Consider the following 55,848-nt stretch of genomic DNA (forward strand, 5'->3'; position numbering starts at 1 on the left):
GGGGGTCGGCGCCGCCGGGCTTAGGCCGGCGCTGGGAGCCGGGGTAGGCGCAGCGCTTTCGGCTGCGGCAGGGGAGGGTGAAACGGCAGGCGATGCCGGAACTTCAGGACTACTGGTGCCGGCCGCAGAGGCAGAGGCAGAAGCGGCCGTAGCAGGGGAAGGAACCGCCTCCGGTGAGGCGGCCACGGTAGCGGCCGGGGCAGGTGACGCCGCGACAGCTGAGGCCGCGGCGGCGGGAGGCGCCGCTTCCGCCGGCGAGGCGGAAGCATTGGCGACCGGAGCCGCCCCGGCCGGGGCCTTCACAGCGGAAGCCGCCGGCGAGGCGGTCACGGCCGCGCCGGCTCCCGCCGGTGCGCTCGCGCTCGGAACCGGCTTGGCCGTACGCGCTTCGCTCTCGAGCAGTCCTTCACGCCGGGCGGTACCCTGGCGGGCGGTCAGGATCGTCAGCAAAAGGGTGATGGCAAAAAGGGTTCCCCCCAGGTACGACGTCGCCTTGGTCAGCACCGAGGTGGTTTGCGCGCCGAAGATGTTTTCGGTCATGCCGGATCCGAACGCCGCTCCCAGGCCTTCGCTCTTCGGCCGCTGCATCAGGACGACCAGCATCAGGAGCAGACAGACAATCACGAGAATCGTCAGGAGAATCGGGATCAGGATCGACAGCCACATAGCAAGGGGCGGAATATGTGCCGCCGGTCGGGAGTTGTAAAGCGCGGGCGTGATTTGGGGTTTGCCACACCCCGGGTGTACTGAGCATAAGCGAGGCAGCTATGTTTTGGCGTCTCTTGCTGGCTTGTGCGGTCGGGTCAACCTTTGCCGCCGAACCGTTGCGCTACCCGGTAACCCGCAAGGATGATGTCATCGATGATTATCACGGGACGAAAGTGCCTGATCCTTACCGGTGGCTCGAGGACGCCGATTGCAGCGAGGTTAAAACCTGGATTGAAGACCAGAATGAACTGACGTTTGCTTACCTGGGCCGGTTGCCCGCGCGAGACCGGTTCAACGCACGCCTGACCCGGCTGCTGGACTTTGAACGGTTCTCGGCGCCGGTGCATGAAGGGGACCGCTATTTCTTCCTGCGCAACACCGGGCTGCAAAACCAAAGCGTCCTGCTTACGACCACGAGCCTGCAGGAAGAACCCCGGCCGCTGCTCGATCCGAACACGCTGTCGGCCGACGGCACGGTGGCGTTGACGGAAATCGCCCCCAGCCGTGACGGCCGCCTGCTGGCGTACATGCTCTCGACCAGCGGCTCCGACTGGGCCGAGATGCGCGTGCGCGAGGTGGAAACCGGGCGGGACCGGCCCGATGCGCTGCACGGGCTCAAGTTTACCGAAGCCAGCTGGACCAACGATCACCGGGGCTTTTTCTATGCGCGGTTTCCGGCGCCGGAGCCGGGTAAAGGAGAAATGCCGGTACGAAACCAGAAGTTTTATTACCATCGCCTGGGAGATCCGCAGGAGAAAGACCGGTTGATCCTGGATGCGCCGGAACATCCCGACTGGCTGTTCGAGGCGAGCACGACTGAAGACGGCCGTTACCTTATCGTTCAGATCCAGCACGGGGCCGACAACTATAATCTGTTGTACGTCAAAGACCTGGGAGATCCGCTGAACCCTGACCTTGACCGGCCGTTCCAACCCGTGATTGACCAATTTACGGCCGAATACCGTCCGCTCGGGGTAGTTGATCAACGGCTCCTGCTCCTCACCAATCAGGATGCGCCCAGGTCCAAAATCGTCTCCGTCGCGCTGGGGACGCCAACGCCGAGCCCGGCGGACGCGACCGGCACGACGGGCGTGACCGGCGTCATGACGGACCTGGTGCCGGAAATGGGCGACAGACTGGAGCGAGCGCTGCTGGCCGGCGGCAAGCTGGTTTTGGTTTACCTGGTGGATGCCAAACACCAGCTCCGGATCGCGGGCCTCGATGGTAAACCGGAAGGCGACATTCCGCTGCCATCGCTCGGCACGATAAGGGAATTGGCCGGCAAACCGGGCCGGACGGAACTCTTTTATTCGTTTACCTCTTTCCTTTACCCGACCACCGTCTATCGATACGACCTCGCCACGGGCAAAAACGAAGTCTTTCACCGGCCCGGCATCGATTTTGATCCGGGCAGGTTCGAGACCAGGCAGATTTTTTACCATTCGAAAGACGGGACCCGGGTGCCGATGTTCATCGTCCACTCCAAGGGTATAAAACTCGACGGCAGTAATCCCGTTTACCTCACGGGCTACGGCGGGTTTAACATTTCGCGAACGCCCGAGTTTTCGACCGTCTTGCTCGCGTGGGTGGAGAAGGGAGGCATTTTCGCCCAGCCTAACCTGAGGGGTGGGGGCGAATACGGCCAGGCATGGCACCTGGCCGGGACCCGCGACCGCAAGCAAAATGTCTTTGATGACTTTTATGCCGCTGCGGAAACGCTGATCGCCGAGGGCTACACAAACCCGGCGAAGCTGGCCATTATAGGGGGATCAAATGGGGGCTTGCTGGTCGGCGCCGCGGTGGTCCAACGCCCCGAATTGTTCGGTGCCGCCGTGGCGCAAGTGGGGGTGATGGACATGTTGCGCTACCAGAAATTCACGATCGGCTGGGCCTGGGAACCGGATTACGGCGTCTCGGACGATCCGGGCGGGTTCACCTACCTGTTCAGGTATTCCCCGTTGCACAATATCAAACCGGGCGCCTGCTACCCGTCGACCTTGATCACAACGGCTGATCATGATGACCGGGTCGTGCCGGCGCATTCGTTTAAGTTTGCGGCGGCGCTGCAGGCCGCCCAGGGATGCGCAAACCCGGTGTTGATCCGGGTCGAAACCAGGGCGGGGCACGGCGGCGGTCGACCCCTCACAAAGTTTATCGACGAACAGAGCGATGTCCTGGCGTTTATGTGGGAACGGGTAACGGGGAGCGAGTGACGGGTAACGGGTGGCGGGGGTCGGTCACACGGCGGGCACAGCGGGTTTGGCGGGCACAACGTAAGAGTTCACACGGCGAACACGGCGGGCCACGGCGACCACGGCGGGAAGAGGAGAGAGTTCGGGGTAACCTTAAGCGCGGAGGGGCGTCACATAATATCCATAATCACACACTTGATTATAATCATGCGACGGCTCTGTGCTTTTCCAGACAGTTGCGCCGGGTTACAACAATCATCGAAGACGTACACCGTCGTGCATTATGAATTCGCCGCTTATCGACAACGCTTTCGACCCCAACGGTCAACTCTCGCCTGAGGAGGATCTTCGGACCAGTGACGCGCCCGTCATGGCGCAGACCGCATTCGAGCGCTGGGTTCTGGTGGACGGAAAACGAGCCAGCGTGATCGCGGGTTCCAGGGTGGTAAGCTATCACGAACTTAACCGCCAGGCTGAGGGCATCGCCCACGCCCTGGTCGAGGCCGGGGTTTGTCCCGGACACTTCGTGGGGATTTGCCTGCCGCGTTCGGTCGCACAGATTGCAGCGGTGCTGGGCGTATTGAAAGCCGGGGCCGCCTGTCTGCCCATTGATGCCACCGATACGGCCAAACACATTCAGCTCGTTTGCCGGGATGCGCTGACCTCGTTCATCCTGACTTCCGCGACGGCCAGCCACATGTTGGCCGCCGTATCCGGCCGGAAAATGCTGGCGGACGTGCTCGTGCATGGCCCCACGGGAGGAGGTACGTCGTCCTGTCCGGCCCAAGAGGATGCGCCTGCTTACCTGATGTATACCCCCAGTCCGAACGGACTCCCGAAAGGGGTGGTCATGCCGCATCGCGCTCTGGTCAATCTGCTGCGTTGGCATGAACGCGCCTTGCCGAGGCCGGCGCGTACCCTGCAGCTCGCCCCGCTCAGCTCGGATCTCGCGTTCCAGGAAATCTTCAGCACCTTAAGCGCGGGCGGCACGCTCGTGCTGATGGACGAGGCGCAGCGCCGTGATCCTAAAGGGGTGTGGAATCTGATCAAGGCAAAGCAGGTCGAGCGCCTGTTCGTTCCCGCTGCGGGTCTGCTGCAATTAGCCGCGGTGGTGGATGGACCGTGCCGCTTGCGCGAGGTGATAACCTTCGGTGAGCAACTGCGCATCACCCCCCAGATCCGGCGGATGTTTGTCCTGCTGGCGCCCTGCACGCTGCGTAATCAGTACGGCCCGAGCGAGACGAACGCGGTAACCGATTACGAGATGGGCGGTTCGCCGGTGGACTGGCCGGCCCTGCCGCCGGCCGGCAAGCCGATTGATCGCACCTACGTCACGCTCGAGCCCATTCCCGGCGGCCGGCCTGATCAGGGTCAGATTCTCATCGCCGGTCGATCCCTGTGCGACGGTTACCTGTACCGGCCCGATCTCAACGCGGAAAAATTCGTGGTGCTGGAGGATGGACGCCGCTATTTCCGGACCGGAGACCTGGGGGGCTTCGTTGAGGACGGCAACCTGCAGGTTCTCGGGCGCATGGCGGCGAAGTGAAGGCACCACCACCCGCCACCCGCTACGCGTTACCCGTTACTAATAAAACCTCCTGATTTCCGAGAGCATGCGCCGGACGTGGGCGTGGCGCTCACGGGGTTTGAGAATGTGGTAGCAACGCCAGGGATCACCCCAGCGCAGGATCTCGATGGTGACGTGCCGGACGCCCCAACTGTTCATTTCGCCGCGTGACGGGCAGTAGAGGTCGATGGTGTTGCGTCCCGACAACGCCCATCCGTAATCGTCGATTTCGTAGACCTGGCCGGTTGCAAGGAGCAGGAACCGGGTACCGGCCGGCCAGCGCGCCCAATCGGCGGCGGCACTGCGGACCGGGCCGCGGGTCAGGATATTGCCGACCGCGCTGTGGTTTGTGTAGCGCAGGTGATCGCTTTCGGTATGCGTGTAGGCCGTGGTCCGGACCTTCATGAACTGGCTCCGTTTCAGGGGCGGCTCGTAGGCGGGCAGCCGGCGCGTCGTGGTGCAGCCGGCCAGGATGAGGAGCAGCAGCGCCAAAGGTAAGCCGAGCCGGACCAGACGGGGCGTCATGGCCCGCATGATAGTGATCCGGCCTTGATTTGGGTAGATTTTAGCGTTTGGCCGGGAGGATTTGCGTAGCGCGGATTTGTAGTCTAAAACTTGGCCGTGCAGTGCAACCAGCGCTTACGTCTCGTTCTGTTTGCCGGGAACTTTTTCTTGCTTTTGCTGGCCGGACCGAGCGGCCTGCCGGCGCAGTCGGTTGACCGGCCGGCGCCGCGCGCAGAGTTGGTGGTGTCGCCGCCGGCCGCGGTCGCCTCCCAGGTTCAGGAACCCGGGTTGGCGGCCGCGCCACCCATCCGGTTGCTGCCGTTCAATACGGTCGCGGTCGATCCGCCGGGTATCGAGGGATTGAGGCATTACCCGGTGGAGGCCCCGGATACCGTGGCTGCTTCAGCGATGATGATCGATGCGCACACGGGCCAGGTGCTTTATTCTAAAGATCCCGATGTGCGGCGGCCGGTGGCCAGCACCCAGAAGCTGCTTACGGCGTTGCTGGTGGCGGAGCACGGGAGTCTGGACCGCTACGTGCGGGTGGCGCCGGAAGATTGCCGGGTGGAACCGACCAAACTGGGCTTTGCGCCGGGAGAAGCTTATACGCGCCGCCAGTTGCTTGCTGCGATGCTGGTCCACAGCTGCAACGATGCCGCCGTTTGCCTGGCCCGAAACGACGCGGGCAGCATCGCCCAGTTCGCCGAACGGATGAACGCCAAAGCCAATGCGCTGGGTGCGACCGAGAGCCGTTTTGTTAATCCAAACGGGTTGCCGGTCCCGGGCCAGTTCTCGACCGCCCGCAACATGGCGCGGATCGCTTACTCGGCTTATCGCAATTCGACCCTGCGCCAGTTTATGCGCATGCCCGGCTTAAGATTCACCTACCCCTCGGGCCGCCAACGTTATTTTGACGCCACGAATAAGCTCTTGCTGCGTTCAACCATGTTTACCGGGATGAAAACCGGTTACACGGGCGTGAGCGGCCGCTGCCTGATCTCAAGCGCTTCCGATGGGAACAAAGACGTTATCCTGGTGCAGTTGGGCGGAACGCACCGCATGTTGTTCGATGATGCCGAACGCTTGTTGATGTGGGGGCTCGGGCAGCGTTCCGGCTTCTTTAACGTCGGTCCCTGAGGCGCTTAAACATCAACATCAATATCAACCGGAACCGGCCGGTCTTTAAGCTCGGCTTCGATCGCCATAAAGCCGCGCGGGGCGCCGTCCGGTCCCAGAAGCGGACTGATCGCGATTGCCGCCCAATACGGGTGACCGTCCTTGTGGTAGTTAATCAGTTCCTCGCGGCACGGCGTTCCGGCCAGGATGGCTTGCCGGAGCCGGGAAACGCCGCCCGGATCAGTTAATTTACCTTGCAGCATGGAGCCGGGTTTACGGCCGCGCAATTCGTCCAGGGTAAAGCCGCACATGCAGGTAAAGGCAGGATTAACCCACCGCACGAACCCGGCGGCATCGGTGAGGACGGCGGCTTCCGACGGGTCCTGCAAATAGGCGCTTACAAATCGTTCGATCTCAAGTTTCGCCTCAATCGACTGCAAGATCCGCCCTTTCAGCTCCGGGGGCGGGCTTTGCACGGGAGGAAGTGACGCCAACTGGACGGCGGCAGCTACTTCCTGCAGTTCAGTGGTATAGGCTAACAAGGCCGGCTGCCGCTCGAGCAAAGCTTCGTACTCAGCCCGTTCCTCTGCCGTCATCGCACCTGCAACGTATAGGCAGGCCTGGGTTTGCAGCTCCTCTGAAATCCCTTCAGCCTCAGTCTGAGACAACTTCTCTCCATCCATCGTATTCGGAAATTGCGGCATGCGGCACACCGGCTATCGAGGTACCGGTTTCGAAACCAACTCCTTTTCGATCGAAATGAAGCCGCGCGCCTTACCTTCGGTATCCACGATCGGGCAAATGGTCAAGCGCACCCAGTAAGGATGCCCGTCTTTATGATAATTTATCACTTCTTCGGTTCGGATTTTTCGCGACCGGATGGCTTTCCGCAAACGGCGCAGCACACGGGCGCCGGTCCGCGAACCGTGAAGGAGCTGGCCGGGCCTTTTGCCCTGGAGTTCGCCCAGGGTATAACCGCACATCCTTGAAAACGCGGCATTCGCCCAGGTGATATGGCTATCCGTGTCGGTGATGACAATGCAATCATCCGAGGCCGCCGCAAACCGGGCCATAAAGGTCTCCAAGCCGCTGAGTGCATCAATCGACCTGAACAATCGTGCTTTAACGCCGGGGCTCGGGGCCGGCGCGTCCTCGTCCGGTTCGAAAAGGAAACTGTCTGCGGCCGTTTCCAGGCGACGGACAGTTTCCCGTTGCAAGCGAACGTCACGTTCCATCTCCACTTCAACCTTCAAACGTTCGGATTCCGAGAAGCCACCCAAGGCGTAACAGATGGCCTTGGCCAGAGTCAGCTCCGATTCCTGCGGGCTAACTGGGACAGAAGCAGCAGTCTGGTGATGTTTCACGTTTGGAACGATTCCGGCTCAGCGCCGCGTTGCCGGAGCAACACCACACCTGGCCTATGCCGGGGATACGAAGCGTCTGCCCGGTGCAGACGCAAAAAATGTTACGCCGAAGGTTCGATCAGGGGCGGCCCACGAGAACGTGGTCCATTCCGGCGGCTTCGGCGGCTTTGATTCCCGCCGTACTATCTTCTATTACCAGGCAAGTCTTCGGCTCTACCTGCATGCGCCGGGCCGCCTCCAGAAACATGTCCGGGAACGGTTTTCCGCGCTCGACCTGTTCGCTGGTGAGGATCACAGGGAAAAAGTCCTTGAAGCCGATTGCCGCCAGGGTGCGCTCGACGACCGGCAGGGTGCCGCCCGAGGCAATCGCCACTTTTGCGCGCGCCACCACCCGGCGGGCAAACTCGGCGACCTCTTCGATGGCCTGCATCGTCGTGATGGCCTCCACGTAAAACGCCTCTTTCTGGTCGGCCACCAGGTCCGGGTCCATGCTGGTGCCGCAACGTTCATTCAGGATTTCGATGATCCGCCGGGTGGGATAACCGCCCAGGCTGTAGAAAAGATCCTCCGACATCGTGGCACCGAAAGGTGTGATCGCCTGCAGCCAGGCCCGGTAATGCACGGGCATGGAGTGGGCCAGGGTTCCATCCAGGTCAAAAATGTAACCGGCGTATTCCTTGATTGGAGCATTGAAGATCGCCATGGAGAGGAGTGTCGAGCGTCGGGTGGCGAGTGTCGAGTCACGCGGCGGGCACAGCGGGAAGAAGTTCGGGGCTCGGCGTTCGGCGTTCGGCGTTCGGAGCGGCAGAGAATGCCACAAATGAAGAGGCGCCGGGTCTGGTAATCTTTTTCTGCGTGTTCTGCGTGTTCTGCGGATGATTCCTGTCTTTCCGCCGTGTTCGCCGTGGCCCGCCGTGTGAACTCTGTCGCCGTGCCCGCCAAATCGCCGTGCCCGCCGTGTGACCTTAATCTGTGTCAATCTGTGTAATCTGTGGATGTTTTTTCTTTTCTGCGTTCTTCTGCGTGTTCTGCGGATGATTGCTGCCTCCGAACGCCGAACCCCGAACGCCGAACCCCGAACTTCTTTTTTATTGATTTTGCGCTTGATCGCCGGATGGTTGCAGCCCTGCTTATGCGCCATACCATATCCGTCCTGGTCGAAAACCGCTTTGGGGTCTTAGCCCGAGTCGCGGGAATGTTCAGCGGACGCGGATTTAACATCGATAGTTTAAATGTCGCGCCGACCACTGATGCTTCTACCTCGCGTATGACGATCGTGGTACGGGGAGACGATACGGTGCTTGAGCAGGTGACCAAGCAGCTCAACAAGCTCGTCGACGTGATCCAGATCCAGGATTTTCGGGATGGTGAATACGTCGACCGCGAGCTGGTGATGTTGCGGGTCAACACCGACTCGAACACCCGGGCCGAGGTCATGCAGATCTGCGACATTTTCCGAGCGAAGATCGTTGATGTCCAGCCTCGCGGGCTGGCCATTGAGGTTACGGGTAACGAGAGTAAGATCAGCAAATTTCTGAAGCTGATGGAGAACTTCGGCATCAGCGATTTAACGCGGACTGGCAAGGTGGCCCTGGCCCGCGTCGAATGAATGAAGCGAACCATTTTCCCCTTTGATTTTTAAACTGTTTATATGGCAGCAAAAGTTTACACCGATAAAGACGCGGACCTGGCGCACCTGCAGAAGAAGCGTTGTGCGGTCCTCGGGTTCGGGTCACAAGGACACGCCCACGCGCTTAATCTGAAGGATAGCGGCGTCGAGGTTCTCGTCGGCCTCTATCCTGAGAGTAAATCTATCCCGGCCGCGAAGGAGAAGGGGTTTGAGGTGCGGCCGGTTTCGGAGGTAGTTGAAGCGGCCGATGTGATTCTCTTTGCCACGCCGGACCTTAAGATCCGGACGATTTATGAGAAGGAGGTTGCGCCCAAGCTGGCGGACGGCAAGACGCTCCTGTTCAGTCACGGGTTCGCAGTTCACTTCAACACGATCAGCATACCGGCCGGCACCGACGTGGCGATGGTTGCTCCAAAAGGGCCGGGTCACATCGTGCGGCGGCAGTACGTCGAGAACAAAGGGGTCCCGGCCCTGATCGCGGTTCATCAAAACCCGAGCAAACAGGCCAAGAAAACGGCGCTGGCCTGGGCGAAAGGAATCGGCGCGACCCGGGCGGGCGTGCTGGAGACCACGTTCAAAGAGGAAACGGAAACCGACCTCTTCGGGGAGCAAACGGTGCTTTGCGGCGGGCTGACCTCGCTGGTCAAGAACGGTTTTGAGGTGCTGGTGGAAGCCGGTTACCAGCCGGAGATGGCCTATTTCGAGTGCCTGCACGAATTGAAGCTGATCGTGGACCTGATGTACGAGTCGGGCATCGCCGGGATGCGCTTCTCGATTTCAGAGACGGCCAAATGGGGAGACGTTTCGGTCGGACCGAAAATCGTGGATGCGTCGGTGAAGAAAAAAATGGCAAAGGCGCTCAAGGACATCCAGTCAGGCAAGTTCGCCAAAGGCTGGATCGGGGAGTATGACGCGGGGCTGCCTGAGTACAAGCGGCTGCTCAAGGAAGGAGAAGTTCATCCGATCGAAAAAGTCGGCCAGCGTCTCCGTTCGCTGATGCCCTGGATCGCGAAGAAAAATCTTAAGGGCGCTCAAGCCAACTATTGACGGGCGCGGCGGCCGCGGCCGCGGGTGCCTTACTGCCTTACTCGATGTATCGCGACCGCGATCGCAACCGGCCTAGGGTGACCAGCTCCTTCTGAGCCGAACGGGCGAGACGATCCTCAATCTGAGACGCAAGCCGGAAGAGGAATTCCGGGCTAAGGTCTACGGGTGTATTGACGTGGGAAGGTTCGTCTGGGAACCTCCGTGGCACCTGTTTCCAGCGCCTGTTGTCCATAACAGCGTTACTACTGCTTACGTTGGTGTGGGTAAATCTCTGTTCCCCCGGCCCTGAACGCCATCCTGAGTGCCGAATGTACTTGAGTTCTCAAACCGGTCCACGGGAAATGCCCGATCCGCAACGCGCCCGGACCCTGGGATTTGGGTCAGGGCAGGGGGTCACACGGTGGGCACAGCGGGTTGGGCGGGCACAACGTAAGAGTTCACACGGTCACACGGTGGGCACAGCGGGTTGGGCGGGCACAACGTAAGAGTTCACACGGCGAACACGGAGAGCCACGGCGACCACGGCGGAAAGAAGAATTACAGGGTTGACATGGGCGGTTCTCCCCCATGATCGCCCCGGCACCCTAACTGAGCAGCAATTGGCGAAGTTCCTGGACGCGCCGGCCGAACAGGTCAACGACTTGCTCGATTGGTTCGGGTGTTTCCATGTCAACGCCGGCAGCCCGCAAGGTGTCCAGCGGGTAGCGCAGCCCTCCGGACTTGAGAAACCCGAGGTAAGCTTCGACGGCAGACGGGCCGTCCTGGCGTACGCGGTGGGCCAGGCTGATCGCGGCGGCAATGCCCGTGGCATATTTATACACGTAGAAGGCCGAGTAGAAATGGGGAATGCGCAGGCATTCCAGGTCAAGCTGCGGGTCCAATGTGAACCGGGGACCGAAATAGTCGGCCAACAGTTCATGGTAAACCGAGGTAAAAGTCTCGAGGGTCAGCGGGCCCCCTTCCTCTTCGATCTGATGGATTCTTTTCTCAAACTCGGCAAACATGGTCTGCCGGAAGAAGGTGCCCCGGATGTCCTCGACCTGGCGGTCGAGCAGGTAGGCGCGCAGGGGTGGGTCTTCGGCCCGTTCGAGCATGTAATGGGTGAGCAGTTCCTCGTTGAAGGTCGAAGCCACCTCGGCCAGGAAGATGGGATAACCGTAGTCCTGGAACCGCTGATGTTTTTGCGCCAGCCACGTGTGCATCGAATGCCCGGCCTCGTGCGCCAGGGTAAAAACATCCGAGAACACCTCGGGCTTGTAGTTCATCAGGATGTAAGGCGGGTTGCCGTAGCTGGAGGAAGAAAACGCGCCGCTGCGTTTGCCTTTGCTCTCATACCGGTCCACCCAACGGCTTTTCAGGCCGTTCCGGAGCACCTCGACGTATTCCGGTCCCAAAGGGGTAAGCGCACCGCACACGAGGTCAATGGCTTCGTCGAACGTGTGCCGCCCTTTCACGGCGGGAACCAGGGGGACGAAGGTGTCGTACTGATGGACTTCGTTGAGCTTCAGCAGCTGCTTGCGCAGATCATAGTACTCGTGCAGGACCGTCAGGTGTTTGCGTACCGTCTCGATGAGATTGTCATAGACGCCGCCGGGAATATTGTCGGCGAAAAGTGAGGCGGCGCGGGCCGACGGGTAGCGCCGAACCCGGGCATAGAACACGTCCGCCCGCACGGAAGAAGCCAGGGCGGATGCCAGGGTGTACTGGTGATCCTGAAACTCCTGGTAAAACTGTTCGAAGGCATTGCGGCGCAAGGAACGGTCGGGCTGGTGCAGCAGGGCGATGTAGTTGCTTTGCGACAGGGCAATCGTCCGGCCCTCCGCATCGGTGAGCACGCCGAACTTCATGTCGACGTTCGTCAGCTGCGAAAACGTTTCCGCATGACCGCGGATCGCCGTCGAGCCTGAGGCCAGGATGCGTTCCTCCGCCTCGGAAAGGGTGTGCGGGCGGAACCGGCGGATCTTTTCCAGGGCGGCTCGCCATTCGTCCAGGACCGGATCCTGCAGAAAGGCCGTGAATGTCTCATCGGGAATCTGCTGGATCTCCGGAGTGATAAACGCCGTCGCTTCACGGATTCGGGTGAACAAGTTGGAGAGTTCAGCCTTTCGCGCGAGGTTCGCCGTGTTGGAGCTGTCCTCAGCATTCTTGAGCGAAACGTAATGTCCCAACCGTTCCGAGAGAAGATCGATTTCCTTTTCGAGCTCCAGGACAGTCCGCAGGTCCTGCGCCGAGCGGCCGAGCGTGCCCTTCTTTTCTACCAGTTGCGGGTAGATGGCCTTTAACGTCTCCAGCCTTTGGCGGTACTCGGCCTCATCCGCGAATAATCGGGAAAGGTCCCAGGTGTCTTCGGCGGGGATGTCGGCTCGGGTGGGGATCTGGGCAATGTTGGTCGTCGTCGTCATACAAAAAAAAGCAAGGCGAGCCCGCCGCGATACCCGGGCGGGTCCCGGCCGGTGCCAACGTGGAGCGATGAATGCCTCGGTTCAAGCCCTTGGGTGCGCCTGATCGTAGGCCGCCTTCAACCGGGCCGCCGTGACGTGGGTGTAAATCTGGGTGGTCGAAAGGTTAGCGTGCCCGAGTAAAGACTGGACGCTGCGAAGGTCTGCGCCGTTGTCGAGCAGGTGCGTCGCAAAACTGTGACGCAACTTGTGGGGAGAAATTTTCAACGGGATGCCCGTTTCCGCCAGGTATTTCTTCAGCAACAACCAGACCGAACGCGCCGAGATCCGTTTGCGAAGCTTACTGATGAACAGCGGCCCGGTGTGAACGCTGGCCGCCTGACGGTATTTCTGGATGGCGGTGAGGGCGGCCTGGCCGACCGGCACGATGCGTTCCTTCCTGCCTTTACCAAAAACCCGGACCGATTCGGTGTAGAGGTCAACGTCCGCCACGTCGAGCGCCACCAGTTCGCTCAGACGCAGCCCGCTGCTGTAGAACAGTTCAAGAATCGCCGCGTCGCGGGTTGCCGCCCAGGGCGGCGCCTGGTTTTTCCGTTCGGCGGCCGTAGGTTTGGCCAGCAGGTTGTCCACCTGTTTGACGGAAAGGATCACCGGCAATTTCTTCTCCATCTTCGGCAGTTGCACCTGGTTGAGCGGGTTCTCAGTAAACCCTGCCCGTTCACGCAGGTACCGGTAAAAGCTGCGGAGCGCCGCAAACGTCAGCCGGACGTAGGAGCGCGCCATGTCTTCCTGCATGCAATTCAGCAGGAAAGCACGAAAATGGGCCGGGGTGGCCGTGTGCCAGGAGACTTCATCGCCGGCGAACTGCTTAAAGCGGTTCAAGGCATGGCGGTAGGCCGTGATGGTACGGGGGGAGGCATTCTTTTCGACCTCAAGGTGCTGCAGGTAGCGGTCAAGCAAGCGATCCTTTTTTTGGTGAGCCATGCACGCCGGAAACGCGGCGACCCTCCCAGTGGGGGTCGCCTGCTGATTTTTTTTACATCCTGGATTTAAGTAAGTCAGAACGACGCTTACTTCGCGCCCATCGGGTTGGTCAGGTGCGCCGGCTGCACGGTTGCGCCCACGTCGCCCTGGCGCTGGGTCGTGCGGCGAAACGAGAGGATCGCCGTCCGGGCTTCAACGTTGTCCGGTGAAATCGCGATGATCGGGATCTCGAATTCCTGGTCCGGAAACTTGAAGTGGTACCGGAAGGTGCCGTCAGGGTTAAGCTGGACGGGTTGGCCGGCAATGAAGACCTTGGCGCGCGGATCCGTGCCGCCGTAAAAGATGACTTCGGCGTTCACGTGCATGAAGAAACCGCGCTCGCCGTACGGCTGTTCGCCCCAGCTGGCGCCTATGCCGCTGAACAAGCTCGACTCAGACCAGAGTTCCGACCAGCTCGAGAAACTGGATTCCAGGCCGCTCCAGAGGGCCTGGCTTTCCGAACCGAACGCACCCGAACTCAGGGTTTCGGAGCTCAACGACAAGAATTCCGAACCGCCGCCCAGCAGGAGGGCCTTTTCCCAGGACAGCAAAGATTCTGAACCCAGCGAACTCAACAGCTCCAGGCTGGAAAAGATTTCGCCGAAACTCGCCAGCGCGCCGCTGCTCTCGACGCCGCCGAGGCTTTGAAGCACTTCCTGTTGCCAACTCGAGAGCGACTCGCTGCTCACGCCGAGAGAAGACAAGATTTCACTGCTCAGACCCAGCGAGGACAAAGTCTCGCTGGTGAGGCCAAACGAGGATAACACCTCACGGCTCAACCCCAGCGAGGATAGTGATTCACTGCTCAGGCCGAGAGAAGAGAGCGATTCACTCGCCAAGCCGAAGGAAGAAAGCTGGGCGCTCGAAGTCTCCAGGCCGAAGCTGCTGACCCCCGCGCTCGAGGTTTCCAGGCCGAAGCTGCTCACTTCCGCACTGGAGGTCTCCGCGCCGAAACTGCTCACTTCCGCGCTGGAGGTCTCCGCGCCGAAACTGGTTACTCCCGCGCTGGAGGTTTGTGCGCCGAAGCTGGTCACCTCGGCACCGGAGGTTTGTGCGCCGAAGCTGGTCACCTCGGCACTGGAGGTTTGTGCGCCGAAACTGGTCACCTCGGCACTGGAGGTCTGTGCGCCGAAACTGCTTACCCCAGCGCTGGAGAGCTCGGTGGCAACGGCGGCTTTCAGGAAATGGCTGAACAGGCTGGTCTCACCGGGCGCGAGCATCTCGGCCAGCCGCCCGCGCGCCAGCAATTCGCTGGCCGCCCCCGAGTCGAGCTTGTTTTCAAGTTCGCGCCGGATGTACGCGGTGATTTCGCTTGAGCTTAGGACGCCTGAACTCAAAGAGAAAAGCCGCTCGAGCAGGTCTTTACCCAAGAGCGCTTCGAGGATTTTGACCTGACCGGTATGCCGTTCGGAAGAACCGCCGCCGGCCTTCAAGGCGGCGCGCTCGAGATCTCCCAACGCCTTGATCAACGGTTCGCCGGAAACGCGGGCGGCCTCGATCACGTCCAGCAGCAAATTGAAGCTGAGGTGAAAGGGGACCGTGGCGAATTCAGAGTTCCAATCCGAGCTGAGCGATTCAGGAGGCGTTCTCGCCGGCCCGGCTCCGGCCACCTCATGCCACGTACCCGCCTGGTCGCGATAGCCGAAAACGACCCGGTACGACGCATCGGCCCGCTGCACGGGGATGTACCAGTTGCGTGCCAACTCGTTGATATCGATCGTCGTCTCAAGGTTGCCGTCGCAAAAAACCTGCAACACCAGGTGACGGTTAGCCGGAAACTGCGCGTAATCGAAATCCCAATAAGTAAACAGCCAATGCGGATCCCGGGCGATCAAATACATCTGGTCATACCGCGCGGGAAGTTCGCCGAGGTTCTCGAACTCCGGACGGGTAGCAGGGTCAGTCGCCGGAACGTATTGGCTCGGCTCCTCGGACCTGGCGTATGCCAACACCGGGTCTGAAGCTACTCGGAAGTCTTTCGGGGTGTTGGTTGTTTGTTCGCTCATAGTCATTATTATAAAGCGCGCCGGGGGCCTCGCACCCGCAAGAGTGCGGGCATTCCGGATTTTTGCAAAAGAAAATTTTCTCAACCCTAGACGGCTCTAAGGGCTCTCGCCGGGCAGGCGGTAAATCCCGCACTGGCCCAACGCCTCCATCAACGATGAGTCCTTGCGGATGAGACCGGCCAAATACGCGTTCCGAAGGGGGAGGGCCGGCGCGCGTCCGATGTTTTCCGGATTTTCAAGTCGCGAGAAGATGGCCGAGGCGATGCGTGCGCGGGGCACAACCTTCTCGCCGAACCCGAGCGGTTGGTTGCTGGACCAGAAACGAACCATTTCCACCCCCTGGCTGGTCTCTCGCCCGAGGTAAATGACCGAATGGCCGTGTTCGGCGCGTCCGACGGCGGCCGTCCAGAAGATCTTCATGAAATCACCGGGACGGGCAAGGTCGAACGAGCTAAAATTTCTGCCCAGCCTGAGTTCCTGGAACAGGCAGGCCGTACCGGGCCCGTTGGCATTCCAACGTCCCCAGACGCCGACCCCGTCCGGTTGGCCGCGGATCAGGAGGGCGTCGATCAACGCCGGGTTTGAGTCCAGCGCTCGACGGTTAAGAAATTGGAGCGCTTTAAGGAAAACGAGGTAAGTCGCGCCGGAACAATAACTGGGCCTCGCCAGCTCGGGCAGCACCATCAACCCGTTCCGGGGCTGAACGGCCGACTGCAAGCGCCGGGTCGTCTCGGAGGAAGCGGAGTAGCCGCCGGCATGCGGCATCGTGCCGAGCACGGAAAGAATGACTTCATTCGGGTCCTGGCGCGACAACGCAAATTGTGCCTGTACGGGCAGCGCCGCGACGGTCCAGAATGCGAGGAGGAGAAATCGAATCAGGTTCTTCAAACGCTGAAGATGATCAATGACCGCACGCCGATAATCAATTATTATTGACCACGGACCATTGATCATTAGTTATTGATCAGTAGTGTTCGCCGGAACACAGATGACATGCTTACGCAAAGGCAGCAGGAAGTACTCACTTTCATAGAAAAACAGCAGCGCGACACCGGTCTCCCGCCCACGACCCGTGAGATTCAGGCCCATTTCGGCTTTCACAGCCAGACGGCCGCGATGAACCACCTGCGGGCGCTGGAAAAAAAGGGCGCGATTCACAAGTCCCCGGGGAAAGCCCGGGCCGCCGTGGTGCCGCAACCGGAGCGGGAGCCCTGGGAACGCCGTATTCCGTTCCTGGGTACGATTCCCGCCGGACCGACCGTGGAAGCAGAGGAGGAAACGGATCAGGCGCTCGAACTCGACCTGCGCCTTTTCGGCCAGGGATCACCGGCGGGCGTGTTCGCCTTGCGTGTTCGGGGCGACTCCATGATCAACGCCCAGATCGCCGATGGCGACCTGGTCATTGTCCAGAAAAGGCAGCCCCGGGAAGGGGACATCGTTGCGGCCCTGATTGACGGCGAGGTGACGCTGAAGCGTTATGTGATCGTTGACCGCAAGCCCCGCCTCGTAGCCGAAAACCCGCGGTATCGCGACCTGGTTCCGGCCGCCGATCTCCAGATTCAGGGCGTCATGATCGGCCTGATCCGGCGGGCGTAGGGTGTCGGTCACACGGCGGACACGGCGGGTTGGGCGGGCACAACGACTGAGTTCACACGGTCACACGGCGGGCGCAGCGGAGGAGGGCGGGCACGACGTAAGAGTTCACACGGCGAACACGGCGGGCCACGGCGACCACGGCGGGAAGAGGAAAGCGTTCGGCGTTCGGCGTTCGGCGTTCGGCGTTCGGCGTTCGGCGTTCGGCGTTCGGCGTTCGGAGTTCGGAGTTCGGAGTTCGGAGTTCGGAGTTCGGAGTTCGGAGTTCGGAGTTCGGAGTTCGGAGTTCGGAGTTCGGAGTTCGGAGTTCGGAGCGGCATCCTGGGGAATGGCTGCGAGTGTCAACCTTAGAGTTGCCGCCAGGTCCCTTTAATCTGTGTCAATCTAAATAATCCGCAGGATCTGTGGATGATTCCTCTTTTCTGCGTTCTTCTGCGTGTTCTGCGGGTGATTCTGTTTTCCCGCGGTGTGAACGTGACCCTCGGGGGCGGCCGGACTCAGTTATGCGGCGCCTCCGAACCCCGAGCTCCTACTCTTCCCGCCGCGAACGCAACCGGAAGAGAACCGGCAGCCCGTAAAAACCGGCGTGGTCGCGAACCTTTGCCTCCAGGTAACGCCTGTACTCATCGTTCAGCAATTCAGGGTGGTTCACAAAGAGCAGGAACGCAGGGATGGGTACCGGTGTGCCTTCGGCTGGAGTCAGCTGCGTCGCGTACAGGATCTTCAGACGGCGTTGGCCCTTTAAGGGTGGGGGATGTTGCTCCATGGCCGTCTGCAGCAAACGGTTAAGCTGGCCGGTACCGATGACCCGCTGCGAGTGCGTTTCGATCTTTTCGATGCTGTTGAAGAGCCGGTCCAGGTTCTCACGCGTTTCCGCCGACAGGATGTCGATCGGCGCATAACTCAGAAAGAAGAGGTTAGTCCGGATCTGCCCGAGGACACCGTTCAGGAAATCCCGGACTTTGGTCGGCGGTTTGACCAAGTCCAGTTTGTTGACGACGACGATGCACGGCTTTTCATTCTTCTGAATCAAGCCCGCGATTTTTTTGTCCTGCGCCGTTACCCCGTCGACGGCGTCGATCAGCAGCGCGCAGACGTCTGCACGCTCGATGCTCTTTTCCGAACGCATCACGCTGAAAACCTCGACCGACGTGTTGTGTTTGCCTCGGGGACGGATGCCGGCCGTGTCGATCAACAGAAATTTCTTCCCGCTTCGCTCGTAGGGAACGTCGACCGCATCACGGGTCGTGCCGGGGACATCGCTTACGATCGTGCGTTGGTCCTGCAGAATGGCGTTGATCAATGACGATTTGCCGACGTTCGGCCGCCCGACGATCGCAAGGCGAAGGGGCCGGTCGGCCGGCGGACCGGTCTGCTCACCGGGTTCGCCCCTCTCCGGCGGCAGTTCGTGCTGGACCCGCTCAAGTAGTTCAGGGATCCCCCGGCCGTGGGCGGCGCTGATTGCAACCAGGTCGGGAAAGCCGAGGGATGAAAAATCAGCTTCGGCATCCGCGTGCCGCTCGTGATCGATCTTGTTTACCGCCACGATGATCGGTTTGCGCGTTTTGCGAAGTTCTTTCGCGAGCATCTGATCGACCGGGGTGACGCCGTCTTTGGCGTCCGTCACGAACAGGATCACGTCTGCCATGTCCATGGCCAGGTCAGCTTCCGACCGCACGCGTTCCTCAAACCGCTCGTCGCTGCTGCCTCCGCCGATGCCGCCCGTGTCGACGACCGTGAAAGAACGCAGGCCGGCATTGCACTCCGCTACCAACCGGTCCCGGGTTACCCCCGGCTGATCGTGAACGATGGCGATCCGCCTTTGCACCAAGCGGTTGAACAAGGCCGATTTGCCGACGTTCGGCCGGCCGACGATAGCGACGGTTGGCAAGGTTCCCATGTGTTCCTGACCTCACCGGCGTTGTACACGTTGATTCTGCCGGGCAACACCAGAGGCGAATGCCCGTAAGGTGAGTCCAAACGGCGGGCCATGCAACCGCGTCAAACCCGATAAAGGCTACAAACGGAAAAATGCCACGAATACCGCAAATGCCTGGCCCCGTATGCGCCGCACCCTCCAGATTTCCTCAGCGTGCGGTGGGGTTTCCGGCCTTTTTCCAGGCGTCGTACAGGTAACCGAGCCCGGAGGCCACCGTGAGCGCCGAAGCCGTCGTCACCAGCAATCGCACGGTCGATTTGCGGATCCCGAGCAGGACCGCCAGCATCGATAACAGTTGGAAAAGGGTCGCCGCCTTCCCGGCCGGGCTCGGCTTGACCTCAACGCCCCCCCGGCGTTCCTTCAACGCCCAGTAGCCGCTCACCACCAGACTTTCCCGGCCAAGCACGACGGCCGGAAACCAGGCCGGGAATCCTTCATTCCAGCGACCCAGGCCCAGCGTGAGCAGTGCAATCAGCATCAGGCCTTTGTCCGCAATCGGATCAAGGATCATGCCGAGCCGGCTTTTCTGATCAAATCGCCTGGCGACAAAGCCATCGACGCCGTCCGTGAGAGTCGCAAAAAAGAAAGCGGCCGTCGCGAGGCGGCGCAGCCTTTCATCAGGTTTGCCGGCCGAAACCGAGCGGCTATAAGCCCCTGCAAATCCGCCGAAAAGCGGAATTAACCCGATGCGTGCCAGAGTGATGCGATTTGCCAGGGTCATGCCGTCTGCCGGAATCGTAAGCAAAACCCACCGCCGTGCAAGAGGGCGGAGCAATCCCTACGCCCTGACGCGGGTTCGGCGACTCGCCAGGCCCTTACAATCCGCCGGAAGGAGCCGGTACGGGCGGCTTGGCTTCCTCAAAGCTGACGTCGACCTGGAGGCCGGCCGGCGCCAGCCGGTCACGCAGGGTTTTCTGGAACGCATCCTCTGCCGCCGCAGGCAGATCGGCCGCCTTGACGCGAGCCGCGTCCGGCATGGCGGCGAGTTCCGTCTGCACGTCTGATGCTTGTACCCGGTTCCACAAACCGTTATCTAACCCGTCGACGTGAGTCTCAACCGGTTCAACCGTCAGGATCTCAGCCGGGGGCACCTTTACCTCGACGTGATTACCGGACACCTCAACGCTGAAGCGTTTCATCAGGTCAAAACCGGCCTGCACCCGGTAAACGGCTCGCAACCGGACGCTCTTGGTGCTGCCCAGCCAGGTCGTACTGGTCTGGCGCGTCACTTCAGTTTCGCGGCTGACCAGAGCCAATTGGGAAATCGGGGCCGTTTGCGGATCGATCTTGATCTCGTTCCGGGTGGTGACCGTCGGCCGCAGATGAAAAAGCTCCACCAGGGTTTCGCTGACTTTGGCCGCGTTCCGGGCGGATTCACGGCCCACGGCGGCGATCGCCTCACCGGGAAGCTCGCTGAGGCGATGAACGCTGTACCATGCGAGCGTGGTAACGAGCAGAACGATGATGACCAACGCGAGGGGCCAGCTGATTCTTCCGCGTCTCATGTCCCGAAAAAATACAGCCCCCCGTATCCGCTGGATACGAAGGGCTGCTGTTCCCCCCAGAACAATCCTTCAAAAAATTGAAGAGCAATCTCGCTCAAGCCGAGTCACCTTTCAACCACATATTTCGCGATTTTACCGCTCGGTCAAGATGCAACTCATCCCGCACAAATCAGCTTACCACGGCGCCCCTGATCCATGCGTATGCGTAGAATAACATAAACAGATCTACATTCTAGAAAAATTGTGCAGGTTTGGCTCCCCCTGCCGCACTTTCGTAACGCCGTCGTCGGTGCCGGCTCCGCGTGCGTTAGCGCGGGGCCAAGCTCCCCCGGAGCGGCCGGGACATGCGCTTCCTCTCACCCCCCGGCAGCCGGGCAAGCCAACCGTTTTTCGGCCTCGCCCGCATGCGTCGTCCGGAGGGGTTAGAAGTTGCAACCTCCGCGGAATTCAGCCATCCATAAGCGCCAGAGAACATTCGCGGAGGACTCCCCCATGCAGACGATCGTGATTGGCCACCGTAACCCCGATATGGATTCCATCTGTTCCGCCATCGCGTACGCGGGGCTGAAACGGCGGCTGGGTATGGCCGACGTCATTGCCGGCCGGGCCGGCAATACCAACGAGCGCATTGACTACGTTCTTCAGCGGTTCGGGGTACCGGCACCGCAGTTTGTGAGCGACGTGGCCCCACGGGTTGCCGACATCATGGACACCAAGGTGGTCTCGGTTCCTCAACACGCCTCCATTTATCAGGCGATGGCCTCCATGGAACTGAAGCGGCTCCGCGCGCTGCCGGTCGTCGACGAGGAGAATCGCTGCCTTGGCCTCTTGTCCGGCTGGAAGATGAGCCGCTACCTGTTTCCGCCGCGCGAGGAAACGATGAATGCACGCCGGTTTGAAGGCGCCATCGCCGACATTGTCCACGCCCTTGATGGCCAGTTGCTGGCCGGTGAGGCGCGACCCGAGGTCCGTCCGCTGGTGATCATGGTGGCGGCGATGCGGCTGGAGTCGTTTGCAGCCCGGCTGGAAGGCTATGATCCATGCCAGGTGGTGCTCTTCGTTGGAGACCGGGAAGATATCCAGGCGGCAGCCATTGACGCCGGTGTCCTGGCGATCGTCGTCACGGGCGGGTTAGGCGTGTCGGCAGCCATCCGCGCGAAAGCCAGGGAGAAAGATGTCCTCCTGATTTCCAGCCAGTTCGATACGGCGACCTCCGCCCTGTTATCCCGCGGCGCAGTCCGGGTCGGGCGCATGGTCGACGCCAATTTCACCAGCTTCAACCCTGACGCGTCGCTGCGTTCCGTCCGCCAGTTGGTAGCCAACTCGGCCGACCTGCTCTTTCCGGTGATTGAGGGTGACCGGCAGCTCGTCGGTCTGCTCTCCAAGAGCGACTTTTTGAAGCCCGTGCCACGCCAGCTCATCCTGGTCGATCACAACGAACTTTCTCAGGCCGTGCCCGGGGCTTCCGAGTTGCCCATCATCGAGGTCCTGGATCACCACCGGATCGGCGGGCTGAGCACTGACCTGCCGATCATGTTCTGGAATAATCCCGTCGGTTCAACCAGTACGCTCGTCGCCTTGGCTTACCGGCAGTACGGGATACCGGTCGACGGCTCCACCGCCGGGCTGCTCCTTGCAGGCCTGATTTCCGACACCCTCAACCTGACCTCGCCGACCACCACGGACATTGATCGCCAGGTCGCGGAGGAGCTTAGCCGGACCGCCGGCGTGACGGCGACCCGGCTCGCCGAAGAGATCTTTTCCGTCGGTTCCCCGCTCCGCTCACTTGCCCCCAAAGACGTCGTTACCGCCGATTGCAAGGATTACGACGAAAGCGGCGCTCGCTTCAGCGTCTCGCAAATCGAGGAGCTCAATTTTAATGCTTTCTGGGAGAAAAAGGAGGATTTGTACAAAGCCCTGGAATCCTACCGGGCCGCCCAAGGCGCCTACTTCGCCGCGCTGCTGATCACGGACGTGAACACGCAGAACTCATTGCTGCTGCTGGCCGCGCCGCCCGAGTTCCTGGGTACGATCACGTACCCCGCCCTGGAAGCAAACCTTTTCGAGTTAAACGGGGTCGTTTCACGCAAAAAGCAGCTCCTGCCTTTTCTGCTGGATTGCCTGCATAAGGCGGAAGCGGTCCGCCCGAGAGCGTGACCCGGGACAAAATCCTGCGCTGGTTTTGGCTTGACCCATACCAGGGTCAACGGCGGGTGAGCTGGCCGGTGGCGCTGCTCAATTGGGCGCTGGCCTTCCTTCTCATCGGCGTGGTGTGCGTGTTTTCCTTCAGCCGGCTTCGTTACCATTGGGATTGGCATACGATCGGCAGTTACCAGGGTTTCTTCTGGCGCGGCTGGTGGCACACGCTGGGCATTTCCCTGGTCGCCCTGGTGTGCAGCACGCTGATCGGCCTGCTCACCGCCCTCGCGCGAAGATCCGGTTGGCTGGTCCTCCGGGCGCTTAGCCGATTGTACGTCGAAGTGATCCGCGGGACGCCGCTGCTGGTGCAGATCTCATTCGCGTTTTACGTCGTGGCAGACGCCTTTCGGGTCGAGAATCGTTTCATCGTCGGCGTGGCCACCCTCTCGGTGTTCACCGGCGCGTTCGTCGGCGAAACGATCCGCGGCGGCATCGAGAGTATTGGCGCTTCCCAGCTCGACTCAGCCAAAGCCATCGGGTTAACCCGGCGCCAGACCTACCTGTACGTCATTTTCCCCCAGGCCATCCGCGTGATCTTACCGTCGCTGGCGGGCATGTTTGCAAACCTGATCAAGGATTCGTCCCTGCTCTCCGTAATCTCGATCGAGGATTTTACCTGGAATGCCCAGCAGGTTGCGGCGCTGACCTTTAACCATTTTGAGTGCTACCTCGTCCTCGCCGGCGGCTACCTCGTGCTTACGCTGCCCATCACCCTGGGCGCCCAATACCTGGAGCGCCGTACGACGTATGAAACTTGAGCTCGCCGGCCTTTGGAAATCGTTCGGATCCCACCCCGTCCTGCGCGGCGCTAACCTTGACGTCGGCCAGACGCGAACCCTTGCGTTGATCGGTCCATCCGGTGGCGGCAAGTCGACGCTGCTCCGGCTGCTGGCCGGCCTCGATCGCGCCGACGCCGGACAAATCGTGCTTGATGGTCAGGTTTTACCTCGCACCGAAGACGAATTGCGGCATTACCGGATGTCGATCGGGACGGTCTTCCAGGCTTACAACCTGTTTCCTCACCTGAACGCGTTGCGGAACATCACCCTGCCGCTTGAAAAGGTGCATGGGTTAAGGCCCGCCGACGCACGCGGAACCGCCGAACAGATCCTGGAGCGGCTCCAATTGCAGGAGCACCGCTTTAAAACGCCCGCTGAGTTGTCCGGCGGGCAGCGCCAGCGCGTCGCCATCGCCCGGGCCATCGCGATTCGGCCCAGGCTCCTGCTGTTCGATGAACCCACGTCGGCCCTCGACCCGGAAATGACGGCGGAGGTTCTGGAAGTGATCGAGGAACTGCGCCTCGAAGGGCGCGACTTTATCCTGGTGACGCACCAGATGGGCTTCGCCCGAAAAGTGGCGGACCAGGTCGCCCTGTTGAGCAGCGGCCGCATCGTCGAGTGCGGTCCGCCCGCCGCCGTTCTGGAGCACCCGCAGTCGGAGCCGGCACGGCGGTTCCTATCCCGGATCCTGAAGTACTGAGTGCCGAGTGTCGAGGAGAGTTCGGGGTTCGGGGTTCGGGGTTCGGGGTTCGGAGTTCGGAGCGGCAGAGCATGCCACAAATGAAGAAGTGCCGGGTAACGGGTAACGAGTGTCGGGTGTCGGGCACGAGCGTGGGGAAGAGTTGCCGATGCCAAATCTGTAACTCTTCTTTCCGCCGTGGTCGCCGTGGCTCGCCGTGTTCGCCGTGTGAACTCTTACGTTGTGCCCGTCTCCCCCGCTGTGCCCGCCGTGTGACCCGACACCCGACACTCGTTACCCGTTACCCGTTACCCGCCACTTCTTCATTTGTGGCATTCGCCTGCCGCTACGCCAGTACGGTTCGTCCCCTCACAAATTCGAGGACAAACGGCGTGGCCGGTTCGTCCTGGATCTGCGCCGGAGTTCCGATCTGTTCGATCCGCGCGTTGTTCATCACCACCACGCGATCCGCGATCTCTAACGCCTCATCCTGATCGTGAGTCACAAACAGGGCCGTAATCTTCAGGTCCCGCTGAAGCTGTTTGACCCAGCCGCGCAGTTCTTTCCGGACTTTTGCATCGAGCGCGCCGAACGGCTCATCGAGCAGGAGGATCCGCGGCTCAATCGCCAGTGCGCGCGCCAGCGCCACCCGTTGCCGCTGGCCGCCGGAAAGTTGGTGCGGGTACCGGTGTTCCAGGTTCGGCAGCTGCACCAGGCGCAGCAGCTCGGAAACGCGCCGCCGGATCTCGTCGGACGCCGGCCGGGCGCGGCCCGGCTTCACCTCAAGGCCGAACGCGACATTTTTCGCCACCGTCATATGCCGGAACAGCGCGTAATTCTGAAAGACAAATCCCACCCGCCGTTTCTGGATCTTAAGCCGCGTCGCGTCCTCACCCCCGAATAAGACCGTCCCGCTGTCCGGGTAATCAAGCCCTGCGATGATGCGGAGCAGGGTGGTCTTGCCCGACCCGGAAGGGCCCAGCAGGGCCAGGAATTCACCGTCGTCAGCCGTGACCGACACGTGGTCAAGCGCAATCATCCGGCCATAGGTCCGGACCAGATCTCTGACTTCAATTTTCATCCTAAAGCTCCGGCCGATGCCGCCTGCGAACCCGATCCCAGGCGCAGGCGCCATTCAATCACCGCTTTGATGGCCAACGTCAATAGCGCGAGCAACGCCAGCAGCGAGGCCATCGCAAACGCGGCAACCAGGTTGTATTCGTTATAAAGGATTTCCACGTGGAGCGGAATGGTGTTCGTCAAGCCCCGGATGTGACCTGACACCACCGACACCGCCCCGAATTCGCCCATGGCCCGCGCATTGCATAAAATCACCCCATAGATCAACCCCCAGCGTACCTTGGGCAGGGTGATCCTCCAGAAAGTCTGCCAGCCGTTCGCACCGAGGGAAAGGGCCGCCTGCTCTTCCTCGCTTCCCTGCGCCTGCATCACCGGAATCAGTTCGCGGGCGACAAAAGGAAACGTCACAAAGATGGTCGTCAGGACGATTCCGGGGACGGCGAAGATAATCTTCAGGTGATGCGCAGCCAGCAACGGCCCCAGCCAGCCGTTCGCCCCGAAAAGCAGCACGTAAATCAGCCCCGAGACAACCGGTGAAACCGCGAAAGGAAGGTCGATCAGCGTAATCAGAAGGCTCTTGCCGGGAAACGCGAAGCGCGAAATCGCCCAGGCCGCGCAGATCCCGAACACCAGGTTCGCCGGCACTGCGATGGCTGCGACCATCAAAGTCAGGCGAATGGCCGCCTGGGCCACCGGATCGTGGAAGACGGCCAGATAAGCGGTCAGACCCTTGGCCAGAGCTTCGCTAAACACCGTAACAAGCGGCAGGAACAGGAAAACCAATAAGAAGACTAACGTTACCACGATCAGCAAAGCCCGAAGCGGCCATGGATCGGCAATGGCGGGATGGGCTTTGGGCGGTTGGGGCCGGGCTTCCAGCATAATCGATAACTCACCGGCTACCGGTTGTGTACCTCGCGGGTTCTAACGGGTAATCCAGCGGGCCGACCACCGTTGGAGCAGGTTGATGATCAGGAGAAGTGAGAACGACAGCACCAGCATGGTGACCGCCACCGCCGTCGCACCGCGGTAATCGTACTGTTCCAGCTTCGTGATGATCAGCAGGGGCACAATCTCCGTCTTCATCGGCATGTTGCCGGCGACAAAAACGACTGAGCCGTACTCACCGAGCGCCCGGGCAAACGCCAGCGCGAACCCCGTCAGCGCCGCCGGGACGAGTTCCGGCCCGATCACGCGCCGCAGGCTTTGCCAGCGTGAAGCGCCCAGGCTCGCCGCCGCCTCTTCGTACTCCGGATCAAGCTCCAGCATGACCGGTTGCAGGGTCCTTACCACGAACGGCAGGCTGATGAAGGTCAGGGCGACGAAAATCCCGGTTTCCGTGTACGCTACCTTCCAGCCAAACGTCCGGAGCAACGGTCCACCCACCGGCCCGTGCGGACCGTAGATCGCCGCCAGCGCAATTCCTGCCACCGATGTCGGCAGCGCAAACGGCAGATCTACCATGGCATCCAGCAGCCGTTTACCCGGAAACCGGTACCGTACCAACGCCCAGGCAACGATGGTCCCCAGCACGGTGTTGACCGCCGCAGCCGCTGCGGATGCGCGGACGCTTACCCCAAAGGACGCAACCACGCGCGGCGCCGTGACCGCCCGGATGAAGCCCTCCCAACCCAGTCCGGACGCCTTCAGGAAGGCGGCGGAAAGCGGTAGAAGCACCAGCAGGCAGAGATAGACCAACGTAAACCCGAGCGTCAGGCCGAACCCGGGAAGAATCTGACGCCGCCGCCAGAGACGAACGCCGTTTGCCTCAGCGTTGATAGATTTGATCAAAGACCCCGCCATCGTCAAAGAACTGCGCCTGCGCCTTGGCCCAGCCGCCGTAAACTTCATCGACGGTAAATAAGGGAATCTGCGGGAACTGGCTCGCGTACTTCGCCACCAGGTCCGGCGACAGTGGCCGGTAGAAGTTCTTCGCCGCGATCTCCTGGGCCTCAGGCGTGTAGAGAAATTGCAGGTATGCGGTCGCGTCTTCCCGCGTGTGCTTCTGATCAACCACCTTGTCAACCACGGCCACCGGCGGTTCAGCCTTGATGCTCACTGAGGGGTAAAGGACTTGGAACTGGTCTTTCCCGAACTCCTTGAGCGTCAGGTATCCTTCGTTTTCCCAGGCGATCAGCGCGTCGCCCAGTTGCCGCTGCGCGAATGTGATGGTCGCCCCGCGCGCGCCTGAATCCAAAACCGGTACATTTCGGTAAAGTTTGGTGATGAAATCTTTTGCCTTCGTTTCGTCTCCTCCCGCCTTGTGGAGCGCGTAGCCATACGCCGCCAGAAAATTCCAGCGCCCGCCACTCGACGTCTTCGGGTTCGGCGTGATCACTTGGAGGCCGGGGTTGATGAGGTCATCCCAGTCTTTAACGTTTTTCGGGTTTCCTTTGCGGACCAGGAACAGCACCGTCGAGGTATAAGGCACCGAACGATTCGGAAAGCGGTTCGGCCAATCCGCCGCGACGAGGTTGCCGTTGGTATGAAGCGCGTCGATGTCGGCCGCCAACCCGAGCGTGACCACGTCCGCCGGCAAACCGTCGATCACCGAACGGGCTTGCTTGCTTGAACCACCGTGCGATTGCTGAATCTCGACCTTCTTACCGGTCTTGACCGCGTACGCCTTGGCAAACGCTTCATTGAATTGCTGGTAGAACTCGCGGGTCGGATCGTACGAAGCATTGAGCAACTGCACGGTCTCCGCCGCGAGCGGCGCGACGGCCAGAAGCGAACTTAAAAAAAATAAACGCAGTGCGTAGATCATAAGATCATAAGAAGCGAAGCTTTACCCTACCAACATCGTAGGCTTTAAAGCACGTTAAACGGCGGGCGTAAAGGAGTTTTTCATTCCAACCCGCACCCGTCCGAGCCCCCGACTAACTCACGCGCGCCCCGGCGTATTCACAACCTCACTTGCTCCGGACCGGGCCGTTGCGCGCCTCTTTACGGGAACCGCCGGAACGCCCCCGGCCTGCGGTGGCCAGGGATTTGAGAACCGTCTCGGCCGCGAAAGGAAGCGGTACACGATCGCGCCGCATCTTTCGCAGGGTCACCTCTACCACCTCTGCCAGGGTAAACCGATCGAGGATATTCGAAATGGCGTTGCGCACGTCCTGCATCAGCATACGCAGCCCGCAATGTTCTTCGTCCGGGCAGGTACAACGGCTGTACGCGGTCTGGCTTACGCAGGCGATAGGCGCCAGCGGCCCATCGATAAGCCGGACAACCTGACCAATCCGGATCTGCTCCGGCGGCGCCGCCAGTAAGTAACCGCCGTGTTTGCCTCGACGACTCTCCAGATAGCCGCCCGCCTTTAGCTGCATCAGGATCTGCTCGAGAAACTTAACCGGGATGTCCTCTTTCCGGGCCAGTTCATTGACCTGCAGCAGCGGCTTGCCTAACGCCCGGGCTAAACCGAAATCGATCAGCGCCCGCAGCGCGTACTCACCCCGTTTAGAAAGCTTCACGGCGCCTCATAGTAAAAGTTTCTCCGCGCCCAACATAACACATCTGCCGCACCTGATTCCATAATCCAGGCGTTTTTTAAGGCGAAGTGCGAGGCCGGACGCCGCCCCGGCTGCAGACCCGGTGCCGGGCATCCCCGCCCGGTGCCGACGGAGGGGGTCGAACCCACACGTCCTTTGAGGGACAACGGATTTTGAGTCCGTCGCGTCTGCCAATTCCGCCACGTCGGCTTCCGGGCGAAATGAACCAGTAAGTGCATCCGCCAAAAACGCAAGGGACAAATTTCCAGGTTTACCCGGCAGTCATCCCATTCAGACAGTTACCTTGGTAGGATGCCGGCTCAGGGGCCTGCAACCAGCCTCAGCGCCATTTGCCGCCGGCCCCGTTTCCGTCCCCGGCCTCGTCGGGGCTGCCGGCGGGCGGCATAACCCCGCAGCGGGTCTCGATTCGGGCAACCGCCCAGCGCGCGTGCTCCGCGACCAGCGAATCCCCGCATGCCTCCAGGCGGCGCAATGCCGCCAGGTCGCCCGAATCCCCGGCGTTGCCCAGAGCCACGCAAACGTTTCGCATGAAACGCCGCCACTTCAGGCGTTTCACGGGCGACCGGCGGAACAGAACGCGAAAATCGTCCTCGCTCAACGTCGCGAGCCGGTTAAGCGAGAAATCCCGAACCGGCGCGGTTTCGTAAAATTGTAATTCCCGTGCCTGGGCGGCGAACCGGTTCCAGGGACAGGCTTCAAGGCAATCGTCGCATCCGTAAACACGGTCGCCCAGGGCCGGACGAAACTCCTCGGGAATCGATCCCTGGTGTTCGATCGTCAGATAAGAGAGGCAGCGCGTGGCCTCAAGCCGGTACGGCGCCGTCAGCGCGCCGGTAGGACACGCGTCAAGGCAGCGGCGGCAACTGCCGCAGTGCCCGCGCGCCGGCGGATCCGGTTCCAGCGCCAGCGTGGTCAGGATCGTGCCGAGAAAAAACCAGGTGCCGAGCCGCTCGTTCAGGCAAAGGGTGCTCTTGCCCTGCCAGCCCACCCCGGACTCCGAGGCGAAATCGCGTTCCAGGACCGGGCCGGTGTCAACGTAACATTTTTGGCTGCCGCCACGTTCGCGGAGAAAATCGGCCAGTTGCCGGAGCTTCGGCAGCAGGACGTCGTGATAGTCCATACCCCAGGCGTAACGGGCAAAACGCCCGGGGCCCATTCGGAAGGAGCCGCCCTGATAATAATTGGCCGCCACGACCACGACCGAACACGCTCCCGGCAGAACCCGGCGCGGATCCGTTCGCCGATGAGGGTCGCGCGCCAGCCAGTGCATGTCGCCATGGTGCCCCTCGCGCAGCCACGCCAGAAAGCGATCGGCATGGCGCGCCGTCTGTGCCTCCGCGATCCGGCACGCGTCAAAGCCGAGCTCAACGGCCCGCATCTGGAGTAGCTCTTTCGTCCCCACGACCAGACCAGTTTCGCACGGCCGCCAGGACTTGCCTAGCGACCTGCTGATGGTTGAGGCCGGACGAATCCACCGAAAAATCGGCGACGGCGGCGTATAAGCCCTGCCGCGTCCTCAATAGCTGGCGTACCGTTTGCCGGGGATTGGCGGTGTGCAGGAGAGGTCGGGTCGCATTTCGGCTCACGCGCGCCCAGATGGTCGGTTCATCGGCGGTTAACCAAATGACCGGGCCGAGCTGCCTCAGCAAGGGGCCGTTCGCCGGATCCAGCACAATCCCGCCGCCGGTCGCAAGCACCATCGCGCGCTCCGTTTGCAGAGCACGCAGGACCTCGCTTTCCTCTGCGCGGAAAAAAGCTTCTCCATACGCCGCGAAAATTTCCGGAATCGATTTGCCTACTCGCAAACGGACAAGTAAATCCGTGTCGCGAAAACGATACCCGGTGCAGCGCGCCAATTCCCGGCCCACGGAAGACTTTCCGGAGCCCATAAAGCCAACCAGCACAATGTTTGGAAGCGTCAACGTCAAATACTACCGCTTCATTCGCGTGTTGGTGGCCGGCCCCGCGTAGGCACCCCTATGCGATTGTCCGAACAACGTTCCGCGCCTTTGCTCCTTTTTCGTCTTGATAAAGTTCGTACTCTACCGTCTCGCCTTCGTTAAGAGTTTTAAACCCATCCGCTTGGATCACGGAAAAATGAACGAAGATATCCGTTGGAACTTCAGGATCGACAATGAAGCCGAAACCTTTCTTCTCGTTGAACCATTTAACTGTACCTTTAGCCATACTCTCGACAGACCGAGCCAGTCCATTAGTTGCTGAAGTTCTTGCGTCGTCGCACTGACGATGTAGAACTCCGCGACGAAGGAACTGTCTCGAGGGCGGCAGCATATCGGGCAGCGCTGAAAAAGGTCAAGCGTTTAGCATGACATTGGTTCACGTCCCGAAAATTTTAAGCTAACAGACTTCCGAAACTTCAACCCTATCGTGCCAGACTTAGCAAAAATAGCCGTCGTCATGGGCAGCCGGTCGGACTGGGAAACCATGCGCCACGCCGTGTCCATCCTCGAACAGTTCGGAGTCGCTCACCAGCGCAGGATCGTTTCTGCGCACCGAACTCCGGAGTTGTTGACGCAGTTTGCCAGGGACGCGGAACAAAACGGCCTCAACGTCATCATTGCCGGCGCCGGCGGGGCCGCCCACCTGCCGGGCATGATCGCCGCCCATACGCACCTGCCCGTCCTCGGCGTGCCCGTACGCAGCCGCGCCCTCGGCGGGGTCGACTCTTTGCTCTCCATCGTGCAGATGCCCGCCGGAATCCCGGTGCTTACCCTCGCCATCGGTGAAGCCGGTGCCAGAAATGCCGCCTTGGCCGCCATCGCCATCCTGGCCCTGCAAGATTCACAGCTGCGGGATAAGTTGGTAGCGTACCGCGCGGCCCAGACCGAGAGGGTGCTGCGCGACCAGTTAGAAGACGAAACCCAACCGTCATAGTTATTTACTAACATTACGGACATTCTGGTTTTTGGAGAATTACCTAACAGAAATCGTCGATGGTACCCAGCCACGGGCAATCGCCCAGGCCGCTGCACTCTTGCTCGCCGGCGAGGTCGTCGCGTTACCTTCCGAGACCGTCTACGGCCTGGCAGGTAACGCGCTCCATCCTGAGGCGGTAGAGAAGATTTTTGCCGTCAAAATGCGTCCCGCCTTCGACCCGTTGATTATCCACGTGGCGGGCGTTGAGTTCATCGAGCCCCTCGTGCGCATGACCGGGCCGATCCGGGCCCAGGTCGATGGGCTCACCCGGCGGTTTTGGCCGGGACCGCTGACCCTTCTGCTTCCTCGCGCGCCGGCCATAGTCGATTCCGTTACCGCCGGTTTGGAAACGGTGGCGGTCCGCGCCCCGGCCCACCGGGTGTTCAGGCAGGTGCTGCAGGCGGCCCGGGTTCCCCTGGCCGCCCCCAGCGCCAACCGGTTTGGCCGCATCAGTCCCACCGCCGCGGCGCACGTGCTTGCTGAGCTGCACGGCCGGATTCCCCTGATCCTGGACGGTGGTCCCACCCGCATCGGCCTGGAGTCGACCATCGTGCGGCCGACCGGGGAACGCCTGGAGATCCTCCGCCCCGGCCCGGTCACGGCTGAGGCATTATGTGATTTCGGGGAAGTGGTTTCCCTTGCGCCGGCCGCATCGGGACCGGTTGAAGCGCCGGGACAACTGCCGAGTCACTACGCGCCGAATCGCCCGGTAATCCTGATTGATCGCCCTGACGAGATTACCGGCCCCCGGCGCGCTGCCCTCCTGGCCTGGGGTGCCCTACCCGAAACCGGTGACTTTGCGTTTGCCGCATCCCTGAGCGAACACCAGGACCTTGCCGAGGGCGCCGCGCGTTTGTTCCGGCTGTTGCGCGAAGCCGACGACCGGCCCGGGGTCGAGGTGATTTACGTCCAACGGGTGCCCGAAAGGGGGATCGGCGCTGCGATCATGAACCGGCTCCGGCGCGCCGCGGCAAAGCGAGAACCCAGATGAAGAGTGGCGGGTAACGGGTAATGGGTGTCGGGTAAAGTTCGGAGTTCGGTCACACGGCGGGCACAGCGGGTCCGGCGGGCGCAACGTAAGAGTTCACACGGCGAACACGGCGGACCACGGCGAACACGGCGGGAAGAGGGGGAAAGAGTTCGGAGTTCGGAGTTCGGAGTTCGGAGTTCGGAGTTCGGAGTTCGGAGTTCGGAGTTCGGAGCGGCAGCATGGGGGGTGGGTGCGAGTGTCAACCTTCGAGTTGCCAGGTCTTCTTAATCTGCGTCAATCTGTGTAATCTGTGGATGTTTTCTCTGTTCTGCGTTCTCTGCGTGTTCTGCGGATGATTTAATCTTTCCGCCGTGTTCGCCGTGTGAACTCTTACGTTGTGCCCGCCCGATCGCTGTGCCCGTGGTGTGACGGCACTCGACACCCGGCACCCGGCACCCGACACTCTGTCATGATTAACAACCCGGTGCTTTCCTCCATTCCTTGGCCGGGGCGAAAACTGTTCGGCGTTCTCGGGCTGATCGCGATTCTGATTTTTGGCCTGTGCTACTACGGTTCTTATGCATTGTCCGGCCTCGACATCATGGGTGAAGGAGGAACGGTGGCCGTCATCGCCCAGCGCATTCTCCAGGGACAACGCCCGATCGTGGACACCTTTCTAGGCTATAATCTCCTCTGGTTTCTGCCCATCGTGGGATTGTTCAAGATTTTCGGACCCAACTTTACTGCCGTCCGCCTTTTCTTTTTTGCCCTGTGTACCCTGACCGCGTTGCTTGGGTACCGGGCGGTGCTGCGGTCCACCGGCCGGGTTTGGCTGGCCGCGGTGGTCGGGGTGCTGCTCGTGCTCGTGCCCGGCATGCAGTTTCGCAACTACATGGGCTTCCTGGGGGTGGCTAACCTTGCCTGTCTGCTGGAAGTATTTGTTCTGCCGCAGCCGCGCCTTCGCGGTCGGCTCGCCTGGGCCGCAGTTGCCGCCGCCATGCTCGGGATCACGTTTCTCATTCGGATTGACCTGGGCATTTTCTTTCTGCTCATCGCGCTGGCGGGAATCGTGCTTAACCTGGGCCTGGGTCAAGGCGGCCGGGCGGCTCGCCTGGCGACGTCAGGCGTCTTCCTGGTCCTGATCCCGGGAATGTTCATCGCCACCCATGAACCGGTGGACGTTTATGCCGCCCGGCATGGGTTCCGGGCCCAGTTCCGGGCGCAATACGAATATTACGTCTCGTACCTGGCGGCCCGGTTCCACGATCTGGCGACGAAGCTGCAACCCAACACCACCGACTGGCGTTCACCGCGAGCTGGACTCTCCGTCAGGCCGGCACTGCAGCCGGTTGCCGGCACGCCGGCGACGGGCGCCGCCGACAACCCTCAAAACGGCAGGACGGTTCAGGATGACACGACCCTGCAGGAAGGCAAAGCGGAGGTCGACCGCCGCATGCGTCCGCTCCCGCCGTTGCGTGACGTCTTCTTGGCCGAACGTTCCAAACAGCGGGAACTGGCGTTTATCATCTACTACCCGGTGTTCGCCGCCGGTTTGATCGGAACGGTGCTGGCCGGCCTGTTCGTGCTCGCGTTTCGCCGCCCGTCTGTCCGGGCCTCGCTCTTTTCATTGTTCATCGCGCTGGCCTCAACGTTGACCCTGTTTCCGCAATACCTCTTTTTCCGGCCGGATCCGCCGCACGTGAGTGAAATGATGTGCCCGTTTATGGTGTTCGCCGGCCTGGCGGCCGCCCCGGCGCTGGCCCGGTGCAGGAAGTCGCGGCCGGCCTGGCTCAGGATCATGGCTTCGGTCTGGCTGCTCCTTACGGCGGTGCATCTGGGTATCTACACGCGTTACGGGCTCGGCCGGCCTTCCATGGGCTCAATCGCCATCAAGCAACCCCACGAAGTGAAGTTCACCGCCGATAACGGCGTCGTTGCATACCTTCCCCCGGATCAGAAAATGCAGTTCCAGCAACTCTACCGGTTAATTCATCGCTACGCCGCGCCTGACGATTATGTGATCTGCTATCCGTACGGGCCAACGGTTAACTTTATGACCAACCGGCCGTCCTACCAATGGAACCTGTACGTTGACAACGTAACCCGGCCCGATGGCTTTGATGCTTTTGCCATCGGCCAGATTGAGCATTACCGCCCGGCAGTCGTGCTGGTGGACGATGTACCGATGAACGAAACTCCGTCCTCCCGCTTCAGCGTTTGGGCGGCGCCGACTCTGGCCTACCTCCGGCAACATTACCATTACGCAGGATTCTACGTCCGGAACGAGGTTTACGTGCGCGACTTCAACCACGTGGAGAATGCCACAAATGCCACAAGCGGAAAAATGCCACAAATGGAGGAGGTGTCGAGTGCCGGGTGCCGGGTGTCGGGTGTCGAGTCGAATGCCACGAGTAACCGGCATCTCTATCTGTGGCATTCTGCTTTACCACGCCGGTGACCTTCCTTGATTCGTCAGCCGTGTAATCTCAAGAAGAAGGGCCCCAAATCAGGTGCTCTTCCATTCGCGGCATTTCACCCGGCACCCGGCACCCGCTCCTCGTTACCCGCCACTTCTTCATTTGTGGCATTCTCTTCTGCCAGCCCGCGTAGCGTCGCCAGGTTCTTCACGTCTTCCTCCAGATCGGATTGTTTGGGGGTTTCCAACACTTTCGGCACGGCGCGAAATTCCGGGGCGGTGATGATTTCGCGGAACGGTTCCAAACCGATTTTACCCGTGCCGATGTGCTCATGGCGATCGACGCGGGAATTAAGCACGGTTTTGGAATCGTTCAGGTGCCAGGCGGCGAGCCGATCCGGGCCGATGATCCGGTCAAACTCCCTCATCATTTTCCAGAACCCTTTGGCGGTCGAAAGGTTGTACCCGGCCGCAAACAGGTGAGCGGTGTCCAGGCAGATGCATAGGCGTTCCGGGAAAAGGCAACGGCTGATGATGTCGGCGAGGTGCTCGAAGCTATACCCGAGGCAGCTGCCCTGCCCGGCCGTAATTTCGAGGGCGATTTTGCACTGCCCCTGGGGCAGGCCTCCAAAAACGGAGTCAAGGCTCCGGGCGACGCGGGCCAGGCCTGCGGCCTCGCCCTCTCCCAGATGCGCGCCGGGGTGCAACACCAAAAAAGGCAGTTGTAGCTGATCGGCGCGCACCAGCTCTTCGTGGAGGCTCCGCAGCGACTTTTCCATAAACTCGGCCTTGTTCGTTCCAAGGTTGATCAGGTAGCCGGTATGGCCGAACACGGAGCCGGGGCGGTCAGGGTACCGGCGAAAGCGGGTTACCTCCGCTTCCGGGAACGGGTCGGCAAACCATTGCAGATTGTTCTTAACAAAGATCTGAACGGCGGTGCAGCCGATCGAACGCCCGCGCTCGAGCGCTTTGACCGGTCCGCCGGCGATGGACATGTGCGCTCCGACCAGCGGCAGAGGTTGGGGCGTTCGTGGCATTATCCGCCGTGACATTCTCTTCACTCCGTCATTTGTGGCATTTTTCCGAGACCCGACACCCGACACTCGAAACCTCCTCCATTTGCGGCATTCTCTCCCGTCTCCCAGACCGGTTCGGCCAGCGTGCCGCTCACCCGTACGTTGAGGCGGCCGTCGTAATTTCCGGACAGGTCGAGGGAAGCCCCGAAGAGCTGGATCGCGCCACTTAGATCGAGGTGATGCGGGCCGGATGCGAACTGCAACCGGGGCACGCGCAGGGTACCGTGCTCACCATTGACCTGGAGGGCAACGTCGATCGCGTCGCCGAATTGCAGCGACCGCAAGAGCGGCAGGAATGCGCGCAGGGGGGCGGCCTGCTGGAGCTGAGTGCCACGCGCAGTGAGGTCGGCCTGGAAACCCAGAGGATCGTCGGCCGCGGCCGCAAATTCCACCGTCCCGGACAAGCGGCCGGCCGGCCCTAACAGCGAGCCGACGTCGCTGCAGGGGATGTCCGACAGCTGCATGGCTGACCGCTGCAGTTCCAGATCGGCGCCGATCTCAAGATCGGCTATCCAGGTGCCGCCGCCGGCCCGGCCATCAAAATGAACGCTGGCCGGCTGGCCGGGCCGCCAGTTAACCGCGGCATCAGCCGAGTCAAACCGCAGCTGCTGCCCCGCCAAACGGTAGGTAAACGGCGCCTGGACCGAGAGGCGCGCGTGCCCGCCGTCCTGGTCACCCTCGGCGACGACGGCCGGATTCTGTTCGAACCTGAACCCTTCGAGCTGCCGGCTCAGCTCGGGGCGCAACCAGGTGGCGAGGGCTACCGGCGAAACTTTCGCCTCGAGTGACTTGAGCGTCAGGGCGCCGTTCCCGGCGTCGAACGCGAACGCACCCGTGCAATCCCCGTCGTCACGTGCAATGCGTACGGCGTCAAAGTTTATGACGCCGTCCCGGACCTGGAACCGGGCGCTGCCGGAATTAAAGGACACGCCCCGGAACTTCGTGTGGCCGAGCCAGATCTGGCCGCTGCCGGTGAGCCGGTCCGGAAAGGGAGCGTCCCCCCGGAGATTGACCTGCAGGACCGGCGAAGCCTGGAATTCCCATTCGGCCAGCCGTTCCTGGAAGGAAGACGCCAGCAGCGGGGCAAGCGCCTGCGGGTCGATCCCGGACTGCAGGCGAAGCCGAAACTCGCCCGGCCGCCGCAAAACTTCACCGGCCAGGGTACCCGTCCGGTGACCGACTTCAGCGTCGGTCAACATCCAGGTCAGGCCGTCTTTGGAGAAGTTGGCATGCAGGCTTAGGAAACCGACTCCGCGATAAACGAACTGATCGCACGCGACGCTGCCCAGGAAGCGGACGTGCCCGTCGGCCCGAACCGCGCCGCTCAACTCGACCTGCGGTCCGCGCGGAAAACTCCAGTCACGGGCCCACAGGCACCGGGGATCAGGACCGAGAAGCGCCGGCAGATCCAGGCTGGTGCGGACCTGGAAGGTTTTGTCGCCTGAAACGAAGTCCCATGAGCCCGAAGCCAGCGCCTCGCCTTTGGCGTCGCGCAGGTGCATCCGGCGCACTTCGAGCCGCTGTTGTTCGACCTTGAATTCCGCGCTGACGTCTTCCAGCCGGTAGCCGAGGCGCTCAATCTGCCTGGCCTGGAAGGACCCGTCCTCAATGCGCAATGAAGCCAGGTCGGCCATGTCCCCCTGGAACGTAAAGTTCAATTGCGGCGGCCCTTTCGCCGAACGCAGCCGCTGAATCTCGCCGATGATACCGCTCAGGAACCGGTCGTTGCTGTGCGGCCTGGCATTTGCATCCGGGGAGAGGCCGCTGAAATTTTCGGGATTGATCAGGGTTCCCGAAGCGGTGCAGCGGATGCCGAGAACGTCGCCACTCAGCTGGCGGATTTCGATCCGGCCGGGTATGAAGTAAATGCGGGCCTGCACGCTGCCGGCATAAAGACGCAGGGAGCCGTCGCGGTTCGGCTGGAGTGGGATCAACAGCCGCGCGTCACGCAGGTCGACCGCGTTCAGGGCCGGTTCGTGCTGGAAAAGCGCTGCGTAATTGATGTCGAGTGAGAGGTTACTCACCTGCGCGAGCAGGTTGTCCATGGCCTCGTCCTCAAAGATGTCAACATCCTGCGCGACGAGCCCGCGGAACGGGTCGAGGGTCAGCCGGCGTACGTTGATGACGAGGCCGAAACGTTTGAACTCGTGGGCCAATAAGGCGCGCCAGCGGCGGCCAAAACCTTTGTCATAGGCGTAGTAGCCGGCCCAGCTCAAGCCGGCCAGGGTCAACGCGACCACCAACCACCGGTACGCCGAGAGTAAACGGGCGAGCTTCACGTGAAACAAAAATTTGTCAGCACCCAATCCCGGAGGCAACCGCGATTCGTATGAGGTATGAACGGGGGAGGCTTTTCATGAATGAATAACCTGGTGCAAATTGGTTTGCCAAGCGGGCACATAAGCTGCTAAAGAATAATTCCCGATGATTCAACCGAATTGTCGGGCACGCTTTACGGCGGACGATTTCGGGTTCATGGTCCGTGCGCTCACGAAGCATGAACCTCAGGCCGTCAGCTTGGTCGATTTGCTGACCGACGCAGAAACGCGTGACCAGATTCTCGACCACGAAGTGCTCGTCCGTGCGGTGCTGGAAAACCCATCCAATCTGACCATTTCTCCGCAGTTCTACTTTTATATCTTAGCCAGGCTTGCCTTAAAACGCTCAGGGATAACTGATCGGAACCTGGCGGATTACGTGGCGGCGCTGCTTGAGGATTTCACACGGACGCGCCGGCTTCAGGGCTTGATGGAAAACGTGCAAAGCACCTATGTCTCCGACCTGCTGCTGGCACTCCGCAACGCGAGCTCTTTTGAAACCTTCCTGATCCGGACGCACATCGGTAATTACGCCCTGTTCATCACCGGCATTTTCCATGACAACGTCGAGCGGCGCAGTTTGCGCGGGGCGCCGTCGTGTGCGTTTTACGAGGACATGGGGCGCCGCAGTTTTCAAGTGGTGGCTTCGCACCAGGTGGCGCGGCGTTTCGAAATGAGTGACCTGTTCGAAAACCTGGCTGACCAGTTTCATCATTGCCGGGTGGCCCTGAACCGGCTGGCCGAAGAGTTGTTAGATTTAAATGGTGACCATCGGATGCCTTCATTTGGATGAACCCGACTTTGTTCAGTGAAGTTCAGCGTTTGTTCGAGCGCACCTATGCGAGCGCCGGCATTAATCTTGAGGAATGCCTGATAGATCGATCGCGTTGCGCCCATCTAACCAGGCTCGCCGGCGCTTCTGCGTGCGAGTTGAACGATCTGGCGCGCACCTTTTTGCGGACGGCCGACGACCGCCTGTACGTAGGTATTTATTATTCAAGCTGGTTGATCGAACAGCTCGAGCGGCACGATCCCCGGTTAGGTTTGTCCGACTCGAATATCCGGTCACTGATCATGTTCGTCGAAGAGATTAACCACGCGTTGCACGCCGCACTGCAGTTTAAAGCCGGTCTGCGCCAGATTGCCGCTGAGGATTTTGCACGCAACCTTGAGCTTCAGGGTTTGGTTGACACCTACCTGGTGCTCTTGTTGTTCGTGGCGTTTTTCCGGCGTACCCAACGGGTTTCACGGGCCGACCGGCGGTGGCTCAGGTTTCATCTCTTTGAATGCCAGGCCCCGGACGCTTACAAGGATGAGAACCTGCGGGCGCGATACCTGGAGACCGGCGAACTGGCGGCATCGTACACCCATTTTCTTGATACCTTGAATGGCGCGCGCCGGCTGGAAGAGATTCGAAACTTTCACTCTTTAAGCTATGAACAGAAGAAGCGCCACATCCTTGCGCTGATTAATCGTCCGCAGGAACCCTAGCAACAGGACCGGCGGTGCGATGGACGCTTGGGTCTTGTCTTGTATATGCGCCGTTCACCGTTCATGGTGCAGCCATGCCGGCAGCGGCCCGTCTGATTGTGACCGGTGACGACTTCGGCGCGAGCAGCCGAGTCAATGAAGCGATCCATCGCGCCTACGAAAGCGGCCTGTTGCAGCAGGCCAGCCTGATGGTTTCGGGGTTTGCCGCGGCCGAGGCGGTGCGCATCGCCAAACGATGCCCGGGGTTAACCGTGGGCCTGCACCTTACTTTATGCGCCGGCCACGCGTTGAGGGCGTCTCGATTGACGGACGCCAGCCGCCGTCTGCCGGCCAGCCCGCTTGTGGCCGGTTTGCGGTATGCCGTTGACCCCCGCTGGGAACACGACCTTGCCGGTGAGATCGAAGCGCAATTCACCGCCTTTCGCCGGCTTGGCCTCGGCACTGCTTATTGGGACGGTCACTGTCACCTGCACCTGCATCCAAAGATCTTCGGGCACGCCGCCCGCAGCGCGGGTAGCGGTTTCAGTTACGTGCGGCTGGTACGGTCTCCACTGCCCGGAAACATTCTGGAACAGGTCTTCAACCGGTTGAGTGACGATGCACTCCGCCGTTTACAGGGCAGGCGACCGCTTGCCTGCGCAGACGCCCTTTATGGATTACGGTACAGCGGACGAATGAACACGGAGAATTTTCTGGCCTGCGTTCGTTCCATTCGACCCGGCCAGCTGGCCGAGATCTATTATCATCCGGGCGCGGAGACCGTTGAACCCGACCCCGACATCATCCTGGAAGCGATCCGGCACCGCGGCGTTGTCCTCTGCTCAAGCCGGGCGGTGCGCGCCCCGGTAAACTCGTAGGCATGCGTGTGACCAACCACAGCCTTGACGGGTGCCCCCTGGGGGTGGTTGGTCCGACGCGTACGATGGCCATACGTTACTGCTGAGGCGAAGCCGCTGCCTGATCCCCCTGCGGTGATCGTGAGTGAGGCATGCTCAGTGAAACAAAACGTTTGACAGCCTGCTTACACCCCTTCTGAGGATGGTTGAGCCGGTTTTAGCCCCGAAGGGGCGGCAGAACCTAGCCCAGGGTTTTACCCTGGGAACGCCATCCCCCTCAGCGTTGAGCCCTCCTAAGGCGTCACGCCTGTACGCCCATCCTGACAAACACCCGCCCCGCCGGGTTGGATTTGCTGAAGGGGCGGCAGAAAATGCGAGCGACACCTTCTGCCGGCCCTTCAGGCCTCCGACGAGGAAGAGGGCCGCTTCCCAGGGTAAAACCCTGGGCTAGGTTCTGCCGCCCCTTCGGGGCTAAAATCGGCTCGGTCGGCCGGAGCAAGCAAGGCCACCGGCCACCCCCTCTGGCCGTCTCACTCGCGCAACGAGCCGCTCAACCAACTTCAAAACCGGTGTAGGGTGGAGGGCGTGGATGACTCTGCGCGCGGCGGATCGCATTCGCCTTCCGGTTCGGTTTCCATCGCCCCTTCCAGCAAACACACCGGACAGCCCGTGCCGTCGCCTCGGGCCGGATAGGGCGGTGCCGCAGGCTGGGCAGGCTCGAGACACGTGCATCGAAACGTTCGGGTTCATGGCGCAGCGGGTCCCCTTGGTCTACACGATGGCCGCGGCCTGTGCCTTAACGCGCTCCCGCTCGAATCGATCAAGTCCGTACCGGTCGTAAAATTCGGCCGGTGCATCGTGGGCCCCCAGAATGGCGGCCATTTCGTGGTGGAAACGTTCCTCAATCACGGGTTCTCGGAATGGCTGCGCCTGCTGAGGATCCTTCTGCAAGTCATACAGCACGGTGCCCCGCTCCGGCTCGAATCGCAACGCACCCCGCGTCGCGAGGTGCTGCGGCTCCTTGAGGGCGTTCACGCGCAGCACCGGCATGCCTTTGGTGAAATCAAAAGGCGGCGCCAACTCCGCCGTCCGCAGCTCCTCGGCCGTAAAAAGGGAGCGCAGGTCCATGGGCATCAGCGTGTACTGGTAGAGGCCGGGTGCGTAAAGGTCAGGCGGGTAGAGGTAGTGAACGTAACGTCCATCGCACGCACCTAACGGGCCACCAAACATGCCGAACAGGCAGGTTGTCCGAAACCCTCGGTCCTGGGCCAGGAGGGGGAGCAGCGAATGACCCTGCACTTCCTTAGGTATGTCTACCTCGAAGCAGTTTAAAAAGGTCGGCATCAGGTCGATCGTTTGCGTCAACGCCTGGCGCCGCGATCCCCCTTCGCCGGCGTGGGCGGGATGGTAAACGAGCAACGGGATATGGGAAATCTCCACGTAGTATGGCATCCGATTTTTGCCCCACCACTCGTGTTCCGCGAGCAGGAATCCGTGGTCGGTGGAGAGAATCAAAATGGTGTCATTCCACAACCCGTGCCGGTCGAAAGCATCGAGCAACTTGCCGAAATAATGGTCGCTCATGGTCACGAGCGCGGCGTAGTTTGCCCGAATCTCGGCGATTTCCAATGCGCTATCGGTCGCCCGCTCGTACTGCGGCCAGTCCAGCACTTTCCCGGTATACCCGGTCGGGTACAGGTCTCGAAAGCGCGGAGGGGCATCAAAGGGTTCGTGCGGGTCGAAGCACTCCACCTGCAGGAACCAGGGCCCGGCGGTGTGGTTGAGCTCCAGGAATTCCAAAGCCGCCGCAAAGCAATTTGGTCCCGGCATGGCCGCTTCGTCGCGCATCCATTGACGGTTAATGACATTTTGCCGATGGGGACTGACCGGGTCGAAGCGGTACTGCTTCGCTGAGTATTTCTCTCGGAAGCGTTCCAGCGGGGGCTGGACCATCGCCTTCCAGGCGTCATCCTCCTGCCCCCGGAAGAACTCCCAGCTCTGGAAACGCCCGTGGTAGGTGGCGCCGCCGTCTTTGAAGTAATGGAGGTGGTCGGTGATCAAGTGGGTGTAGACGCCGGCAGCCCGCATCAGCGCGGGGAACGAATTGTCGAAGGGCTCAAGCGGTCCCCAGGGCCGGTGCATGAAACTGAGCCGGCCGGTATGGAGGTCGCGCCGGGCCGGCATGCACGGGAGGCTGCCGACGTAATGGCGGTCGAAAGCGACGGCGCGCCGGGCGAAGCGGTCAAAGTTCGGGGTGTGCACGCCGTTAGCCCCGTAGCAGCCGAGCGCGGTGCGGTTCAATGAGTCAAAAAGGACAAAAACCGTGTTCAAACGATGCATCGTGTGCGGACCGAAGTTGCGGGTTAGAGGCAACGCCACAGGCCGTTATTGAGGCCGTTCCTCGCGGGTCGGAACCGGCGACGGCGTCCAAGCCCCTTGCTTGCCGGCGAATGCGCGGCCCGCTGCCCGCCGAGGCCGGCAGGACGCGGGGCCAAGCCGAAAACGCGCGCCCTAGCGGAGTTCACGTCCCTGGATAAACGCTTCCGTCTTCTGTCGGGCTTCGTCGTCGCTGAACTGGCGGGGCGGCGATTTCATGAAGTAACTGGAGGCGCTCTCCAACACGCCGCCAATCCCGCGGTCCATCGCGAGCTTGGCGCAACGCACGGCATCGATCACGACGCCGGCGGAATTGGGCGAATCCCATACCTCCAGTTTCAACTCACAGTTGAGCGGAACGCCCCCAAAGGTGGTGCCTTCCATGCGGATGTAGCAGAATTTGCGGTCTTCGAGCCAAGGGACAAAATCGCTGGGTCCCACGTGAATATTTCGCTCGGCGATCCGCTCGTCGCCAAGCTGGCTTACCACCGCTTGGGTTTTCGAAATCTTTTTGGATTCCAGCCGTTCCCGCTCGAGCATGTTTAAAAAGTCGGTATTGCCCCCGAAATTGAGCTGGTAGGTCCGGTCGAGCTGCACGCCGCGTTCCCGGAAAAGGTTGGTCAACACGCGGTGCACGATCGTGGCGCCCACCTGGCTCTTGATGTCGTCGCCGATCAAGGGGAGCCCGCGCTGCTCAAAGCGTTTGCGCCAATCCTTGTCGGACGCGATGAAGACGGGAATGCAATTCACAAACGCGCAACCGGCTTCCAGGACCTGTTCGGCGTACCATCGGCTGGCCACCTCGGAGCCCACCGGGAGGTAGGACACGACGACGTCCGTCCGGGTGTCCCTGAGGATCTGGACGACGTTTTCGGGGTCCCGGGCGGTGGTTGGAACCGCTTTCTTCAGATACTTTCCGAGCCCATCGTGGAGCGGGCCCCGGTACACACGGGCGGCGGTTACGGGAACATCGGCGAACTTGTGGGTGTTATTCGGGCTGGCGAAGATGGCTTCGGCCAGGGGCCGGCCCACCTTGGTTTCATTGACGTCGAAGCCCGCCGTAAACTCGACGTCGCGAATGCGGTAGGGGCCCACAATCGGGTTCATGAGTCCGGGTACTCGCCGGTTCGCGTCGACGCTTTGGTAATACTCGACGCCTTGGACCAGGGAGGAGGCGCAGTTGCCTACGCCGATGATGGCCACGCGTACTTTTTTCTGATTCGTGGTAGGGGAAGTGGAGGTTGGGTTCATGATTTGTATGGATTTTGATAGTTGCATATTTATGCATTGGGGGTCTGGAGCCTCGCGGATAGATGCATCACCCCGCCGGTCAGGGCCGTTGGGGTGAGGCGCTTGCCCACGAACCTTTGAACGGGGACGGCGGGCGGCGCGCCGAGGTAGAAAGGCCTTCGTCCTTGGAGGCCAGGATGCTGCGGATCAGGGACGTGGTGAGGACGACGGCACCGCCCAGCACAGACCAACCCGACGGACACTCATGCGCGGCGAGCATCACCCAGACGGGGTTCAAGATCGGCTCAACCATGGTGATTAACGTGGCGTCGAGCGCCCTGACTTCCCGGATCGCACGCGAGTAGAGCACGTAGGGCACTCCAAGGGAGAGCCCGCCCAGCAACAGCAGCCACAGCGCGTTGTGCCCCAGGTTGTGGGCTGGGAACATCCAGGGACTGGCGACGGCAAGGGTCAGCAGGTTGCCCAGTTGGGCCACGGCTTCGGGGCAAGCCGTGCGCGCCCGGCGCATCAGCATGATCAGCCACGCCGAGCAAAACCCGCTGCCCAGGCCCGCCAAAACGCCCCAGCGGCTTTGCAGGTCGAGTTCATTGCAAAAAAACAGGGCCACCCCGCCCAGTGCGAGGCCGATAAGCGCCCAGTCCCGTCGCCGGGTGCGCTCACCCAGCAGCCAGGGACCAATCAGCGCGATATGGAGCGGGGCCGTGTAGTGGAGGAACACGGCGTTGGCCGCCGTGGTTAATTTTGTGGCGATCACGAACAGGAACATCACGGCCGCGTAGGCCAGGGCCCCGGGCACCGCACCCCAGGTGAGCTGGCGCAATGCCTGCGGCTTGGCCACGGCAAGGACGGCGAAGGCAATCAGGCCACGGGCGCCGGCGATGGCCACCGGGTTCCAATCGATGAATTTGACCCAGAGGCCGCCGAGCGACCAGAGGACCGCAGTCATGAGCAGCAATACCACGCCTTTTTTCATAATTTTACCCAGGGAATCGAGGTCGGTTTGCGGAGGATTCGTGCTTTGGAGCCTAAGCAGGCCGCAGGATCGGGAGCGGTTCTTGACGGATGGCCGGAAGGCTCAGGGGGCTGCCAAACCAGAGGTAAGCGTTCGCATTCATGGCGGTTTACAAACCGCTTCAGCGCTAAAGGTTTCAGAAGGGCTGCATCGGATTTGACTTTTTTTATCGCCCGAAAGTTTTATAGAGGGTCTGGAGGAAGGAGTTTTGTATCGCCCGTATGGACCCGAAGGACAGCCCCGAGGCGTACAGCCCGGCGGGCTTTGAGCCCACCCGCTGGACCGTGGTGCTCGATGCGGCCCAAAGCGCGGCCCCGGGCGGCCCGCAAGCGCTGGCCCGGCTGTGCGCGCGCTACTGGCGACCTTTGTACACCTTTGCCCGGGGGCAGGGCCACAGCCCCGAGGACGCCCAGGACTTGGTCCAGGGCTTCTTTGCCCACCTGATCGAGCACCGCGCCCTGCGCAGCGCCGACCGGGCCAAGGGCCGCTTTCGATCCTTTTTGCTGGCCTCTTTTCAGCATTTCATGGCCAACGAACGCCGCCGGGCCCGTACCGAGAAACGCGGCGGGCATGCCGAAGTGCTGCGCCTGGACTGGCAGGACGAGGAGGGACGCCTGGGCTTTGAACCCCAGGACCCCCTTACCCCGGAGGTCCTCTACGACGCGCGCTGGGCGTTGCTGGTCTTGCGGCGCGCTGCCCTCAAGCTCGAACAAGAACAGGCGGCGGCGGGCCGGGGCGAGGCCTTCGGAACCCTCAAAAGTTTTCTGGGGGACGAAGGCACCCGGGCCAACCTTTCGTATGAGGAGGCTGCCCGCAGGCTGCAGGTGGGGCTGCCTGCCTTGAAGACGCTCGTCCACCGGTTGCGCCGGCGGCATGCGGAGCTGGTGCGCGCCGAAGTGGAGGGCACGCTGGAGGACCCGGCGGAGGTCGACGCCGAGCTGCGGGCCTTGCGCGAGGCGCTTTTGGCGGCCCGGGGTCGCGTGGAAGCCTGACAAGGGGCGCTTTGGGGGAAACGGCGATTAACGCGGAGGCGGACCCCTTGCCCGAAGCCCCGTCGAGCCGGGCGGCTCAGGCCTGCTGCCCGTCCTGCGGCACGCCCTACCCGGCCGGGGCGAAGGGCCTGGGCTGCGCGGTCTGCTTATTGCAGGGGGCGCTAGGGGTTGAATCCGCAACCGAAGGCTGCCCGGGGGGTAACGGGCCTTGGCTGTCGGAAGAAGGCCGCTTTGGCCATTACGCACTGGTGCGGCGCGCGGACGGCGCCTTCGAGGAACTGGGCCGGGGCGCCATGGGCGTGACTTACCAAGCCATCGACACCGTCCTGGGTCATGCCGTGGCGCTCAAAGTACTCGAGGCGCCCCTGGCGGCCCGCACCGACGCACGGGAGCGTTTCTTGCGCGAGGCCCGCGCCGCCGCGCACCTGCGCCACCCCCACGTCGCCTCGGTCCTTTATTACGGGGTGCGCAAAAGCGATGGCCAATGCTTTTACGCCATGGAACTGGTCGAAGGCGAGACCCTGGAAGCCCGGCTGCGGCGCGAAGGGCCGCTGGACGCGCCCGAAGCGTTGGCAATCGTCACGCAGGTCGCCCGTGCGCTGGTCGCGGCCGAGGCCCAAGGGCTCGTGCACCGGGACTTGAAACCTTCCAACCTGATGCTGGTGAAGGGACCGGAATGGCTCGTGAAGGTCATCGATTTTGGCTTGGCTAAGGCAATGGTGGCCGGTCCGGAGGAGAGCGCCCTAACCTGCGGCGGTTTTGTGGGCACGCCCGCCTTCGCCAGCCCCGAGCAGTGCGCCGGGGGGCAGGTTGACGCCCGTTCGGACCTTTATGCGTTAGGCGTGACGCTCTGGCAAGCGCTCACCGGGCAGGTGCCTTTCCGCGGTTCTGCGGCCGAGGTCATTGGGATGCATCGGCGCGCGCCCTTGCCGCTGGAGCGCCTTCAAGGCGTGCCTCAACCGGTGGTGGTCTTGATCCGAAAATTATTGGAGAAAAACCCGGCGCGGCGGTTGCAGACCCCGGCCCAGCTCCTGCAGGCGCTGGCAACGGTCACGGCCGCCGTTGAGGAGGACCGTACCCTCACCCAGCGCGGGTTACGCCCAGCGTCGGCGATCGGTGGAGGGGCTATCACCCGCAAGAAGCCGTCCATACGACGAGGGCCGAAGGAGATTTGCGTCGCCCGGCTGCCCGTGACCACGAGCCAAGTCTTCGGCCGGGAGGCGGACCTGGCGTTTCTGGATGCCGCCTGGGACGATTGGAAGGTCAACGTCGTTTCCGTGGTGGCCTGGGGCGGCGTGGGCAAGTCCGCACTGGTCAACCATTGGCTGCGGCGCTTGGCGGCCAAGGGTTACCGTTCGGCGGACGGGGTGTTCGGCTGGTCGTTTTACCGGCAAGGCACTTCCGGGGAAGGGACCTCGGCCGATGAGTTCCTTGACGCAGCCTTGAGTTGGTTTGGCGACCCAGACCCTCGGCGGGGCTCAGGTTGGGAGAAAGGCGAACGGCTGGCGCGGCTCATCGCCCGGCGACGCACGTTATTGGTACTCGACGGTTTGGAGCCGCTGGAATTGTGATATGCTCCTGCGTTCCTAATGCGCGCTCGATCCCGAGCGCCAAACTACACCCCCGAACCAAAAGGAGCACCATGAATCGCATCATTTCGGCTGTTGTCACGGCGTCAGCGCTGATTTTCGGAGTTTTTCTGCCCAGAGGCGAGGCGGTCGCGCAAACGGCCAAGGATCTTGTGGGGACGTGGACGCTCGTTTCCATCACGCGAGAGCAGGACGGCAAGAAGACCGATTTTTTTGGTCCCAATCCGCAAGGCCAGGCAATTTTCGAGCCAAATGGCCGCTTTTCCATAATGTTTATTCGTTCCGATGTTCCTAAATTCGCGTCCAACAATCGCGAGGCAGGAACTCCAGAAGAAAACAAGGCAGCCACGCAGGGGAGCCTTGCCTACTTCGGCACGTACTCGGTAAGCGAGGCAGATCATACACTCAACTCTCACCTTGAGGGCAGTACGTTCCCAAACTGGAGGGGAGCCGATCAGAAACGAGTTCTCAAAATTTCCGGGGACGAACTCACCTTGATCAATCCTAGATCATCCGCGACTGGAAGCGCTACCTCGGTCTGGAAGCGCGCCAAATAGGCGAAGTATCTAGTGGGTCAGTTGTCGAAGTTGTTGGCATTGATTGGTCCGCGGATTGCGCGACGGCGGTGAAACTGGCGCCCGCGCTGAGGGCCAAGCGCGCGCGAGCCCGGGCAACGTGGGCTGCGGGTTCCCCGGGCCCGCGCTAAGAAGCCCGTTAATTCTGCCTGGTCTTAGTTCGGTTACGGCGCGCGATGGTTGCTTGTGGGCCCGGCTTATGCCCGAGGCCCGTGAGCTTCCCGCTTATACCATTTCGACGGCCATGGAGGTAGGATCTTGTTTCCCAGGTGCCCGGCCCGCGTTACATCTAACAGACCGTATAAACGGCCCAGGCCCAAAGGGCTCGCCCCTCTAGGGCTCGATCGTGATTTGACGGTTACCCAGGGCAAACCCTGGGCTAAGTTCCTTTGGCCCTTCAGGCCATCAAACCGTCTGCGGGCCCGTTGGGCCTAAGACCGAGTCAACCAGCTACGGAGCATCCTGCGGTGCCGACGCCCTCTCCAGCCGGCATTCTACCGAGACAACTCTCTGAATGGTATTAATGGCCACAACTTTGACAAATGACCCACCAGGAGTGGGTAATGCGCCACGTTGTTTCAGGAACGTCTGGCTAACCCCATCGCCGGCGCAGCTTTTCAAAAAATTCCTCGCCGTCGATGGGTTTCACCCTGCCGCTTTTGAGGTCGTCGTAGCGGCTGTCGAACGTTCCGCGGATCTGACGCACGCCGTCAAAATAGTCCGCGACCACATCCTCAAGCAGGTCGTCGGTTCCGTGCTCGTATTCATCCTTATGAGCTGTCCGTGATCGCCGCCGGCCGGCAATAACGCCGTCAACGCATCGCGCGCATCCAAACCGGCGACGTCCGCGTTTGACCTGTACGCCTGGTTCTCATACAACCCGCTAACCCATGAAGATCTGGATCAACCGTGCCGGCCAAAACCTTGGAACGTTTGCGTTAGAGGAAGTGCAGCGCGGCCTGGACCAGGGACAATTCGTGCCGACGGACCTGGGCTGGCATGAGGGCATGGAGACCTGGAAACCGCTTGCGGAGTTTCCAGATCTGCGAATGCCGCCGTCTGAACCGCCGCCGCCACCCGTTGCCGTGCCGGCCGGCGTCCAACCGGTCCCGGCCGGCAGCGGGCCCCGGCCGGCTTGGGAACGACGGCATGAGGTCGGGGTGGTACGCGCCTATTTTCTTACCATCCGCGAGGTGCTGTTTGAGTCGGGCATCACCTTTGCGAATTTTAATCCGAACGCAAATCTCCTGGAGCCGACGTGGTTTTTTCTGATAACCATCGCGATCCAAGCGGTGTTCGCCTTCGGGTTTCAGTTGTTGACGCTACCGCACAACCGGGCGGCACTCGACGTGCAAAGGCAGCTGAACCTGAGTCTGCTCGGCTTCCTCCTGCTGTTGCCTTTGCTGCTGGTCTTCGGCGTCCTGGTTACGCTGGTCGCCAACTTTGTCCTGGCCGGGCTTTACCATGCGGTGCTTAAGCTGCTCGGAGGCACCAGCCTTACTTACCGGGCCACTTACCGGGTGGTGACCTATTCGCACGCAGCCCAGATTTTCGGGGTGGTGCCTTGCCTCGGACCGATCGTGGCGATCGTCATGTTCCTGGTGGCCGCGAGCACCGGATTGCAGCGGGTTCATCAAACCCAGTACTGGAAAGCCGTGGTGGCGCTGGTTGTGCCGTACCTGCTTTGTTTCGGGCTGTTGCTGCTGATCTTCTCCGTGGTCGTCTCGGTCCTGGCAAACGCAGGCCATCAGCCGAATCCGTGAAGCACGGGGCGCTCATACGGATTGCGAATCGAACGGACCGTTTACAGGTTGCCGGGGGAACCGCTTTTTTGATGCGCATGGGGTTTCGTGGCCACACCAGGCGATCGCAGAGCTCCGCTTTTCAGCCGTGTGCGGCTGGACGGCGCCGCCCCATGCGCCTGCTGCTGCGACCGTTGGCACCCGGCGAGTTCGACCTTGACGCAGCGCTGTTTGCCGGCTCCCTCAGCTTCGCCACCGCCGTCCTGGTCTGGCATGGAGCCGGGCTCCCTTGGCCCCGGTGCTGGTGCCGGACCTGGACCGGGCTGCCTTGCCCTTTCTGCGGCGCAACCCATGCCGGCCTGGTCTTGCTGCACGGTGATGTCCTGGCTGCGATCCGGATCAACCCGCTGGTATCATTCGTCTACGCAGCCATCGGGCTTTATGACGTTTACGCCGCGTTGATCCTGGCAGCCGGTCACCGGCGGCTCCGACTGGATGGACTCAGCCAGCAGCGTGAAAAAGTCCTGCTGCTCGCCGGATTGCTCCTGGTGATGGTAAACTGGGCGTACCTGCTCCTCCGGGGCTGGCGTTGAGGCTATGGCCTGAACTTCAAACGTCGGGCTGACTTGCTCCTGGCTTGCGCAATACAGGTTCAGACAACCGAGGTCGGCCGCATGCATGGCTGCCAAGGCCAGTTCCGGCCGGTTGCAGTCGCGGCTCAGATGGCCGAGAACCACCCGCTGGAGCCGGTCTCCGGCCAACGACGCCACCACCTTGGCTGCCGCGACGTTCGAGAGGTGGCCATGCCGGGAAAGGATCCGCTGTTTTACCGACCAGGGCCGTTTGGCGTCGGCTTGCAGCATCTGCTCGTCGTGGTTAGTTTCGATTACGAGAAGGTCTACCTTGCGCAACCGCTGCAAAGCGAGTTTCGGCGCGTACCCCAGGTCAGTAAGAAACCCGATCGAACCGGCCGGATGGCATAAAACAAAGGCGACCGGGTCAACGGCGTCATGCGGCACATAAAACGATGAAATCTCGAGGTCGCAGATGCGTACCGGGCTGCCGGTCTCAAAAATGTTCCATGCTGCCTGCCTGGCCCATTCACCCTCGTGGAGGGCCTCGGCGGTGAGGCGATTGCAATAGATCGGGACCTTGTGCCGCCGCGAAAATACCTCGAGCCCGGTTACATGATCCCCGTGTTCGTGCGTGATGAAAACGGCGTCCAGACTTGACGGATCAACCCCGACGCGCTGAAGCCGTTGGCTGACTTGCCGGGCGCTGAACCCGCAGTCGATCAGGATCCGGCACTCATCCGTCGTGACCAGCGAACAGTTTCCACCACTGCCACTGCCGAGTACGGTTAAGCTGAGCACTTCCGTAGTTATACCCCGGCCGGCTTGTCTGCCAAGGTGGAACGTCGTCAATTCTGCAATCGTCCTGGAAGAAACGCCGTCTGCGGCGGCCACGGCCGGAAGACCGAAGCAAAGAGGGGCGATTCATAAGCTCCATACTATCAGAATCTTACAATATCCGTGACCACGGTTCCAAACCCGTCAACACCGGAAAAAAGCTTGCAGAATGCCACCTGTATCCGGACAGTGCGGGTTTCTTCCAGGTATGACCAGGTACGTTACTTACTTGATATTGGGACCGCCGGGCAGCGGCAAGGGCACGCAAGGTAGGGTACTCGGAACCGTACCGCGCTTTGTTCATTTTGCCTGCGGTGACGTTTTCCGGTCGCTCGATACGCGCACACCCATGGGCCAGCGATTCATCGAGTATTCCAGTAAAGGCCTGCTGGTGCCGGACGATCTGACCGTCGAGTTATGGCGCCACTCCATCGAAGCGCAGGTGGTCACCGCCAAGTTTAAGCCGGACATCGATGCCTTGGTGCTGGACGGCATCCCGCGAAACCCCAATCAGGCGCGCCTGATGGGAGAGATGATCGATGTCCGCCAGGTTTTCCACCTTTCCTGCCCGAATCGGGACGAATTGGTCAGGCGTTTGCGCAAGCGCGCGTTGAAAGATAATCGCTTGGATGACGCTAATGAAACCGTGATTCGCCAGCGTTTGGAGACCTACGACCGCGAAACGAAACCGGTGCTCGACTATTACCGGGATATCGTGAAGCGGATCGATGCGCTCCAACCTCCCATCAAGGTCTTGCATGACATCATCGCGAGCATCTGGAAGGGCCGGAATGGTACGCTGACCTTCCACGACTGAAATGCCGAAAAAATGCCACAAATGCCACGAGCGGAAAAATGCCACAAATGAGAGGAATCGGCGTCCAGGCCGGTGGAAGATGGCCCTGATCTCTCTTTGTTTGCGGCATTCGTGGCATTTTACGGCTTGTGGCATTTCAAATTATGAGCACGTCGGATGAACAGCCGGCTGAGGCCGGCCCGGAGCTCCGGTTCGAACCGGAAGAGGCCTACAGTCTGGAGGTGATCGAAAAAATCACCATGGTTCCCCGCCGGACGATCCTTGTTTATCACCGGCATGGGTTGATTCGATCAAGCACGAGCCGGGATGAGGGCGAGCACCTTTTCGACGATGAGACCGTGCGGGCGTTGCGGCGGATGGAGAGCCTGCGCCGGCGATGCAGGGTGAATCTGGCCGGCCTCAAGCTGATCATGAATCTTATGCGGGAAGTCGACGAGTTAAGGGCGGAGCTGCGTTTCCGGCGCCAGTAATACCACCCGGACAGTTATCTCCGTAGAATTTCGGCTCAGGGGGGGTGTCGCCGCCGGAGGATGCTCCGTCGCTGGTTGAATCGGTCTTAGGCCCAACGAGCCGGTAGACGGTTTGATGGCCCGTTGGGCCTGATCGTTTATACGGTCTGGTAGGTTTAACGCCGGCAGGGCGCCCGGGAAGGAAGACAAAATTTTTACCTCCGTGGCCCTCGAAACGGTATAAAGAGAAGAACGGACGCTTGGCGCGTGCTGGGTCTTGCTTGACGTTGGCAGAATCGCGGGTCAGGTCGAGGGATGACAAAACCGCGTGTGGCCTTCATGGGCACCGGCGAGATCGGGTTGCCGGTTTTACGTTGGTTGCGGCAGGCTCCGTCGGTTGAGTTGGTGGCGCTGGTGACCCAGCCTGACCGGCCAGTCGGCCGGTCCCAGGTGCTGACGCCGCCAGGGCCGAAAAAGGAGGTGAGTGGTTCCGGGGTAAGGGTGTTCCAGCCGGAGCGGCTGCGCCGTTCGCCGGCGGTTGACGAGCTGAGGCAACTCCGGCCCGACCTCATCGTGGTAATGGCATACGGGCAGATCCTGCCCAAGGCGGTGCTTGAGCTGCCGTCCCTTGCCTGCCTGAATCTGCACGCGTCACTATTGCCGAAGCATCGGGGGGCGGCACCGATCCAGGCGGCATTGTTAGCGGGTGACCGCGAGACCGGGATCACCGTCATGCACATGGCGGAAAGTCTGGATACCGGCGATATCGTATTGGAAAAAAAATTCCGGATTCGGCGGCGCGACACGGGCGCGGACGTGCATGACCGGCTGGCCGACCTGGCGCCGGTAGCGCTGGCAGAAGCGCTCGAGCTTTTGCTGGCGGGCAAAGCGCCTCGTGTGCCTCAGGTGGAGGAGGAGGCGACTTATGCGGCAAAGCTCGACCGCGATTCCGGCCGGATTGACTGGCAGCAGGACTGCTGGTGCCTCGATCGTCTTGTTCGGGCGATGTACTCATGGCCCGGGGCGTATACCGAGATACAGCTGCCGGGCGATGGGAACGGCCCGCGCCGTCTGAAAGTGCAGCGGGCGTTGCCGGTTCATCGCCGGAAAGGGTCGCCGGGAACGGTTCTCGGGGTCAGCCCGCGCGGGATCCTGGTTGCTTGCGGGGCTGGTGCGCTGCTGTTGAAGCAGGTGCAGTTGGAAGGGAAACGCCAGCTGCCGGCAGCCGAGTTTGCGCGGGGCATCCGCCTGCAGGCCGGCCAGCTCTTGGGACCGCAGCCGGGTGAGCCGGATCAAAAGAACGGATGAACCGTCGGCGCGCCGGCCCGCAGTGCGGAAGGATTTGGCTGCCGGTTGGATATCGTGAGAGAAGACCGTTCCGAACCCGGTTACGATCTTAGTCTGACGACGATACATCCGGACCGCAAACGTTTGGCATAACTGATTCAGTAACCGGGAGGTTCTGATGAGTCCAAACCTGTGGACCGGTCTAAAAAAAGGCACGGGAATGTCGGCTGACCAGCCAACCACAGCTCCGAAAGGATCACTGCTTATCGTGGATGATGAACCTTCTATCGCCAAATACATGGGCTTGGTGCTGGCGCGGGAAGGTTACCATGTGCTGACGGCGTTCAACGCTGAGCAGGCCTGGGAACTCTTCCAGCAATCGGCCCCACAGATACGCGCGGTCGTGACTGACATCGCGATGCCCGGCGATTGGAACGGGCTGGAACTGGCGCGCCGGGTCCGGCAGGCGTCACCGGGCACGCCGGTGCTTCTCGTAAGCGGCTATGAGCCGCCGGGATCTTTGGACGCGTGCAACGGCCTCTTGTCGAAGCCGTTTACTGCAGACCTGTTGCGCAGCACCGTCCGCCGCATGGTCGCCTGAGTTAAGGATGCCACAAATGCCACAAATGATGAGTGCTTGACGGCATTTTCTTAACCGGACCCTCGGTCCCCGACACCCGACACTCTCTTCTATTTGTGGCATTTTTCGGCTTGTGGCATTCGTGGCATTTCATTCAGCGGGCTGGAACGCCTCGAGAGGCGCGCAGGTGCAGAACAGGTTGCGGTCGCCATACACGTTGTCGATGCGGCTGACCGGCGGCCAGTACTTGCGCCCCCGCACCCAGCCCAGCGGGTAAGCGGCCGACTCGCGCGTGTAGCCCCGCCCCCAGGCCTCGGCCAGCAGGTCTTCGGCCGGGTGGGGCGCCTGCTTAAGCGCGTTATCCTGCCGGTCGGCTTCCCCCGTCTCGATGGCCCGGATCTCGCCGTGGATGGCGATCAGGGCCTCGCAGAAGCGGTCCAGCTCAGCTTTGGACTCGCTTTCGGTCGGCTCGATCATCAAGGTGCCCGCCACGGGGAAGGACACCGTCGGGGCGTGGAAGCCGTAGTCGATGAGCCGTTTGGCCACGTCTTCGACCTCAATGCCGGCCGAGCGCTTGAAGGGCCGCAGGTCCAGGATGCACTCGTGAGCCACCCGGCCCTGGCGGCCCCGGTAGAGCACGGGGTAAAACGGGGCCAGCCGCGCGGCGAGGTAGTTAGCGTTGGCGATGGCCAGCTGGGTGGCGCGGGTCAGGCCGGCCGGGCCCATGAGGGCGATGTACATCCAGCTGATGGGCAACAGGCTGGCGCTGCTGTATGGGGCGGCCGCCACCGGCCCGGGCCGGCCGTCGGGCCCCGGGCCGCCCGCCAAAGGATGACCGGGCAGGTAGGGGGCCAGGTGCGCCTTGACCCCGATCGGGCCCATGCCG

At 61.5% G+C, this 55,848-nt stretch carries 51 protein-coding genes and 1 tRNA gene; 23 read left to right on the top strand and 29 right to left on the bottom strand.

Going from position 1 to position 55,848, the window contains the following annotated elements; all coding sequences use genetic code 11:
• The coding region (gene secG / locus JO015_10460) for a preprotein translocase subunit SecG (protein MBV9999521.1) at nt 1–666 on the bottom strand (666 nt) is incomplete at its 3' end.
• A gap of 101 nt (nt 667–767) precedes the next feature.
• Between secG and JO015_10465 the strand changes: the two genes are divergently transcribed.
• Both JO015_10465 and JO015_10470 read left to right on the top strand, forming a co-directional pair.
• Nucleotides 768–2,921 (top strand): S9 family peptidase, encoded by a 2,154-nt coding sequence (locus JO015_10465; GenBank protein ID MBV9999522.1) that lies wholly within the window; start codon nt 768–770, stop codon nt 2,919–2,921.
• Nucleotides 2,922–3,183: 262 nt separating this feature from the next.
• A complete protein-coding gene (locus JO015_10470) occupies nt 3,184–4,446 on the top strand; it encodes an AMP-binding protein (protein ID MBV9999523.1) in 1,263 nt (420 codons plus the stop codon).
• Between the two features lie 39 nt (nt 4,447–4,485).
• Here the strand turns inward: JO015_10470 and JO015_10475 are convergent, their stop codons facing one another.
• Nucleotides 4,486–4,992: a hypothetical protein gene (locus JO015_10475; protein ID MBV9999524.1), complete on the bottom strand. Its 507-nt coding sequence runs from the start codon at nt 4,990–4,992 to the stop codon at nt 4,486–4,488.
• Nucleotides 4,993–5,088: 96 nt separating this feature from the next.
• Here JO015_10475 and JO015_10480 point away from each other — a divergent pair, with 96 nt between their 5' ends.
• A complete protein-coding gene (locus JO015_10480) occupies nt 5,089–6,108 on the top strand; it encodes a D-alanyl-D-alanine carboxypeptidase (protein MBV9999525.1) in 1,020 nt (339 codons plus the stop codon).
• Between the two features lie 5 nt (nt 6,109–6,113).
• Here the strand turns inward: JO015_10480 and JO015_10485 are convergent, their stop codons facing one another.
• The 3 genes from JO015_10485 to JO015_10495 all read right to left on the bottom strand — a co-directional run bounded on the left by JO015_10485 (nt 6,114) and on the right by JO015_10495 (nt 8,154).
• Entirely contained in the window at nt 6,114–6,791 is a 678-nt protein-coding gene (locus JO015_10485) for a PAS domain-containing protein (protein MBV9999526.1), read from the bottom strand.
• Between the two features lie 12 nt (nt 6,792–6,803).
• Nucleotides 6,804–7,451: a PAS domain-containing protein gene (locus JO015_10490; GenBank protein ID MBV9999527.1), complete on the bottom strand. Its 648-nt coding sequence runs from the start codon at nt 7,449–7,451 to the stop codon at nt 6,804–6,806.
• A gap of 118 nt (nt 7,452–7,569) precedes the next feature.
• Entirely contained in the window at nt 7,570–8,154 is a 585-nt protein-coding gene (locus JO015_10495; protein ID MBV9999528.1) for an HAD family phosphatase, read from the bottom strand.
• 429 nt (nt 8,155–8,583) lie between these two features.
• Here JO015_10495 and ilvN point away from each other — a divergent pair, with 429 nt between their 5' ends.
• Together ilvN and ilvC are read left to right on the top strand one after the other, a co-directional pair.
• Nucleotides 8,584–9,060, top strand: a complete 477-nt coding sequence (gene ilvN / locus JO015_10500) for an acetolactate synthase small subunit (protein ID MBV9999529.1) — start codon at nt 8,584–8,586, stop codon at nt 9,058–9,060.
• Between the two features lie 42 nt (nt 9,061–9,102).
• Nucleotides 9,103–10,128 (top strand): ketol-acid reductoisomerase, encoded by a 1,026-nt coding sequence (gene ilvC / locus JO015_10505; protein ID MBV9999530.1) that lies wholly within the window; start codon nt 9,103–9,105, stop codon nt 10,126–10,128.
• 584 nt (nt 10,129–10,712) lie between these two features.
• Here ilvC and pepF read toward each other — a convergent pair.
• The 4 genes from pepF to JO015_10525 all read right to left on the bottom strand — a co-directional run bounded on the left by pepF (nt 10,713) and on the right by JO015_10525 (nt 16,444).
• The gene (gene pepF / locus JO015_10510) at nt 10,713–12,530 is read right to left on the bottom strand and encodes an oligoendopeptidase F (GenBank protein ID MBV9999531.1); all 1,818 of its coding nucleotides are present in this window, start codon (nt 12,528–12,530) and stop codon (nt 10,713–10,715) included.
• A gap of 81 nt (nt 12,531–12,611) precedes the next feature.
• A complete protein-coding gene (locus JO015_10515; GenBank protein MBV9999532.1) occupies nt 12,612–13,511 on the bottom strand; it encodes a tyrosine recombinase XerC in 900 nt (299 codons plus the stop codon).
• A gap of 86 nt (nt 13,512–13,597) precedes the next feature.
• Nucleotides 13,598–15,556: a DUF4912 domain-containing protein gene (locus JO015_10520; protein MBV9999533.1), complete on the bottom strand. Its 1,959-nt coding sequence runs from the start codon at nt 15,554–15,556 to the stop codon at nt 13,598–13,600.
• 96 nt (nt 15,557–15,652) lie between these two features.
• On the bottom strand, nt 15,653–16,444 hold the full coding sequence (locus JO015_10525; protein ID MBV9999534.1) for a hypothetical protein: 792 nt from the start codon (nt 16,442–16,444) through the stop codon (nt 15,653–15,655).
• A gap of 105 nt (nt 16,445–16,549) precedes the next feature.
• On the opposite strand from JO015_10525, the gene lexA reads away from it, so the two are divergent.
• Nucleotides 16,550–17,152, top strand: a complete 603-nt coding sequence (gene lexA / locus JO015_10530; GenBank protein ID MBV9999535.1) for a transcriptional repressor LexA — start codon at nt 16,550–16,552, stop codon at nt 17,150–17,152.
• A 526-nt stretch (nt 17,153–17,678) separates the two neighbouring features.
• On the opposite strand, the gene der is transcribed toward lexA, so the two are convergent.
• The 3 genes from der to JO015_10545 form a co-directional block, all read right to left on the bottom strand.
• A complete protein-coding gene (gene der / locus JO015_10535; GenBank protein MBV9999536.1) occupies nt 17,679–19,049 on the bottom strand; it encodes a ribosome biogenesis GTPase Der in 1,371 nt (456 codons plus the stop codon).
• Nucleotides 19,050–19,236: 187 nt separating this feature from the next.
• Complete coding sequence (locus JO015_10540; protein ID MBV9999537.1) at nt 19,237–19,833, bottom strand: CDP-alcohol phosphatidyltransferase family protein; 597 nt, start codon at nt 19,831–19,833, stop codon at nt 19,237–19,239.
• 70 nt (nt 19,834–19,903) lie between these two features.
• Nucleotides 19,904–20,593: a DUF4230 domain-containing protein gene (locus JO015_10545; GenBank protein MBV9999538.1), complete on the bottom strand. Its 690-nt coding sequence runs from the start codon at nt 20,591–20,593 to the stop codon at nt 19,904–19,906.
• 492 nt (nt 20,594–21,085) lie between these two features.
• Here JO015_10545 and JO015_10550 point away from each other — a divergent pair, with 492 nt between their 5' ends.
• From JO015_10550 to JO015_10560, 3 genes are read left to right on the top strand one after another with little or no spacing between them, the layout of a single operon-like run.
• On the top strand, nt 21,086–22,750 hold the full coding sequence (locus tag JO015_10550; GenBank protein ID MBV9999539.1) for a putative manganese-dependent inorganic diphosphatase: 1,665 nt from the start codon (nt 21,086–21,088) through the stop codon (nt 22,748–22,750).
• Nucleotides 22,751–22,761: 11 nt separating this feature from the next.
• A complete protein-coding gene (locus JO015_10555) occupies nt 22,762–23,550 on the top strand; it encodes an amino acid ABC transporter permease (GenBank protein ID MBV9999540.1) in 789 nt (262 codons plus the stop codon).
• The gene (locus tag JO015_10560) at nt 23,540–24,271 is read left to right on the top strand and encodes an amino acid ABC transporter ATP-binding protein (protein ID MBV9999541.1); all 732 of its coding nucleotides are present in this window, start codon (nt 23,540–23,542) and stop codon (nt 24,269–24,271) included. The genes JO015_10555 and JO015_10560 overlap by 11 nt, the downstream gene beginning before the upstream one ends.
• Nucleotides 24,272–24,596: 325 nt before the next feature.
• Here the strand turns inward: JO015_10560 and cysA are convergent, their stop codons facing one another.
• From cysA to JO015_10605, 9 genes are all read right to left on the bottom strand, one after another.
• Nucleotides 24,597–25,331: a sulfate ABC transporter ATP-binding protein gene (gene cysA / locus JO015_10565; GenBank protein ID MBV9999542.1), complete on the bottom strand. Its 735-nt coding sequence runs from the start codon at nt 25,329–25,331 to the stop codon at nt 24,597–24,599.
• Entirely contained in the window at nt 25,328–26,212 is an 885-nt protein-coding gene (gene cysW / locus JO015_10570; GenBank protein MBV9999543.1) for a sulfate ABC transporter permease subunit CysW, read from the bottom strand. Before cysW ends, cysA begins: the two co-directional genes overlap by 4 nt.
• Before the next feature lie 42 nt (nt 26,213–26,254).
• Nucleotides 26,255–27,133, bottom strand: a complete 879-nt coding sequence (cysT, locus tag JO015_10575) for a sulfate ABC transporter permease subunit CysT (GenBank protein ID MBV9999544.1) — start codon at nt 27,131–27,133, stop codon at nt 26,255–26,257.
• On the bottom strand, nt 27,099–28,097 hold the full coding sequence (locus JO015_10580; protein MBV9999545.1) for a sulfate ABC transporter substrate-binding protein: 999 nt from the start codon (nt 28,095–28,097) through the stop codon (nt 27,099–27,101). The genes cysT and JO015_10580 overlap by 35 nt, the downstream gene beginning before the upstream one ends.
• A gap of 145 nt (nt 28,098–28,242) precedes the next feature.
• Complete coding sequence (locus JO015_10585) at nt 28,243–28,800, bottom strand: Rrf2 family transcriptional regulator (protein ID MBV9999546.1); 558 nt, start codon at nt 28,798–28,800, stop codon at nt 28,243–28,245.
• Nucleotides 28,801–28,942: 142 nt separating this feature from the next.
• Nucleotides 28,943–29,028 (bottom strand) — tRNA-Leu (locus JO015_10590).
• A gap of 130 nt (nt 29,029–29,158) precedes the next feature.
• A complete protein-coding gene (queG, locus tag JO015_10595) occupies nt 29,159–30,217 on the bottom strand; it encodes a tRNA epoxyqueuosine(34) reductase QueG (GenBank protein MBV9999547.1) in 1,059 nt (352 codons plus the stop codon).
• The gene (locus JO015_10600; GenBank protein ID MBV9999548.1) at nt 30,204–30,728 is read right to left on the bottom strand and encodes a shikimate kinase; all 525 of its coding nucleotides are present in this window, start codon (nt 30,726–30,728) and stop codon (nt 30,204–30,206) included. The genes queG and JO015_10600 overlap by 14 nt, the downstream gene beginning before the upstream one ends.
• An 88-nt stretch (nt 30,729–30,816) precedes the next feature.
• Entirely contained in the window at nt 30,817–31,026 is a 210-nt protein-coding gene (locus tag JO015_10605) for a cold-shock protein (GenBank protein MBV9999549.1), read from the bottom strand.
• A gap of 231 nt (nt 31,027–31,257) precedes the next feature.
• Here JO015_10605 and purE point away from each other — a divergent pair, with 231 nt between their 5' ends.
• The 3 genes from purE (at nt 31,258) to JO015_10620 (ending at nt 35,204) form a co-directional block, all read left to right on the top strand.
• Complete coding sequence (gene purE / locus JO015_10610; protein MBV9999550.1) at nt 31,258–31,734, top strand: 5-(carboxyamino)imidazole ribonucleotide mutase; 477 nt, start codon at nt 31,258–31,260, stop codon at nt 31,732–31,734.
• 52 nt (nt 31,735–31,786) lie between these two features.
• Complete coding sequence (locus JO015_10615) at nt 31,787–32,767, top strand: threonylcarbamoyl-AMP synthase (protein MBV9999551.1); 981 nt, start codon at nt 31,787–31,789, stop codon at nt 32,765–32,767.
• 448 nt (nt 32,768–33,215) lie between these two features.
• Nucleotides 33,216–35,204, top strand: coding sequence for a hypothetical protein (locus JO015_10620; protein MBV9999552.1), 1,989 nt, complete (start codon nt 33,216–33,218; stop codon nt 35,202–35,204).
• 74 nt (nt 35,205–35,278) lie between these two features.
• Here the strand turns inward: JO015_10620 and JO015_10625 are convergent, their stop codons facing one another.
• Both JO015_10625 and JO015_10630 read right to left on the bottom strand, forming a co-directional pair.
• Complete coding sequence (locus tag JO015_10625; GenBank protein ID MBV9999553.1) at nt 35,279–36,178, bottom strand: deoxyribonuclease IV; 900 nt, start codon at nt 36,176–36,178, stop codon at nt 35,279–35,281.
• A gap of 41 nt (nt 36,179–36,219) precedes the next feature.
• Entirely contained in the window at nt 36,220–38,517 is a 2,298-nt protein-coding gene (locus JO015_10630; protein ID MBV9999554.1) for a hypothetical protein, read from the bottom strand.
• Nucleotides 38,518–38,662: 145 nt separating this feature from the next.
• On the opposite strand from JO015_10630, the gene JO015_10635 reads away from it, so the two are divergent.
• From JO015_10635 to JO015_10645, 3 genes are all read left to right on the top strand, one after another.
• A complete protein-coding gene (locus JO015_10635) occupies nt 38,663–39,349 on the top strand; it encodes a hypothetical protein (GenBank protein ID MBV9999555.1) in 687 nt (228 codons plus the stop codon).
• The gene (locus tag JO015_10640; protein MBV9999556.1) at nt 39,346–40,047 is read left to right on the top strand and encodes a hypothetical protein; all 702 of its coding nucleotides are present in this window, start codon (nt 39,346–39,348) and stop codon (nt 40,045–40,047) included. Before JO015_10635 ends, JO015_10640 begins: the two co-directional genes overlap by 4 nt.
• A 74-nt stretch (nt 40,048–40,121) precedes the next feature.
• Nucleotides 40,122–40,904: a ChbG/HpnK family deacetylase gene (locus JO015_10645; protein ID MBV9999557.1), complete on the top strand. Its 783-nt coding sequence runs from the start codon at nt 40,122–40,124 to the stop codon at nt 40,902–40,904.
• Nucleotides 40,905–41,654: 750 nt separating this feature from the next.
• On the opposite strand, the gene JO015_10650 is transcribed toward JO015_10645, so the two are convergent.
• The 3 genes from JO015_10650 to JO015_10660 all read right to left on the bottom strand — a co-directional run bounded on the left by JO015_10650 (nt 41,655) and on the right by JO015_10660 (nt 45,483).
• The gene (locus JO015_10650; GenBank protein ID MBV9999558.1) at nt 41,655–43,214 is read right to left on the bottom strand and encodes a sulfatase; all 1,560 of its coding nucleotides are present in this window, start codon (nt 43,212–43,214) and stop codon (nt 41,655–41,657) included.
• Nucleotides 43,215–43,394: 180 nt separating this feature from the next.
• Nucleotides 43,395–44,510 carry an inositol-3-phosphate synthase gene (locus tag JO015_10655; protein ID MBV9999559.1) on the bottom strand — a complete coding sequence of 372 codons (1,116 nt, stop codon included), beginning with the start codon at nt 44,508–44,510 and terminating at the stop codon, nt 43,395–43,397.
• A 79-nt stretch (nt 44,511–44,589) separates the two neighbouring features.
• Nucleotides 44,590–45,483 (bottom strand): DMT family transporter, encoded by an 894-nt coding sequence (locus tag JO015_10660; protein MBV9999560.1) that lies wholly within the window; start codon nt 45,481–45,483, stop codon nt 44,590–44,592.
• 260 nt (nt 45,484–45,743) lie between these two features.
• On the opposite strand from JO015_10660, the gene JO015_10665 reads away from it, so the two are divergent.
• The 3 genes from JO015_10665 to JO015_10675 all read left to right on the top strand — a co-directional run bounded on the left by JO015_10665 (nt 45,744) and on the right by JO015_10675 (nt 48,660).
• Nucleotides 45,744–46,514 carry a hypothetical protein gene (locus JO015_10665; GenBank protein ID MBV9999561.1) on the top strand — a complete coding sequence of 257 codons (771 nt, stop codon included), beginning with the start codon at nt 45,744–45,746 and terminating at the stop codon, nt 46,512–46,514.
• A 47-nt stretch (nt 46,515–46,561) separates the two neighbouring features.
• Entirely contained in the window at nt 46,562–48,085 is a 1,524-nt protein-coding gene (locus tag JO015_10670; protein ID MBV9999562.1) for a serine/threonine-protein kinase PknK, read from the top strand.
• A gap of 71 nt (nt 48,086–48,156) precedes the next feature.
• Entirely contained in the window at nt 48,157–48,660 is a 504-nt protein-coding gene (locus tag JO015_10675) for a lipocalin-like domain-containing protein (protein MBV9999563.1), read from the top strand.
• Nucleotides 48,661–49,270: 610 nt separating this feature from the next.
• Here the strand turns inward: JO015_10675 and JO015_10680 are convergent.
• Nucleotides 49,271–49,408, bottom strand: coding sequence for a hypothetical protein (locus JO015_10680; GenBank protein MBV9999564.1), 138 nt, complete (start codon nt 49,406–49,408; stop codon nt 49,271–49,273).
• Between the two features lie 160 nt (nt 49,409–49,568).
• Here JO015_10680 and JO015_10685 point away from each other — a divergent pair, with 160 nt between their 5' ends.
• A complete protein-coding gene (locus JO015_10685) occupies nt 49,569–50,441 on the top strand; it encodes a YIP1 family protein (protein ID MBV9999565.1) in 873 nt (290 codons plus the stop codon).
• A gap of 392 nt (nt 50,442–50,833) precedes the next feature.
• Here JO015_10685 and JO015_10690 read toward each other — a convergent pair whose 3' ends face one another.
• Entirely contained in the window at nt 50,834–51,886 is a 1,053-nt protein-coding gene (locus JO015_10690) for an MBL fold metallo-hydrolase (GenBank protein ID MBV9999566.1), read from the bottom strand.
• Between the two features lie 151 nt (nt 51,887–52,037).
• On the opposite strand from JO015_10690, the gene JO015_10695 reads away from it, so the two are divergent.
• From JO015_10695 to JO015_10710, 4 genes are all read left to right on the top strand, one after another.
• Nucleotides 52,038–52,646 (top strand): nucleoside monophosphate kinase, encoded by a 609-nt coding sequence (locus JO015_10695; GenBank protein ID MBV9999567.1) that lies wholly within the window; start codon nt 52,038–52,040, stop codon nt 52,644–52,646.
• A gap of 143 nt (nt 52,647–52,789) precedes the next feature.
• On the top strand, nt 52,790–53,116 hold the full coding sequence (locus tag JO015_10700; protein MBV9999568.1) for a MerR family transcriptional regulator: 327 nt from the start codon (nt 52,790–52,792) through the stop codon (nt 53,114–53,116).
• A gap of 294 nt (nt 53,117–53,410) precedes the next feature.
• Nucleotides 53,411–54,403: a methionyl-tRNA formyltransferase gene (locus JO015_10705; protein MBV9999569.1), complete on the top strand. Its 993-nt coding sequence runs from the start codon at nt 53,411–53,413 to the stop codon at nt 54,401–54,403.
• A gap of 157 nt (nt 54,404–54,560) precedes the next feature.
• A complete protein-coding gene (locus JO015_10710) occupies nt 54,561–54,983 on the top strand; it encodes a response regulator (protein ID MBV9999570.1) in 423 nt (140 codons plus the stop codon).
• Nucleotides 54,984–55,112: 129 nt separating this feature from the next.
• On the opposite strand, the gene JO015_10715 is transcribed toward JO015_10710, so the two are convergent.
• On the bottom strand, nt 55,113–55,848 hold a 736-nt coding region (locus JO015_10715), incomplete at its 5' end, for a glycine dehydrogenase (aminomethyl-transferring) (GenBank protein MBV9999571.1).

The organism is Verrucomicrobiota bacterium (genome assembly GCA_019247695.1).
Taxonomy (GTDB): Bacteria; Verrucomicrobiota; Verrucomicrobiia; order Chthoniobacterales; family JAFAMB01; genus JAFBAP01.

Bases quoted from the DNA above. Each gene is read 5' to 3' on its own strand.
- JO015_10465 (MBV9999522.1), top strand. From the start codon at position 768: ATGTTTTGGCGTCTCTTGCTGGCTTGTGCGGTCGGGTCAACCTTTGCC.
- JO015_10710 (MBV9999570.1), top strand. From the start codon at position 54,561: ATGAGTCCAAACCTGTGGACCGGTCTAAAAAAAGGCACGGGAATGTCG.
- JO015_10620 (MBV9999552.1), top strand. From the start codon at position 33,216: ATGATTAACAACCCGGTGCTTTCCTCCATTCCTTGGCCGGGGCGAAAA.
- JO015_10675 (MBV9999563.1), top strand. From the start codon at position 48,157: ATGAATCGCATCATTTCGGCTGTTGTCACGGCGTCAGCGCTGATTTTC.
- queG (MBV9999547.1), bottom strand. From the start codon at position 30,217: ATGCGGGCCGTTGAGCTCGGCTTTGACGCGTGCCGGATCGCGGAGGCA.
- JO015_10600 (MBV9999548.1), bottom strand. From the start codon at position 30,728: ATGGGCTCCGGAAAGTCTTCCGTGGGCCGGGAATTGGCGCGCTGCACC.
- JO015_10605 (MBV9999549.1), bottom strand. From the start codon at position 31,026: ATGGCTAAAGGTACAGTTAAATGGTTCAACGAGAAGAAAGGTTTCGGC.
- JO015_10655 (MBV9999559.1), bottom strand. From the start codon at position 44,510: ATGAACCCAACCTCCACTTCCCCTACCACGAATCAGAAAAAAGTACGC.
- pepF (MBV9999531.1), bottom strand. From the start codon at position 12,530: ATGACGACGACGACCAACATTGCCCAGATCCCCACCCGAGCCGACATC.
- JO015_10635 (MBV9999555.1), top strand. From the start codon at position 38,663: ATGATTCAACCGAATTGTCGGGCACGCTTTACGGCGGACGATTTCGGG.
- JO015_10665 (MBV9999561.1), top strand. From the start codon at position 45,744: ATGGACCCGAAGGACAGCCCCGAGGCGTACAGCCCGGCGGGCTTTGAG.
- cysA (MBV9999542.1), bottom strand. From the start codon at position 25,331: ATGAAAATTGAAGTCAGAGATCTGGTCCGGACCTATGGCCGGATGATT.
- JO015_10695 (MBV9999567.1), top strand. From the start codon at position 52,038: ATGACCAGGTACGTTACTTACTTGATATTGGGACCGCCGGGCAGCGGC.
- JO015_10640 (MBV9999556.1), top strand. From the start codon at position 39,346: ATGAACCCGACTTTGTTCAGTGAAGTTCAGCGTTTGTTCGAGCGCACC.
- JO015_10645 (MBV9999557.1), top strand. From the start codon at position 40,122: ATGCCGGCAGCGGCCCGTCTGATTGTGACCGGTGACGACTTCGGCGCG.
- JO015_10545 (MBV9999538.1), bottom strand. From the start codon at position 20,593: ATGAGACGCGGAAGAATCAGCTGGCCCCTCGCGTTGGTCATCATCGTT.
- JO015_10660 (MBV9999560.1), bottom strand. From the start codon at position 45,483: ATGAAAAAAGGCGTGGTATTGCTGCTCATGACTGCGGTCCTCTGGTCG.
- JO015_10685 (MBV9999565.1), top strand. From the start codon at position 49,569: ATGAAGATCTGGATCAACCGTGCCGGCCAAAACCTTGGAACGTTTGCG.
- der (MBV9999536.1), bottom strand. From the start codon at position 19,049: ATGGGAACCTTGCCAACCGTCGCTATCGTCGGCCGGCCGAACGTCGGC.
- JO015_10560 (MBV9999541.1), top strand. From the start codon at position 23,540: ATGAAACTTGAGCTCGCCGGCCTTTGGAAATCGTTCGGATCCCACCCC.
- JO015_10700 (MBV9999568.1), top strand. From the start codon at position 52,790: ATGAGCACGTCGGATGAACAGCCGGCTGAGGCCGGCCCGGAGCTCCGG.
- cysW (MBV9999543.1), bottom strand. From the start codon at position 26,212: ATGCTGGAAGCCCGGCCCCAACCGCCCAAAGCCCATCCCGCCATTGCC.
- JO015_10495 (MBV9999528.1), bottom strand. From the start codon at position 8,154: ATGGCGATCTTCAATGCTCCAATCAAGGAATACGCCGGTTACATTTTT.
- JO015_10470 (MBV9999523.1), top strand. From the start codon at position 3,184: ATGAATTCGCCGCTTATCGACAACGCTTTCGACCCCAACGGTCAACTC.
- purE (MBV9999550.1), top strand. From the start codon at position 31,258: ATGGGCAGCCGGTCGGACTGGGAAACCATGCGCCACGCCGTGTCCATC.
- JO015_10475 (MBV9999524.1), bottom strand. From the start codon at position 4,992: ATGACGCCCCGTCTGGTCCGGCTCGGCTTACCTTTGGCGCTGCTGCTC.
- JO015_10520 (MBV9999533.1), bottom strand. From the start codon at position 15,556: ATGAGCGAACAAACAACCAACACCCCGAAAGACTTCCGAGTAGCTTCA.
- ilvN (MBV9999529.1), top strand. From the start codon at position 8,584: ATGCGCCATACCATATCCGTCCTGGTCGAAAACCGCTTTGGGGTCTTA.
- JO015_10705 (MBV9999569.1), top strand. From the start codon at position 53,411: ATGACAAAACCGCGTGTGGCCTTCATGGGCACCGGCGAGATCGGGTTG.
- JO015_10515 (MBV9999532.1), bottom strand. From the start codon at position 13,511: ATGGCTCACCAAAAAAAGGATCGCTTGCTTGACCGCTACCTGCAGCAC.
- cysT (MBV9999544.1), bottom strand. From the start codon at position 27,133: ATGGCGGGGTCTTTGATCAAATCTATCAACGCTGAGGCAAACGGCGTT.
- JO015_10550 (MBV9999539.1), top strand. From the start codon at position 21,086: ATGCAGACGATCGTGATTGGCCACCGTAACCCCGATATGGATTCCATC.
- JO015_10580 (MBV9999545.1), bottom strand. From the start codon at position 28,097: ATGATCTACGCACTGCGTTTATTTTTTTTAAGTTCGCTTCTGGCCGTC.
- ilvC (MBV9999530.1), top strand. From the start codon at position 9,103: ATGGCAGCAAAAGTTTACACCGATAAAGACGCGGACCTGGCGCACCTG.
- JO015_10485 (MBV9999526.1), bottom strand. From the start codon at position 6,791: ATGCCGCAATTTCCGAATACGATGGATGGAGAGAAGTTGTCTCAGACT.
- lexA (MBV9999535.1), top strand. From the start codon at position 16,550: ATGCTTACGCAAAGGCAGCAGGAAGTACTCACTTTCATAGAAAAACAG.